The sequence below is a fragment of the Bradyrhizobium sp. 1 genome, from assembly GCF_023073315.1.
Lineage (GTDB): Bacteria > Pseudomonadota > Alphaproteobacteria > Rhizobiales > Xanthobacteraceae > Bradyrhizobium.
In genome coordinates this window covers 613588-670047 of sequence record NZ_JADPJH010000022.1, presented here as the reverse complement: position 1 = coordinate 670047, position 56460 = coordinate 613588, and the positions used below count along the sequence as shown (strand labels likewise).

The window sequence follows — 56460 nt, the reverse complement described above, 5'->3', positions numbered from 1 at the left end:
CCGGCATCCGCTTGATGGACCTCTTGCGCCTGCTCCGCAATGAGCTGCTCGTGGTGCTCGGCACCTCGTCGTCGGAGACGGCGATCCCAGGCATGATGGAGAAGCTGCCGAAGGCGGGCGTGGGGCGTGCCGTCGCCGGACTCGTCATTCCCTCCGGATACTCCTTCAATCTCGACGGCGTCGCGCTGACGCTGCCGCTCTCGACCATGTTCGTCGCCCAGGTCTACGGCATCGAACTCAGCGCTGGGCAGCAGCTCAGCCTGTTCGTGGTGATGCTGTTCACCAGCAAGGGCGCAGCCGGCGTCACCGGCGGCGCGTTCGCCGCCCTGGCCGCGACCGTGATCGCGGCAGGATTACCGGCGGAGGGTCTCGCGCTGCTGCTCGGTATCGACCGCTTCATGTCGCTGGCCCGTGCCATCACCAACACCATCGGCAACGCGGTCGCCGCGATTGTGGTCGCGAAGTGGGATGGGGAATTCAACCGGGCGGACTGGGCTCAGTCCGCCGCTCAAATCCAACAAGCGAAGTAAGGATTCAAGGTCTCTAGTATGGCTACGAACAGCAACGAACTGCCCGTCATAGCGCTGACCCCCGGCGACTGCACCGGCATCGGCCCCGAACAGGTCGCGCGCATTCTCTCCGATAACAGGCTCGCGGATGCCGCCCGCCTCGTCGTGGTTGGCGATGCCCGCGTTCTCGAGATGGGCATGGAACATGCCGGCGTAAAACTGAAGGTCGAGCGGATTGCCTCACCCAAGGCGGCCAACTGGGGCAGCAACGCTGTGCAGCTCGTCGATCTCGGCAACACCGACCCGTCGAAAATCCCTCTCGGCAAGGCCAGCGCCGAATCCGGCCGGCTGACTGGCGAAACGCTGTCGCGCGCAATCGATTTCTCCAAGGCAGGTGAGGTCGACGCCATCACCTTCGCGCCGCTCAACAAGCGCGCGATGTTCGACGGCGGCTGGAAATTTCCCGACGAGCACAAGATGTTCGCGAGCCTGCTCGGCCAAAAGACTTACTTCTCCGAGATGAACGTGCTGGACGGACAGTGGATGTCGCGCGTCACCGGGCATCAGTCGCTGCGCGAGGCGCTGGACGGCATCCATCCGGCCAGCATCACCGAATCGATCGAGCTGGTCGACCGCATGATGCGGAAAGCCGGCGTCGCCAAGCCGCGCATCGCGGTGGCCGCGCTCAATCCGCATGCGGGCGAGAACGGCCTGTTCGGCCGCGACGAGATCGAGATGATCCGCCCCACGGTCGAAGCCGCCGCAAAGATGGGCATCAACTGCACCGGGCCTTATCCGGCCGACACCGTCTACATCCGCGCCTTCGCCGGCGAATTCGACAGCGTGGTCGCGATGTATCACGACCAGGGCCAGATCGCGACCAAGCTGCGCGGCTTCAACCGCGGCGTCACCGTGACCGCCGGGCTCGAGACCGTGTTCACCACGCCGTCGCATGGCACCGCGTTCGACATCGTCGGCACCGGCGTCGCCAAGACCGGCGCGCTCGAAAGCGCGGTCCGTCTTGCTGCGCAACTGGTCTCGATCAAGGTCAAGGAGGCCGCCTATGCACACTGATCGCAGGACCCTGCTCCAGGCGGCGGCCGCGCTTCCGCTCGCCACCGTTGGCGCCAGCTCCGCCTTCGCGCAAGCCCCGGCCGCAACGCCCGCCGCAGCACCCCCCAAGGACGTCACGCGCGCGCTGGCGCACTATCTCGTCACCGCGACATATGAGGATTTGCCGGCCAATGTCCGAAAAGAGGGCGTGCGCACCCTGCTGAACTGGGTCGGTGTCGCCATCGGCGGGTCGCATCACGAGACGGTCGATATCGCGGTCTCGGCGCTCGGCCCGTTCTCGGGGCCGCAGCAGGCCTCGTTGTTCGGACGTCGCGAGCGGTTCGACATCTTGAACGCGGCCTTCATCAATGGCGTGTCGAGCCACATCTTCGACTATGACGACACCCATCTGAAGACGATCATCCATCCCGCGGGGCCCGTGGCCTCGGCCATCCTCGCGCTGTCGGAAATGCAGCCGGTCTCGGGCAAGGAGTTTCTCAACGCGCTGGTGCTCGGCGTCGAGACCGAGTGCCGGATCGGCAACTCGGTGTATCCGAACCACTACGATGTCGGCTGGCACATCACCGGCACGGCCGGCGTGTTCGGCTCGGCCGCGGCCGTCGGCAAGCTCTTGAAGTTGAACGAGCAGCAGATGACATGGGCTCTGGGTCTTGCCGCCTCGCAGCCGGTGGGGCTGCGCGAATCCTTCGGCTCGATGAACAAGAGTTTCAATCCGGGCCGGGCCGCCTCCAGCGGCATCTTCGCGGCGATCCTGGCTTCGAAGAACTTCACCTCGTCCGACGCCATGATCGAGGCCAAGCGCGGCTGGGCCAACACCATCAGCACCAAGCAGGACTACAACGAGATTTTGGGCGATCTCGGCAAGCGCTATGAGGCCGCGCTCAACACCTACAAGCCGTTCGCCTGCGGCATTGTGATGCATCCCGCGATCGATGCGGCGATCCAGCTCCGCAACGAGAGCAAGGTGACCGCGGACCAGATCGAGCGCGTCGACCTCAAGGTCCACCCGCTGGTGCTGGAGCTGACCGGCAAGAAGACGCCGGGCCAGGGTCTCGAAGGCAAGTTCAGCATCTACCACGCGGTGGCCGTCGCGATCGTCGAGGGTGCCGGCGGCGAGAAGCAGTTCAGTGATCGTGCCGTGACCGATCCGACCATCGTCGCGCTGCGCGGCAAGGTGAACCCGGTCATTACACCGGGCATCAAGCCGGAGCAGGTCGATCTCACCATCGTGCTCAAGGATGGCCGCAAGCTCAACCGCTACATCGAGCATGCGATCGGCAGCGTTGAGAAGCCGATGACCGACAAGCAGCTCGAGACCAAGTTCTCCGATCTCGCGGACGGCATCATTCCGACCGCGATGGTCCGTCGTGTCATGGACGCATGCTGGAACGTCGAAGGTCTGGCCAGTGCGGCTGATATCACCAGGATGTCGGTCGCGAGCTGATCGCAAGGGAGAATAGCATGCCGTCACGCCGCCATTTCCTGCAATCCGCCGCGGCGATCACCGCCCTGGCTGCCTCCGGTGCCCGCACGGCGGTTGCGGCGGGACCGGGCGTAACGGAGCGATTGGCCGGCTACATGGTGACCGCCCGCGATCAGGAATTGCCCGCGCAGGTTCTGCTCGAATGCAAGCACCGCATTCTCGATACGCTCGGTGCGATGATCTCGGGTTCGCGAATGAAACCCGGCGCGATGGCGCTGAAGTATGTGCGCACGCTTGGCGGCGATGCGCAGGCCTCCGTGATTGGCTCGGACTTCCGCACCACAGCGGTCAACGCAGCGCTGGCGAACGCGATGTTCGCTCATGCTGACGAGACCGACGATTTCGAGCCTGTGACCAAGGCGCATCCGGGATGCTCGGTGGTGCCAGCCGCGCTCGCGTTCGGCGAGCGGGAGCATCGCAGTGGGCAGGAGTTCGTTCGCGCGGTCGCACTCGGCTATGACCTGACCTGCCGCCTGCTGACGGCGCTGGGCCCGGATCTCGTCCGCGGCTCGCACCGGAGCGCCGAGGGAACGTCATCGACCTTCGGCGCGCTCGGTGCCGCCGCCTCGCTGGCACGACTCGATGAGAAGGAGATGCGCTACGCCATCTCCTATTCCTCGCAACAGGTCTCCGGCCTCTGGAGCTGGGTGAAGGATCACGACCACATCGAGAAGGCTTTTGATTTCGCCGGCATGGGCGCCCGCAACGGCGTCATGGCGGTCGACATGGTCAAGAATGGCCTGACCGGCGTCGACGACGTGCTCGACGGCACCCATAATCTCTTCATCGCACTCTCGACCGATCCGAAGCCGGAGGAGATGGTGAAGGATCTCGGCAGTCGCTTTTACGTCACGGAGACCGCGATCAAGACATTCTCGGTTGGCTATCCCATCCAGTCGCCGCTGGATGCGATGCTGACGCTGCGCAGGCAGCACAGCCTCACGCCAGATAACGTCCGTAGCATCCTGGTCAAGCTGCCGACCGACGCGATGGGGATTGTGGGCGAGAGCGCGATGCCTGACGTCAATTGCCAGCACCTCGTCGCGGTCGCTCTGGTCAAGGGCGCGGTGTCGTTCAACGACAGCCACGATGTCGCGCTGATGCATGATTCAAAGATCCTGGAACAGCGCGCCAAGGTGACGCTGGCCGGCGACAAGGCGCTGATGGATCCGGCGGCGCCGCGCGGGGCTGTCGTCGAGGTGACATTGACCGATGGCAAGAAGGTCGAGCACCTCACGAAATATCCGCCGGGCACCAAGGAAAATCCACTGAGCACCGAAGCCGTCGCGGCGAAAACGCGGGACCTGATCGCGCCTGTGCTGGGCAGCGACAGGGCCGAGAAGCTGATCGATCAGATCGGCAATCTCGAACGGCTTGACGACGTCGGCAAGTTGAGGCCATTGCTGACGGCGTGATGAAGCAATCAACAACAAGACAAACATCAAGGAAGTGCCCATGCGCGGGGTTATGCGACGCACCTTTCTGGCCGCCTGTGCGGCCGTTCTGTTCTCCGGCTTTGCTATGGCGCAGGATTATCCCTCCCGGCCCGCCAAGATCATCGTGCCGTTTCCGGCCGGCGGGTCCAACGACATCATCGCCCGCATCGTCGCGCAGAAGCTGACCGAGCGGAACGGCCAGACCTTCCTGGTGGAGAACCGTGGCGGCGCCGGCGGCAATATCGGCGCCGAGACGGTCGCGAGTGCCGAGCCCGATGGCTACACACTGCTTCTGACTGCACCGCCTCCGCTGACGATCAACGGCTCCCTCTACAAGAAGCTCCCGTTCGATCCGGCCAAGGCGTTTGCGCCGGTGGCGCTGATCGCCTCGGTGCCGATCGTGCTGGTCGTCAATCCGTCGGTGCAGGCAAAGAACGTGGGCGAACTGATCGCGCTCGCCAAGGCCAAGCCGGGCTCGCTGAATTTCGGTTCGTCCGGCATTGGCTCGACCAATCATCTCGCCGGTGAGCTGCTCAAGAGCATGGCCGGCGTGGACATCGTCCACGTGCCCTATCGCGGCGCGGCGCCGGCGATGAACGATCTGCTCGCGGGCCAGATTCCGTTCATGTTCGACAACATGCCGGCGGTGCTGCCGCAGGTGCAGGGCAAGGCCATCAATGCGATTGCGATCGCGGGCGCCAAGCGTGCGGAAGCGCTGCCTGACGTACCGACGGTCGCGGAAACGATTCCGGGGTTCGAGGCCTCGTCCTGGTTCGGACTGGTGGCGCCGGCCAAGACACCTGCGCCCGCGCTTGCCAAGCTGAGCGGCGAGCTCGAGACCATTTTGAAGATGCCTGACGTCAAGAAGCGGCTTGCCGAGCTCGGGGCTGAGCCCGGCGCGGTTTTCGGTCCGGCGTTCGGGCAGTTCATGGCGGACGAAACCACGAAGTGGGGCAAGCTCGTCAAGGCCTCCGGCGCCACGGTGGATTAGGGCAGCGTCATGGATCTCAATCTAAGCGGCAAGGTTGCCGTCGTTACCGGTGGCAGCATCGGCATTGGCCGTGCCATTGCCGCCGAGCTCGCGCGCGAGCAGGCGAATGTCGTGATCGTCGCGCGCGACGCCGACCGGCTCGCGGCGGCAGCGCAGGATATCTCGCGCGACACGGGCCGGCGCGTAATCGCCTGCGCCGGTGACATGACCAGGCCGGACGACATCGCCCGCGCCATGGACGCGGCGCGCGAGGCCTTCGGCCGCGTCGACATCCTGGTCAACAATGCCGGCGCTTCGCCGATGGGCCGGATCGCGGAGACGCCGGATGCGATTTGGGCCAAGTCGATCGAGCTGAAGTTGCTCGGCTACATGCGCTGCGCGCGCAACGTCCTGCCGGAAATGCGCGACCGCCGCTGGGGTCGTGTCATCAACATCATCGGTCGCAGCGGGCACCAGCCGCGCGCGGCCTATATGGCTGGCGGCGCGGTCAACGCCGCGCTGCTGAACTTCACGCTGGCGCTGGCCGAGGAATGTGCGCCTGATAACGTGCTGGTGACCGGCGTCAATCCCGGTCCCGTGCAGACCGATCGCTGGGACAGCCTCATCTCCCAGGGCGCGGCGATCGCGGGGCAGGATCAGGGCGCGACCAATGCCGCTGCGATAGCTTCGGTTCCGCTCGGCCGTGTCGGGCAGCCGCACGAGGTATCCGGCGTCGTCGCGTTCCTCTGTTCAGACCGCGCATCCTTCATTACTGGTACCTGCATCAATGTCGATGGCGGTGGAACGAGGTGTATCTGATGGGTAGCGAACTGCGGAAGATCGGTGTCAGCGAGGATTGCGAGCTTGCGGTTCGCATCGACGACTATCTGCTGCCATGGGACACCAAGCCGCCGGTCGTGATGCTGCACGGGCTCGCCGAAAGCGGCGAGGCGTTCCGGCGCTGGGTGCCGTATTTCGCCACGCATCATCTCGTGGTGCGCCCGGATCTGCGCGGTTATGGCGATTCGACGCCGATGCAGGGCGATTATGTCTATCGCTTCGCCGGCCTCGGCGACGACGTCATTCGGATGCTGGATGCGCTGAAGCTCGATCGTGTCTTCCTGGTCGGCGGCAAGATCGGCGGCACGTTGGCAATGCATCTCACGGCCAAGTATCCGGACCGCGTGATCGCGGTCGCCGCGGTCGGCGCGCCGGCCTCGCTGACCTCGTTCAACGAGCGGGCGCCGACCTGGCGCAAGCAGATTCGCGAGCAGGGCGTCGAGCCCTGGGTGCGCGAGACCACGGCTGGCCGGCTCGGCTCGTCGCTGCCGCCGGCGGCGCTCGACTGGTGGATCAAGCTGATGTCGAAGACCAAGGCGTCGACGCTGGAAGCGTTTCTCCAGATGGTGCCGACGGTCGACGTCACCGGCGAGCTTCCGTCCATCAAGCGCCCGGCGCTGGTCATCACCACGACCGGCTCGGGGCTCGGCAGCGTCGATTCCGTCAAGGTGTGGCAGGAAACGATTCCCGGCTCGAAGCTCGAAGTGCTGCCCGGCGATTCCTATCACGTCGCCGCGACGGACCCGGACATCTGCGCACAGAAGGTTCGCGCGTTCTTCGATCGACTCAAAACATGAGAGACGAGTCCGAATAAGGCCCGCAAAGCGGCCCGGACGAAACACAAAAACGATTGGGAGGGAATGATGAGCTTGAGGCGAATGCTTTCCGTCTATCTCGGGGCGACCGCGTTGTTGCATGCGGGCGCCACGATGGCCGCGAATGTCGAGATATCCGCCAACGACATCGGCGGACAGGTGACGAGTGACAAAGGCCCCGAGGCCGGCGTCTGGGTCATCGCCGAGACCCGGGACCTGCCGACCAAATATGCCAAGGTGGTGGTGACCGACGATCAGGGCCGGTTCGTCATCCCACAGCTTCCCACCGCCAACTACAAGGTCTGGGTGCGCGGCTATGGCCTGCAGGACACGGCGCAGCAGGAGGTTCATCCCGGCAAGCTCGTGGACTTCAAGGCTGTTATTGCTTCGCCCAAAGAGGATGCCCAGAACTATCCGGGCATGTACTGGTATTCGATGCTCGATATCCCGAAGCCGGAAGAATTTCCCGGCACCGGGGACAAGGGCAATAAGATGCCGGAGACCATGAAGTCGCAGGCCCAGTGGGTCGATACCGTCAAGAACATGTGCCAGTCCTGCCACGCGCTCGGCACGCGCGGTATCCGCGAAATCCCCAAGATGTTCACCGACGGCTATGATTCCCATACGGCGTGGGCGGTCCGCACCCAGGCCGGCCAAGCCCAGGAGTACATGGCGACGGTGCTGGCCAGTATGGGGCCGGAGAAGGTCTACCAGCTGTTCTCGAAGTGGACCGACCGCATCGCATCCGGCGCGTTGCCCTTCGACAAGCCCGAGCGGCCCAAGGGCATCGAGCGCAATGTCGTCTATACGATGTGGGACTGGGCAGCGCCCACGCGCTATCAGCACGATGCGATCTCGACCGACAAGCGCAACCCGCGCGTCAACGCCAATGGCCTGATCTACGGGTCGTCGGAGGAAAGCTCCGATCTCGTGCCGACTCTCGATCCCGTGAAGAACGTCGCCGGCACGATCAAGCATCCCTATCTCGATCCGAACACGCCGTCGTCCACCGATGCGCCGCGCGGCCCATCGGCCTATTGGGGCGATGAGCCGATCTGGGACGGCCACACCAGCATCCACAACGTGATGATGGACGAGCAGGGCAAGGTCTGGTTCACCGCGCGGCTGCGTCCGCCGGCTAACCCCGATTATTGCAAGCAGGGGTCGGACCTGCCGTCGGCGAAAGTCGCGCCGCAGGCGACGTCATTGCGCCAATTGTCGCGCTTCGATCCCGCGACCGGCAAATGGGACCTCATCAACACCTGCTTCACAACCCATCACCTCTACTTCGACGACGATGCCAACCAGACGCTGTGGACCAGCTCCGGCGGCCCTGGACTTGGCGGCGGCCTGGTCGGTTGGCTCAACACCAAGCAGTACCGCGAGACGCTCGACGCGGTGAAATCGCAGGGCTGGACGCCGCTGGTCATCGACACCAACGGCAACGGCAAGCGCGATGCATATGTCGAGCACAAAGACCCGGTCGATCCCGCCAAGGACAAGCGCATCGCGGCGTCCTTCTACGGCATCATGCCGAGCCCGGTCGACGAATCGATCTGGGGCCAGGCGATGGACCGCGGCTTCTCCCGCATCGACCAGCCCGGCTACATCGTTCGCGTGATGCCCGGGCCTGATCCCGCCAACACCGCGTTGTCCGAAGTATACCAGCCGCCGGAAGGCACGTTTGGTCCGCGTGGTCTCGACATCGGCCTCGACGGGGTGGTGTGGACGGTGCTGTCCAGCGGGCATCTTGCAAGCTTCGATCGCAAGCTCTGCAAGGGGCCGCTGAACGGGCCGACGACGGCGGAAGGCAAACAATGTCCGGAAGGCTGGAAGACCTGGCGCATGCCCGGACCGCAGTTCAAGGGATTAGATGCCAACGGCAGCGCCAACCACGCCTATTATGTCTGGGTCGACCGTTACAACACGTTCGGCCTCGGTGCGAACGTGCCGATCGCCAGCGCCAATGGCAGTGAGTCGCTGCTGGCGCTGGTCAGCGGGCAGTTGGTCAACCTGCGCAATCCATACCCGCTCGGTTTCTTCACCAAGAATGTCGATGGCCGGATCGACGACCCCGACACCGGCTGGAAGGGCCGCGGCCTGTGGAGCACGACCGGAACGCGGGCGAGCTTCCACGGGGAAGGCGGCAAGGAGTCCTCGCCTAAAGTCTACAAGGTGCAGATGCGGCCTGATCCATTGGCCCATTGAGTGTTTCGCCCTAAGAATAGCCACGCAGGAAACGAGTGCCCAAGCCAGGAACAGAACCATGACAAAGACCTCTCGACGTGACGTGCTCACGGCCGCAGCCGCGATGACTGCGGCCGGCTTCGCCGACGCCGCGCCAGCCGTAGCGCAGGCCGCACCCAAGCCGATCTTCGCGGTGCCGATGGTCGCGATCCCGATCGTCGGCGAAACCAGTGTGTTCCAGGTCCGCCGCATCTACTGCATCGGCCGCAACTACGCCGCGCATGCGATCGAGCGCGGCTCGGATCCGAACCGCGAGCCGCCGTTCTTCTTCCAAAAGCCGACCGACGCGATCCAGAACGTCGCGGTCGGCGAGGTCGCGGACCATCCCTATCCGTCGCTGACCAAGAACTATCACCACGAGGTCGAGCTGGTTGCCGCACTGAAATCGGGCGGCAGCAACATCCCGGCGGACAAGGCGCTTGAGCATGTCTATGGCTACGCGCTCGGCCTCGACATGACACGGCGTGATCTCCAGAACGGCATGGCCGCGGAAAAGAAGCCGTGGGAGATCGGCAAGAGCTTTGACCACGCGGCGGTGATCGGACCGATCCACCCCGCGAGCAAGACCGGCCATTTCGAGAAAGGCGCGATTTCGCTCGCGATCAACGGCACGGTGAAGCAGAGCTCGGATCTCAGCAAGATGATCTGGAGCGTCGCCGAGCAGATCGCAAAGCTGTCGGAAGCGTTCGAGCTGAAGGCCGGCGACATCATCTATTCCGGCACGCCGGAGAATGTCGGCCCGGTGGTGAAGGGCGATGTGCTCCTGTGCAAGCTCGAGGGCCTGCCGGATATGTCGATCAAGATTGTCTGACTTTTCGCCTCTCCCCGCACGCGGGGAGAGGCCGACGCGCAAAGCGCGGCGGGTGAGGGGACTCTCTGCGAGTCTCACTGTCACCATCGTTGCGGAAGCAGCCCCTCACCCCTACCCTCTCCCCGTAAGAACGGGGCGAGGGAGCGGACTGCCGGCTTTGCTGACGCAATCGTCCAACTTTGGAGGCGCAAGATGTTGCGGCATGGTTTGATTGTTGTGTTGGGTTTGGCCTTCGCGATGACCGACATTCCCAGCGTGAAAGCCGAAGGCCTCGCCGACATCGTGCCCTCGGGAGCGTTGCGCGTGGCGGTGGCCGTCGGCCCTGCCGCGTCGGCGTTTTGGACGACGCGAGATCCCTCGACCGGCAAGCCGCACGGCGTCACCGTCGATCTCGCAAAGGCCGCGGCCGACAAGCTGCACGTTCCCCTTCAGCTCGTCGAATACCAGAGCTCCGACGAGATCGCAGCCGCCAGCGACAAGGACGTCTGGGATCTCTCCTTCATGCCGGCGGACGTCAAGCGTGAGGCCTTCGTGGACCAGGGCCCGGCTTACGTCGCCTATATGAGCGGCTATCTCGTGCGCGCCGGCTCGGACATCCGTTCGGTGGCGGATGTCGATCGCGCGGGAATGCGGGTCGGCTGTATCGAGGGGACGTCGACGTCGCGTACGGTCGAGAAGTCGCTGAAGCAGGCTAGGCTGAAGAAGTTCGTGAAGCCCGAGGAGGCGGCCGAGCTGATTGGCAAGGGCGAGCTTGATGCGCTCGCGATGGGCATGGGGGCTTTAGAGGACCTCTCGCGAAAACTGCCGGGAACGAAGGTGCTGGATGAAGTGATCCAGTCGACTGGCGTGGTTGTGGTCGTGCCGAAGGGCAAGGCGGCAGCGAAGGTCTGGGCCGCGCATTTCATGGGTGAGGCCAAGGCGGACGGCACGGTGCGTCGTGCGCTCGACGGCAACGGGTTCAACGCCGACAAGGTCGCGCCGTAGGAATCCGCACCCGCGTTACGCAGCCGCCTTCGGCCGCAGCCGGTCGACAGTACGCGCGATCAGCGCAGCCACTTCCACGACCTTCGGGCCAATCCGAAACTCAGGGCCCGCAACGACGACCGAGAGCCTGCGATCTCCAATCGGCAGCGGAATCGCGGCGCCGGCGAGGTCGCGGCTGTAATCGGCAAAACTCTGGCAGTAACCGCGCGAGACCGAGTTGCGCAGCTCGAGTTCCACAGCCTCGATGCTGATCGGCGTCGAGGGACCGTATTGCTTGAACTCGATCTTGCGATAGACGGCATCGCGCTCTTCCTGCGAATATTGCAGCAGCAGCGCGCGGCCGCTGGCGGTGGCGTGGATCGGAACGCGATGGCCGATGGTCGCGAAATAGCGGATCGCGGCTTGGGATTCGACGACGTCGATGAACACGGCCATCACGCCGGCCGGTGCCACGATGGATGCGGTCTCGCCGGTCTCGGCAGAGAGATCGGCGATCAGCGTGTGGGTCCAAGTCGGCAACGGCTCGACCTCGGAGATCATCCGCGCCATCGCCAGCCATCGCGGCGTCGGATAGAAGCCGGCGCGCGGCCGCGGCTCATAGAGATAGCCCTTCTCCGACAGCGTCGCGAGCAAATTGAAGGTCGACGAGCGCGGCCAGCCGAAATGATCGGCGATCTCGGCAAGCGTCGCCGGCTTCCTCGTCTGCGCGAAAAATTCCATGATCTCCAGAACATTTGCGGCTTGGCGAACGATCATGGCGGGGCTTTGCGTCCTGATCTAGGGCTGGCCGAGGATTTTCTTCGCGGCGCGAAGATGCGGCTTGTCGATCATCTGGCCGTCGAGACGCAGCGTACCGGAGTTCGGATTGCCCGCGAACGCCGCGATCACCTTCTCCGCCCAATTGCGCTCGGCTTCCGTCGGCTCGAAGGCCGCGTTGACAACATCGACATGTTTGGGGTGGATCAGCGCCTTCGCCGAAAAACCGTCGCGGCGCGCTGCGCGCGTTTCCTGTTCGAGGCCCGCCAGATTGTCGATGTCGGTATAGACCGTGTCGATCGGCGCGACCTCGGCGGCGGCGGCCGCCATCAGGCAGAGATCGCGCGCAAGACGATAGGGGCTATGGAACACGCCGCCGCTCGCCTTCTCGGTGGCGCCCAGCGAAGCCGAGAGATCCTCCGCGCCCCACATCAGGCCGGCGAGGCGAGGGGAGCAGCCCTTGTAGCTGCCGAGTCCGAAGATCGAGCTGGCAGTCTCAGTCGCGACGCAGACGATGCGTGTCGCGCCGACCGTGATGCCGGACGCAGCTTCCAGGGCTTCGAGCCAGGTTGAGACCTGCCGCACATTATCACCGCCTTGCGATTTCGGCAGCACGATGCCGTCGGGCTTGCCCGGCATCACCGCGGCGAGATCGGCGAGCGTCATGTCGGTGTCGAGCGCATTGACGCGGACATAGAGCTGGTGTGGCTTGCTGCGGCCCTTCAGCATGGCGAGCGTCAACCCGCGCGCCTCTGGCTTCTTGTCGGTGACGACGGAATCCTCGAGGTCGATGATCAGCGCGTCGGCATTGCCTTCGCTCGCCTTCTCGAATTTGCGCGGGGAATCGCCCGGCACGAACAGCATCGAACGCATCAGACCGGCCTCTTGTGCATCATCGCCATGCGGCGGCATTTGCCGACGATCTCGTCGTTCTGGTTCAAAGCGTGGTGCTCGAACTCGACGATGCCCGCCTTGGGCCGCGATTTGGATTCCCTCAACGAAAGCACCTTCGTCGTCGCCCGCAAGGTATCGCCATGGAAGACCGGTTTTGGAAAAGTGACGTCGGTCATGCCGAGATTGGCGACGGTGGTCCCCATGGTCGTATCATAGACCGTCATGCCGATCATGATGCCGAGGGTGTAAAGGCTGTTGAAAATGCGCTGGCCGAACTCGGTCTTTTCGGAGAAATGCGCGTCGATATGCAGCGGCTGCGGGTTCAGCGTCAGCAGGCTGAACATGGTGTTGTCCATTTCCGTGACGGTCCGGCTCAGCGGATGCCTGAACTCCTGGCCCACGGAAAACTCTTCGAAATAAAGTCCGGCCATCGCGGTTTCCTCCCTGTCTTGTTGCGATTTGGCCCGCGCTGCCCTTTACGGCGGCGTGGCCAGGTGAACTGCTTTTTGCCCTGCGAGCTGCGCGATCTCGTCACTTGAGAAGCCGGCTTCGCGCAAAATGTCGCGGCCGTGCTGGCCGAGCGTCGGCGCGGGGCCGGCGGGTTCGGGCTGGGTCACACTCCAGGTCGAGGGCACGCGCATCTGGCGGATGCGGCCTTCCACGGGGTGATCCACCGTCCGGAAGAAGTCGATCGCCTTGAGATGCGGATCGTCCTGGATCGTCTCCAGCGTATGCATCGACATCACCGGAATGTCGGCGCGCTCCAGCAGCTCGCGCCATTCCGCGGTGGTGCGCGTTGCGAAGATGTGGCCGATCTCTTCGTAGATCTCGTCGATGTGCTTTGTGCGGGCCGCGTGGTTGGCAAAGCGCGGCTGCTGCAGGAATTCCACCCGGCCGATCGCCTCGAAAAAGCTGCGCCAGTGCTTGTCGTTGTAGATGAGAACGCAGAGATAGCCGTCGCTGGTCTTGTAGGGCTTTCGATAGCGCGAGAGCAGGCGGGCGTAGCCGCCATGGTCGAGCGGCGGATCGTAGGTGAGTCCGCCCAGATGATCGACCAGCACGAACTCCGTCATCGATTCGAACATCGGCACATCGATGCGCTGGCCCACGCCGGTGCGGCTCTGATGCATCAGCCCGCCCATGATCGCGTTGACCATCATCAAGCCGACGATGCGGTCGGCGATGGTGACGGGGACGTAGCGCGGCGTGCCGTCGCCGGCCGCCGCGAGCAGCGTCGGAATGGTCGCGGCGCCCTGGATCAGATCGTCGTAAGCGGGTTTTGCGGCATAGGGGCCGGACTGGCCGTAGCCGAACGCGCCGACATAGACGAGGGCGGGATTGATCGCGCGAAGCGCTTCGTAATCGAGGCCGAGCCGCGCCATCGCCTGCGGGCGCACATTATAGACGAGCGCATTAGCGCCCTTCGCCAGCCGCAACAGCGCGTCGCGCCCTTCAGGCTTCTTCAGGTCGAGCACGATGCTGCGCTTGCCACGGTTGGCATTGAGAAACATCCCGCCCATGCCGGGGGTGCGGCCGGGACCGATCTGGCGAACGATGTCGCCCTCGGGGCTTTCGACCTTGATGATGTCTGCGCCCATGTCCGCCAGCACCTGGGTGCCGTAGGGGCCCATCAGCACCGATGTCAGGTCGAGAATGGTGAAGCCGGCGAGCGGTCCCATGGGGCCTCGTGGGGTAAATTCATATGCATGGAGTTAGAGTTCAGAAAATATGGGTGTCAATCCCACTATGCCGTCCAGCGGAGCATAGCCGCATGCTTAGTTCATATACTTGACAGATAAATTCACACATATGTACATCTTCCTCAAGCAAGAAATGGAGCGAGGGCCGGACGGCTGGCGGCATGAGGCTGCCACCTTCGGCATGGGGACGCGTGAGGGAGAACGATATGAAGACGAATCTGGTCCGGGCTGCCGCAGCGCTCGCTCTTTCGCTGCCGGTCTCGACACTTCAGGCGCAGGCACTCGAGCTGAAGGTCGCCGATAGCTTCCCCGCCGGACACTATCTCGTCCGCCTGATGCTCAAGCCCTGGATGGACGACGTCACCAAGCGCACCAACGGCGCGGTGACCTTCACCTATTATCCGAACCAGCAGATCGGAAAGGCCGCGGACATGCTGCGGCTGACGCAGTCCGGCGTGGTCGACATCGGCTACATCGGGCCGTCCTATGTTTCCGACAAGATGCCGCTGTCGGAAGTCGCGCAACTGCCGGGCGCGTTTGCGACCAGCTGTCAGGGGACGCTCGCTTACTGGAAGACCGCGCGCGAAGGCATTCTGGCCAAGCAGGAATACGCACCCAACAAGATCAAGCTGCTGATGGCCGTGGTGCTGCCGCCCTACCAGGTGTGGACCATCAAGTCGAAGGTGGAAACGACCAAGGACATGCAGGGCCTGAAGTTGCGCACCACAGGCGGCGCGCAGGACCTGACCTTGCGTGCCCTCAACGCCGTTCCGGTGCGCATGGCCGCGCCCGATGCCTACGAGTCGCTGTCGCGCGGCACCATGGACGGCCTGCTGTTCCCGCTCGACAGCGTCGTGTCCTACGGCCTCGACAAGCTGGTCAAGCACGCCACCGAAGGCGTCAGCTTCGGCAGCTTCATCGTCGCCTATTCCATCAACCAGTCGGTCTGGGACAAGCTGCCCGATAATGTGAAGACGGCGATGAACGAGGCTTCGGAAGCGATCACGCCGCAGGCCTGCGCCGGCGTCGAAAAGGAGGGCGAGGTGACCACGAAACATCTCAAGGACCAGGGCGTCAGCTTCGATCCGCTTCCGGAAGCGACGCGCGCCGAGATGAAGGACAAGCTGAAGGGCGTCGGTCAGGAATGGGCGGCTGGTCTCGACAGTCGTGGCAAGCAGGCATCCGCCGCGCTGAAGGAGTTCGAAGGTCTGCTCGCCGCCGGCGGCGCCAAGTAACTCCACACGACAGCGCAAGGAGGCGTCAAAGGTGATCAAGCGGGCGATCGATGTTCTCGGCATGCTGGAGCGCGCGCTCACGGTGATCGCGGCGATTTCGCTGTTCGCGATCATGGCACTGGTCGTGGCCGACGTTTTCATGCGCTACGTCCTGAATAGTCCGCTTTCGTTCACCTACGACCTGATCGGCCTTTATCTGACGGCCGGCGTGTTCTTCCTGACGCTGTCGGATACCTTGCGCGTGCATGCGCATGTCGGCGTCGACATCCTGCTGTCGCGCGCGCCGCCAGCCGGGCGGCGTCTGTCGGAAATCGTCACCGCGCTCACGGGACTGTTTGTCTTTATCCTGATCTCGAAGGTCGGGTTCGAGCGGGCGTTGGAGAACTACGAGCAGCACGACGTGCTCGCCGGCGCCATTCCGTGGCCGACATGGATTTCGGCGGCGCTGGTCCCGTTCGGCTGCGGCGTTCTGGTGCTGCGGCTGGCGCTGCAACTCGTGGGCAATGTGCTCAGCCTCGCATCGGGGCGTGATCTGTTTCCATTGCCGCCTTTGACCGACGAAACCCGCAGCTTCGAATAAGAGCAGCCTGAAATGACCGTCATCATCGTACTTGGCCTGCTCTTCCTTCTGCTTGCGATCGGAACGCCGGTCGGTTTCGCCATGGGCTTCGCCGGCTCGGTCGGCCTCCTGATGGTCGGCGGCACGAGCACGCTGTTCGGCATTCTCCAGACGGCACCGCTCTCGACTGTGTCGTCCTATGAGCTGATCACGATCCCGATGTTCCTGCTGATGGCGGAGCTTGTCCTGCTGTCCGGCGTCGCCGACGACATGTTCAAGACGGCATCCGCCTGGATCGGCCGCGTTCCCGGCGGGCTCGGCATGGCGACCGCCTTGGCGGGCGCCGGTTTCGGCGCGATCTGCGGCACCTCGACGGCGTCCGCAGCGACGCTGTCATCGACGAGCCTGCCCGCGATGATCAAGCAGGGCTATGAGCCGAAGATGGCCGCCGGCGTCGTCGCCATCTCGGGCACGCTCGCCATGCTGATTCCGCCAAGCGTGGCGCTGGTGATCTTTGGTCTGCTTGCGGAAGTCAACATCGGGCAATTGCTGATCGGCGGCATCCTTCCAGCGGTGCTTGTGACCGCGACCATCATGGCGACGATCTATTTCCTGGTCTGGCAGGATCCTTCACGGGCTCCGCGCGTCGAGCCGGTGTCCTGGCGCGAGAAGTTTTTGTTGTTGTGGCAGGTCGGCCCGATGGTGCTGCTGTTCTCGCTCGTCACGGGCACCATCTATCTCGGAATTGCGACGCCGACCGAAGCCTCAGCGCTGGGAGCGGCGGGAGCGTTTTCGCTCGCGGTCGCGAAGCGCAAGGTGAATCCGGGCTCGCTCTACCGCGCGCTGCTCAGCGCCTGCCACGGCACCTGCATGATCGTGACGATCCTGGTCGGCGCCTCGATCTTCGGCTACTTCTTCACGCTCACCCATGTCACGCAGGACCTCGTCGCCTGGATCGGCAGCTTGCCGACCTCCCGATGGGTGATCATCGCACTGATCTTGTTCGGCTATATCGTGCTCGGCTCCTTCATGGATCAGATCGCGATCCTGGTTTTGACCGTGCCGATCGTGCTGCCGCTGATCAAGACGCTCGGCTTCGATCCGATCTGGTTCGGTGTCATCAAGATCGTTACCGCCGAGGTCGGCATGATCACGCCGCCGGTCGGGCTGAATTGCTTCATCGTCGCCCGCTACGCCAAGCGGCCAGTGTCGGAAGTGTTCCACGGCACCTTCCCGCACTTCATCGCACATCTGATCGCGATCGCGATTCTGGTGGCCTTTCCGTCTATCATCCTCTGGCTGCCCTCGCAGATGGGGCGCTAGGATCGGAGCTCGGCTCCCAAGAAGGAGATCAACAACATGGATTTCGCGCTTACCGACCAGCAGGAAGCCATTCGCGGCGCCATCGCAAAAATATGCGAAGGCTTTCCCGACGCCTATTGGCTGAAGAAGGACCACGACGGCGGCTTCCCGCATGATTTTCATAAAGCACTTGCCGACGCCGGCTGGCTCGGCATCTGCGTGCCAGAAGCCTATGGCGGCTCCGGGCTCGGCATCACCGAAGCGGCGGTCATGATGCGCGCGATCGCGGAATCCGGCGCGGGCATGTCCGGCGCCTCCGCCGTGCACATCAACGTATTCGGTCTCAATCCGGTCGTCGTGTTCGGCTCCGAGGAGCAGCGCAAGCGCATGCTGCCGCCGATGGTCGACGGCCGCGAGAAGGCGTGCTTCGCCGTCACCGAGCCCAACACCGGCCTCAACACGACGCAGCTCAAGACCCGCGCCGTCGCCAAGAACGACCGCTACATCGTCAACGGCCAGAAGGTGTGGATCTCGACCGCGCAGGTCGCGCACAAGATCCTGCTGCTGGCGCGCACCACGCCGCTGGAGGAGGTGCGCTCGCCGACGCATGGGCTGAGCCTCTTCTACACCGATTTCGATCGAAAGAAGATCAAAGTCCACGAGATCGAGAAGATGGGCCGCAAGAGCGTCGATTCCAACGAGCTGTTCTTCGAGGACTTTGAAATTCCGATGGAAGATCGCATCGGCGAAGAGGGCAAGGGTTTTCAGTACATCCTCGAAGGCATGAACCCCGAGCGCATCCTGATCGCGGCGGAAGCCGTTGGCCTCGGCAAGCTCGCGCTGGCGCGCGCGACCGAATACGCCAAGACGCGCGTGGTGTTCAACCGTCCGATCGGCAAAAATCAAGGCATCCAGCATCCCCTCGCGGTGAACTGGGTCGAGCTCGAGGCGGCCTGGCTGATGGTGATGTCGGCGGCGTGGCAATACGACAAGGGCATGCCCTGCGGCGGCGCCGCCAATGCCGCGAAATACATTGCGGGCGAGGCCGGCTACCACGCCTGCGAGCAGGCGGTGATGACGCATGGCGGCTTCGGTTATGCCAAGGAGTTTCACGTTGAGCGTTATCTGCGCGAGGTTCTGATCCCGCGCATCGCGCCGGTCAGTCCGCAGCTTGCGCTCAGCTTTATTGCAGAAAAGGTACTGGGCCTGGCCAAGTCTTACTGAAGTCGCGTGGATAATTCGGCACATGAACCTCGCTCATCATCTCCTGCGTGCCGCCAAGGCCGATGCGTCCGCGCCGGCGCTGCTCAAGGGGCTGATACCGGTCGCGAACTACGGCCGGCTCGCCACGACAGTGGCCTCGCTGGCGGCGTCGTTGCAGCAGCGTTTCGGCCTCGCCAAGGGCGCTCGCGTCGCATTGCTGATGAAGAACGTGCCTGATTATGTCGCGTGCCTCTATGGTTGCTGGCACGCCGGGCTGGTCGCCGTTCCCATCAACGCAAAGCTGCATCCGCGCGAAGTCGCATTCATCCTCGACAATTCGGGCGCGGCGGTGGTGTTCGTGACCTCGGACATGGCGAGCGTTGCCTCGGAAGCGCTGGCGCTCGGTACAGCCAAGCCGCAAGTGGTCGAGATCGGCTCGGCCGAACATCGGGACCTCGAGAAGACCGACGGCATCGCCATCGCCGATGTCGCCATCACCGACCCGGCCTGGATCTTCTACACCAGCGGCACGACCGGCCGTCCCAAGGGCGCGGTGCTGAGCCATCGCAATCTGCTTGCGATGTCGATGAACTATCTCGCCGAAATCAACCCGGTCGTATCAGGCGAGGCGCTGCTGCACGCCGCGCCCATGTCGCACGGCTCCGGCCTCTACATGGTGCCGCATGTGCTCGGCATGGGGGCGCAGATCATTCCCGAGAGCGGCCGCTTCGAGCCGGACGAAATTCTGGAACTGACGGCAAAGCGCGACGGCATCTCCTTCTTCGCCGCGCCGACCATGGTGCGGCGGCTGACGGTCGCGGCGGAAGCCTCGGGCGCCACCGCGCCGGGGCTGAAGGCCATTATCTATGGCGGCGGCCCCATGTATGTCGCCGACTGCAAGGCCGCACTCGCGGTGTTCGGGCCGAAGCTGGTACAGATCTACGGTCAGGGCGAGACGCCGATGACCATCACTTACTTGCCGAAGTCCATGCACATCGACGCCGGGCATCCGCGCCACGAGGAACGCCTCGCCTCTGTCGGCATCGCGCAGGGCGTCGTGCAGGTGCGCACCGTGGATGAAGCGGGGCGGGACGTTGCGCCTGATGAGGTCGGTGAGATCATCGTGCGCGGCGATACCGTGATGTCCGGCTACTGGCAGAACCCGGAGGCGACCGCCAATACGCTGCGCGACGGCTGGCTCTATACCGGCGACATGGGCGCCTTTGACGCCGACGGTTTTCTCACGCTGAAGGACCGCTCCAAGGACGTCATCATCTCCGGCGGCACTAACATCTATCCGCGCGAGGTCGAGGAAGTACTGCTGCGGCACGAGGCCGTGGCGGAGGTCTCGGTGATCGGCCGGCCGCATCCGGAATGGGGCGAGGAGGTGGTTGCCGTCGTCGTTCCCGTCGCGGGCAGGGCGGTGACCCGGGAGGAGCTCGACCAGATGTGCAACGCCTGGATCGCGCGCTTCAAGCGGCCGAAGCATTATTATCTCACCGGCGAGCTGCCGAAGAACAGCTACGGCAAGATCGTGAAGACGGAGCTGCGGACGCTGCTGGGCGAATCTTCCGCACGCCTCACGCGTATGGACTGAGGCGGCGATGCGAGGATACGCTGCGCCGATCGCCTTTTCCGACTTGATCCGTGAGGGTGATCTCGTGGTGTGCGGGCAGGCGACGGCCGAGCCCATCACCCTGACCGAAGCGTTGATGGCGCAGGCGTCGCATCTTCCGCCCTTTCGCATGATGGTCGGGCCGGTTTTCTCAGAGACGTTTTCCGCAGGCCAAGCGCCCAACGTCTCGTTCCAGAGCTATGGCGTGATCGGCAATGCGCGGCGGCTGGCAAAAGCCGGGCGGCTCGATGTGATCCCGAGCAACTACAGCGCCTTCTGCGCGGACTTCGCCGCGCGCCGCCACAAGGCCGATGTCGTTCTGGTGCAGCTTGCGGAGTCCGCGGGCCGGCTCAGCGCCAGCCTCTCCAATGATTATGTCATCGACGCCGCGCGCAGCGCACGCCTCGTCGTCGCCGAGATCAATCCGGATGCGCCCTTTACGTTCGGCGCGGAATGGCCGGCCGAAGTGCCGATCCATATTCGCGTGACGGCACGCCGCCCGCCGGTTGAATTGGCGTCACCGCCGCTTGACGACATCTCGAGTCGTATTGCCGCCCATGCGGCGAGCTTGATCGTAGACGGTAGTACGCTCCAGTTCGGCGTCGGCCGAATTCCGGACGCAATCCTCTCCTCGCTGTCCCATTCGCGCAATCTCGGTATCCATTCCGGCCTGATCAACGACGCCGTCGTCGAATTGATCGAGCACGGTGTCGTGACGAATGCGGAGAAGGGCATCGATGCCGGGATCACCGTCACCAACCAGGTCATCGGCACGAAGCGGCTCTATCGCTTCGTGCACGAGAACAAGGAGGTCTCGGTGCGGCCGACGTCCTATACGCACGGCCAGGGCGTGCTGGCGCGGATCAACCGGCTGGTCGCGATCAATTCGGCGCTTCAGGTCGGGCTGGACGGCAGCGTCAATTCCGAGACGCTGAATGGTGTCGCAATCGGCGCGATCGGCGGGCAGCTCGATTTCGTACGGGGTGCCAATGCGTCTCCCGGAGGCAGGGCGATCATCGCGCTGCCGGCGACGGCGTCGGATGGCGCCAGCCGGATCGTCGCGAATGTCGAGACGGTGACGACCCCGCGCGCTGATGTCGACGCCATCGTCACCGAATGGGGTGTGGCGGAGCTGCGCGGTTGCGGCCTTGCCGAACGCGCGCGCCGTATGATCGCGATCGCGGCGCCGGAGCACCGCGACGCCCTGTCAGCTCAGCTCGGTCGCCCCGCGCGTTAGTTCATCATTGCAAGCGTCGGGCGCTGGCTCTCGCCGGACCCGATGATTCCAGGGAGATCCGTCGCCTCGCCGGCGATCATGTGCGACATTCCCCAGAACAGATGTGCAAGGCGGGAGAACACCAGCCGCTCGCGCTCGGCAGGAACGGTGCCATCCGGGATGGTTACGGTTTCCAGCCCGACGACCTTCTTGAAGTCGGGCCAGATTGTCATTGATTGCGCGATCACGGAGTAGCATCGCGGATCTTCGTCGCCCTCGTCGGGCGCCGGCGGCAAGCCCGGATATTGCGTCGGTGCGGCGTAGAACTTGTAGGCGCCATGGCCGAGCCTGAGCAGGAATTTTTCGGGGACGGCGACGTCGGCGGCGAAAGACACCAGCCGAGCCTCGCTCAGCACGTCCGGCGCGATGCCGCTGAGGTCCTGGGCGCGCAGTGCAGAGCAGAAGGCGAGCCCGCGATTGTGCTCGCGGAGCAGATTGGCCAGCGGTTGCTGCTGTTGCACGGTGTCGGTGAGCAGGATGATGGTCTTGAGCATCTTGTGACGTCCCTCAGGGGAAGAGATGGCGGGCGGTCATGACTGCGTCGTCGGTCGCGTGGGCGGCAAAGAAATCGTTGGCGATGCGCTGGCCCGGCGCGATCTCCAGGATGCGGTAGCGCGCCATGGCCGCGGCATCGCGCGCGGCACCGACGTCGTCCTGCCAGGCGCAGAGCGACAGCTCGAGGCGGCCATATCCGCCGCAATCGGCCGCATAGGCGCCGGTCACGGCCTCCACGGTCGCGGCCACTGCATCCGCATCACCGGCCGAGACGTCGCGCAGGATCACGGCGATGCCGTTGCCGGTCTCGGCTTTCGAGGTCATCACCATGAAGGCGTCGCGGGCGCCGGTGCGTCCTGCGCGGCGGGCCGCACGCGCGATGCCGGCAAAGGCCGGATCGGGTCCGAGCTCCAGCGTCGTCGTCTGCTGGTCGTGCAGGATCGTCGCGCGCATCGCGCCGAGGTCGCCCTTCAGCGCGTGATAGGAGCGCGGCAGCCACACGGTGTCGAGCGGCATCTGCGAGGATGTCAGGCTCCAGGCTTGGTCGAGCAGATAGCCATCCCAGATCGCGGGGTAAGACGCTGCAAGCTGTTGCCAGGTGCGCAGAAGCCGTTCGGCGCGCTCGGTGCGGCCGAGATAGAGCGTGCGCGCCGACATCTCCCAGCGGTTCCACTTGTGGAGGGCGACGTCGCAGCCGAGGAAGGACGGCAGCAATGGCGCCTCGCGCAGCACGGCGCCGGTTTCGACGAACAGCAGCGGCTCGCGATATTTGTTCCACATCCGCAGCATGAACTCGGCCTTCTCGAAGCAGAGGAGCCGGTCGCTGAACTCCGTATCGATCGGCTCGATATGGCAGGCGAGATCGAACCGCTCGAGCGAATGCCGGAGCGCGAACGCTGCGGTTGCGTCGCCGCGGCGCGGATAGCAGGAGACGATCCGGGGGCGCAGGGTGGTTGCATCGGCAGCAGTGAGGAATTTCGACCAGCCGATGCCGCCCCACCACATCTCATGCGGGCCGTCTGCGCCGCAGGGAGCGACGGTGCCAAACTCGGTCAGCTTGGACTTGAGGAAATCGAAGCCGGGATTCTCGCTTCTGGGAATGACGACGGCGCAGCCGGGCGTAAGCGAGCGGTAGAGCAGCTCGGCCGCCGCGCCGCTCGGTGGCTCCCTGAGAATGATGACGCCGTTTCGCCGGCGCTCGCTGACGTTGTCGAGCGTCGGTAGGCCGTACTGGCCGACCAGCCAGCCGAGACGGTCGCGCTGGGCCGGGCCGAGCCTGACGCCGCCTGTTAGCAGCAGTCGATCAAGGTTCTCGCGCGTCTCGTCCGTCAATTCCGTGCCCCTCACGTCGCCAGCCCCTCGCACTTGAACGGCCGGAGCGGCACGATCAGGCGCATTATTTGGGGCTGGAGCCGAGCGGCGTGATCGCGACGGAATAGATCGCGATCTCCTGCGTCATCGGGGCGATCGGGATCAGCAGGCAGCCGTCGTCGCTCTCGGCGCGATATTGCGCGCCGGTTCGCTGCACGCCGGCATAGACCAGGCTATCGGCCGCGAGGCCGATGACGTCCTGGCTCTCGGCGGCATCGCGAACGTCGTCACCCTGCTGCACCGTGACGCCGTGAAGAAGACCTCCGGGCGCGAATTTGGCCAGCGGCAGCGCGATCATGGTGACCGCCATGGTCCGGGACAGGGGGATGCGCAGACGCAACTCGCCGAGACCGGTGCGATGGACAGTCACCGTCTCCAGCGTCGCATCGGCGCCGGCACGAAACAATCCGACCTGAACCAGGCCGCACGGCCGTTCCTCAAAGACGTCGGCGGGCAGACGGTTGGCGCCGAACAGCGCATAGAGATAACCGTAGGACGGTGACAGGCCGGCAAAGCTGCCGGCGAGCCACATCGGCGGTGCCGCCGAGGTGCAGGCGGCAGAGAGGCCACGGGCGGTGATCTGATCGCGGACGAATTTTTCGTCGAGCATCGGTGCCAGCGCGTGGGTGCCGAGATTGACGTCGTGCTTCAACGGACCGAGCAGCGCGAGCTCGTCGTCGTCGGGCAGCAGCAGAAGTCGGCCTAGCGTCGCCGCGCACCAGCGCGCGGCGACGTCGGACGCAGCATAGGGATAGAGGCCATGGTCGAGCGCGACATCGCCCGCGCTTTTCGCGAAGGCCTCCGCGCCGGCCTGGATCTCCGCGGCAAGCGCCATTTGCTCCGCAGGACGCGGATTGATCTCGCGCTGCACCGCGCCGCCGTCGTAATCGCGAACCGAACCATCGGCCGAGCAGCAGGCCTGCTCCAGCAATGCCACGTTGCGGATCAGCATGCGTTTGACATGCGGCGTGACGACGAGGTCGGAGATGAAACCCTCCGCGCTGCCCTCGTCGGCGATATCGTCGAAGGCGTCGTCGAGTGACATCAGATAGGCGCCGTGGAGACGGATCTTGATGCCGTCCATGTCGAAGACCCGGCGCAGCGCCTTCTGCACGCTGCCGGAATAGCCGAGATCGGCGAGCACGAGGTCGGTACAATCGTCGAAGCCCGGGATGGCGTGACGGAGATAGGCGAGCAGCCGGGCCCGCAGGCCTGCGGCGAGCGCTGTGATCTCAGCCGGATCCATCAGACCGGGCAGCGCCTCGGCCAGCTGTTCGCCGGCGGCAATGCCGCCGGGACAGCTGGCAAAGAACGCCGCGACTTTCGGCGGCATGATCTTCACCATGTCGCGAAAGGTCGGAGCGTCGATCTTGAAGACCTTGCTGAGCAGATCGACCAGCGGCTGCATCGTGTCGGCCGAGGCGATCAGGCTGACACGGCGGTTGATCTCGACATAGGCCGACGACATGCCGTGCAGATCCTGCCAGATCCGGTACGACAGGAAACCGTCGCGGCCGAGGAAGCCGAGGGCGACTTTCCGGCCGGGTCCCGCGACCGCCTCGCAGCGCCTCGCGACGAAGGCGTCGAACGCTGTCATCACCGGGCCAAGCACCGTGAGGCCCAGGTGAAAAGCCGGCGACCTCTCGGCGCTGCGCGCGGCGACCATGCGCCGCAAGGTGCGCGCACCGTGGTCGAGCCGGGACGGCGCGCCGGTGCAGATGAGCTCGAACAATGCGGTTTCGCGCTGAAAAATCGACGCGAGCTGGGCGGTCGCCTGCGGATAATAGCGCGCACGAATGCCGTGGCGCTTGGCGCCGTTAATATCAGCCTTGTCATTGTCGCCGACGTGGAAGGAGGCACTGGCGTCGATGCCCTCGTTGGCGAGGTATGTCGCGAACAGCGCCTCGCTCTTGCTGCTGCCGTGGTCGCAGGAGGCATAGAGGAAGTCCCAGGCCAGACCGGGGCGGCAGGCCCGCAGCAGCCGCGCCAACGAAGCGGAATCCCAATAGGTGTCGGAAATGAATCCGACGCGGTGGCCGGCGTTCTTCATGTCCAGATATTGCCGGAGCATGTCCGGATTGGCGCGGCAGAGCTCGAGCTCGGCTGCGAACTCTGATTCGGCGAGGACGCTCAGATCGCGGCGCGCCAGACCGAACAGCTTGAACGGAAAATAGGAATAGATCTCGTCGATATGAACTTCGCTGGCACCGCGCTTCTCCTTCGCGGTCTTGCGCGCGCGTGCTTCAGCCTGGATGCGATGCTGAACGAAACTCACAGAAACATTCGGACAAGTTCTTGAAATGCCCGATAGCTCGTAAGTCCTTTCAAATACGCCATCTGGCGTCGTGCAGGCACGAAGCAGAAATGTATCGAAAACATCGAACGACCAAGCAGAAACAATTTGTGCGCGGCGCGCCGCGCCGGCCGTTGCTATTTTCATGCTGCAATTCCCCGTCCACACGAGGATTAACGCGCGTATGCGTGGAGTCAGGCGCCACAGATGCGAAAAAAAATCACGCGTGATTCAAAAACGCGTTCGTCGCGACTGACAGATTCAAAAAAATCGCTAGGTTCGAAAAAGGTGATTCGGAAAAAATTGCCGAGTGCAGAAGTCGTCTCGCGTTCATTCACACTCGGAAACAATCGTGTCTTCACGCGCGGCGCGCGTGTCGTGTTCGATCACCTAGTGCCGCGTAATGTCAGCGTTTTCTCCCGAGTACATCTGTTCAGGATGGATGATCCGCCATGGCGCGAGACGATGTGATGATTGCTGGTGTAAGGCGCGGGAGCATCGCGCAGTCGGCAATTATTGCCCGATACTCGGCAAAAGATACCGGCTAACATCTTGAAAAATAACAAAAATTCTTCGCCTGGATTGTTTTGGCCTCGCGTTCAACGCTTGGAAGCCGTGTGGCATATGCGCCGCCGGCATTGCGGGTTGGAGATTGCGGGATGAGTTACGCTGCTGATGTCATGGCTCCCGCCGAGGCCGAGATCGCGACGACGGTGCCGACTGACGCGACCGTGCCGATGATGCCGTCGGCGCCGCTCGCGCCGGACAGCGTGCCTGTCGGCGACGATCTCGTCTTTGATGAAGACAGCGAACTCCTGGACAGGCTCGCGACCGGCGACGAGGCGGCCTTCCGCATGCTGGTCGAGCGTCATATCGATCGCGCCTACGCGATCGCACTGCGCATCGTCGGCAACGCGGCGGATGCCGAAGACGTAGTGCAGGACACCATGCTCAAGATCTGGAGCCATCGCGGACGTTGGCAGCACGGCCGCGCCAAATTCTCGACCTGGCTCTACCGCGTCATCTCCAACCGCTGCATCGACCTCAGGCGCAAGCCCCGCAACGAGAACGTCGAGACGGTGCCGGAAGTCGCCGACAGTCAGCCCGGCGCCGTGGAGATCATCGAGCGCAACGAGCTGAACGGCATGCTGGAGCTCGCGATGCAGCGCCTGCCGGAGCAGCAGCGCATCGCAGTCATCTTCTCGTACCACGAGAACATGAGCAACGGCGAGATCGCCCTGGTGATGGACACCACGGTGGCCGCGGTCGAGTCGCTGCTCAAGCGCGGACGCCAGCAGCTCCGGCAGCTGTTGCGCAAGCACGAGCGGGACATCCGCACCGCGTTTACCGATTGCTAACCATAAAAATCGCCTCACAAAAATTTCCGCGCCTGATCTCCTTGCACTCCGCCGTTTGAGCGAACGGACGGGGCTGCGGTCTGCGTCGTCAATCGTCTTCAACGATGCGGCACGCCATGCCCATCAGCACAGGAGCTTCCAATGCCCGCAATCAACACCAACACCGCCGCGAACTCCGCGGTCCGTTACCTCAACATCAATTCGGCGCAGGAGAGCAGCTCGCTCGCGAAGCTGTCGAGCGGTTCGCGCATCACCTCGGCTTCCGACGACGCCGCGGGCCTTGCGATCTCCACCCGCATCTCCTCGGACGTCACAACGCTGCAGCAGGCCGCGACCAACGCCTCCCAGGCGACCGCGATCCTCCAGACCGCCGACGGCGGTGCCTCCAACATCTCCGACATCCTGGCGCGTATGAAGTCGCTGGCCTCCGAGTCCGCCTCGGGCACCACGACCGATTCCAGCCGCGCCTATATCAACTCGGAATTCACGCAGCTCACGAGCGAAATCGATTCGATCGCGAGCGGCACGCGCTATTCCAGCCAGAGCCTGCTCGACGGTTCCAGCGTGTTTTCGTCCGGTGTGTCCGTGCTGGTCGGTTCGTCCGGCTCCGACACGATCACCATCACGCTGTCGAACCTGACGGCGTCGTCGCTCGGCGTATCCTCGCTCGACGTCAGCTCGCTGTCGGACGCGACTTCGGCGCTGACGACCCTTGATACCGCGATCGATACCGTCTCCGCCGCCCGCGCCAGCATCGGCGCGCAGGAATCGCGGTTCAACTTCTCGTCCGACTCGATCTCGACCCAGACCCAGAACCTGCAGTCCGCGAACTCGGCGATCAAGGACGTCGACATCGCATCCGAGCAGGCCAAGCTGTCTTCCGCCGAAGTAAAGACCCAGGCCGCGGTGTCGGCCGAATCCGCGGCGAACCAGATGCCGCAATATCTGCTCAAGCTGCTCGGCTAAGGCGCGAGGCCTGAACGACCGTCATACCGGGCCGGCTTGATGCCGGCCCGGTTCTTCCTGGGATGGAGCGGGCACCACAGTGACCAGCGTTAGTTCGAGCACCAGCAGCACGTCGACCGCCTCGACGTCATCGAGCAGTTCGTCGGTCACCACGACCGGGACCACGACATCGACCAGCGTCGACTGGAGCGCGCTGATCACGGCGGCGGTGAACGCCAAGCTCGTTGCGGCGACGACGATCTCGACTTCGATCACCAACAACGAAGCCAAGATCACCGCCTACACGACGCTTCAGACCAATCTTTCCACGCTGTCGAGCGGGCTTTCCTCGCTCGCGACCTCCGTCATCAATTCGCTGGCGACCAACGCCTTTGCCACGCGCGCGGCGACCCTCAGCTCGACCGGCGACGTCAGCGCGTCCTCCGCGCTATCGATGTCGGTCAGCAACGGCGCTGCGACTGGCGACCATACGCTGACGGTCAGCCAAGTCGCGACCGCGCAGAAGGTGGTCGGTACCTCGCAGTCGAGCCAGACCGACGAGCTCGGCTATTCCGGTACGTTTTCCATCGGCCTCGATGGCGGCACGGCGTCCGACATCTCAATCACCAGCACGATGTCGCTCCAGGACGTCGTCGACAGCATCAATGCCCAGACCTCGACCACCAACGTTCAGGCCTCGATCGTGCAGGTGTCGAGCGGGTCCTACGAGATGGTCCTGACGGGAACCGAGGATGCCGCCGACATTACCTATTCCAGCACGACCGGCGACGACATCCTGAACAAGCTCGGCGTGACCGACAGCACCGGCGCCTTCGCCGACGTGCTTCAGACCTCGCAGGCCGCGATCTTCGCCCTCGACGGCATCTCGATGACACGGGATACCAACGATATCACCGACGTGCTCACGGGCGTGACGTTCAACCTGCTCCAGGCGACGCCCAGTGGCTCCACGCTGAACATCAGCATCGAGGCCGACACCAGCCAGATCACGACGGCGGTCGGGAACCTCGTCACCAATTACAACACGTATCGCGATGCGGTGATCGCGCAGCAGGCTACCGGGTCGGATGGTACGGCGGATTCGAGCGCCGTGCTGTTCGGCGACGGCACCATGCGCGACATCATGGACGCGCTCCAGAACGCGCTCAACAGCACCGTCGGCGGCCTCACCATGGCCGACCTCGGCCTGTCCTTCAACGAGAAGAACGAGCTCGAGCTCGATACCTCGACGCTGTCCGAGATCCTCAGCACGAATCTGAGCGGCGTCACCACGCTGCTGTCGGCGCAGACCAAGACGTCGTCGAGCCAGCTCAGTGTCGTCAACACCGGAACCTCGCCGCAATCCTTCACGCTCGACCTCACGGTGGATTCGGACGGAAACCTCTCCGCCGCTTCCGTCGGCGGCGATTCCTCGCTGTTCATGGTGAGCGGCACCACGATCCTCGGCGCTACCGGAACCGCTTATGCCGGCATGGCCTTCACCTATTCGGGCTCGACCTCGCAGTCGATCACGGTGACCTCGACCCAGGGCATTGCCACGCAGCTCTACCAGGTCGCCAAGACCTACTCGTCGAGCTCGGGCGCATTGCAGACGTTGATCACGAACCTGACCGATCGCGACAACGTGCTTCAGCAGAAGGTCGACGACATCGATAGCGCCGCGTCCGCCTATCAGGCGCAACTCCAGGTGCAATATGCGGCCTACCAGGCCGCGATCGAAAGCGCCAACAACACACTGACCTACCTCAAAGCCCTGCTTAACTCCAGCTCGAGTAGTTGATGATGCATAATCCGATGGCGTACATGGCCAACCAGGCCTATCGGGGCGCCGCGACCAGCGTGCCGCCGCTCAAGGTGATTTCGATGCTGCTCGGCGGCGCGATCACCTTCCTGCAGAAGTCGCTCGCCGCGCAGGAGGCACGGCGCTTCGAGGAGGGGCACGAATATCTGATGAAGGCGACCGCGATCTTGCGCGGGCTTGGCCACAATCTCGATTTCGCCAAGGGCGGCGCGGTGGCGGAGCGGCTGTTCCAGACCTACAACACCCTGATCCTGGCGAGCCACAAGGCCTATGGCCGGCCGTACGCCCGCGAGAGCTTTCGCCGCATCATTGCCGGGTTGACCGAGCTGCGGGAGGCATGGGAGCACGTCGATGCGACGGTGCGCGGCGGCAAGGCCGCGCCGGCCGATTCGGCCCGCAAGGGGTGACGCAACCTGGTTCTGCGCGACGCGGGGAGGGGCGGCAATGGGTGCGGCCGGCGATTTGGCCGCTTTCCGTAGTGCTGCGGGCGGTTTTGGCGCCAGTAACAGCCGAAATCCGGTTTCCGCCGCGCCTGCATTGCTTTATGACGGGCCTGACCGAGGCGGGACCGGCAGGCGATGGACGTCACCGAGTTTGAGGAATTGATCGATCGGCTGGGCGAGGATCTCTCCCTCTGGCCTGACGATCGACGTGTGCCCGCCGAACAGCTGCTGGTGCAATCGCCTGCCGCGCAAGCCCTGCTGGAAGAGGCGCGCGCCTTGCGCCTCGCGCTCACCGCACCTGCGGTCCGCGCGCCTGCGGGCCTCGCCGATCGCATCGTCGCTGCGGCCGCGAAAATGAAGAGCGACACCGCCGAGCCGCGCACCGAAGGCGAGACGGCGGAGAGCTGAGCGGCTCTTTCCGAGATCGAATATCAAATATTGTGAGACGTCGTCATGCCCGGGCTTGTCCCGGGCGGCATCCACGTTCTTCGTGCTGCGCAGCAGGTCGTGGATGGCCGGGACAAGCCCGGCCATGACGCTGTGGAAGCCTCCGCTCTCCCAACGCTGAAATCACCGCTCTTCCAACGCGCGCACGCGGCAGATTTTGCCGTGTCGAAAGCCGTTTTTACGCGCGTGAATCCTCGCCTGAATCCGCGCGCCCACCCGTTTCATCAGCACACAGATTTCAAGCGCCGCCGACCGACATCTGGTCGCTGCTCGCGCAGGAAAGCCGGAGTTTCTGATGACCGTTTCCGCCACGAGTTCTGCAGCGACTGCGACCACGACGACGTCGTCGTCCTCGAGCACATCGTCCAGCTCGTCGCTGACCTCCAGCGACTTCCTGAGCCTGCTTGTCAGCGAGCTGCAGAACCAGGATCCGCTGAACGCGACCTCGACCACTGATTTCATCAACCAGCTCACCTCCTACGCCAATTTCACCCAGCAGCAGTCGATCAACTCCAACATGTCGTCGCTGGCGAGCTCGTTCTCGAGCCTCGTGACGCTCAACTCGGTGAACTATATCGGTCACACCGTCGAGGCGAAGACCGACACGTCGACCTTGAGCAGCGGCTCGGCGACGTTCGGCTACTCGCTGTCCTCGGCCGCTTCGAATGTCTCGGTCAGCATCTCGGATTCTTCCGGCAACGTCGTTTACACCGGAACCGGCGCGGGCAATTCCGGCTCCAACAGCTTTACCTGGGACGGCAAGGACTCCAGCGGCAACCAGCTCTCGGACGGCGGCAAGTACACCATCGCGGTGACCGCGACTGACTCCGCCGGAAACTCAGTCCTCAATTACACGACCGTCACCGGCACGGTGACTGGCATCGACACCTCGACATCCACGCCTTCGCTCACGGTGAACGGTGTCTCTGTCAGCGCCGCCAATATCCTCGGCGTCACGTCCTGATCTCTTGTCCTGATTTCCTCGGAGTTTTCATCATGAGTCTCACCGGTGCATTGTCCTCAGCGATCTCGGCCCTCAGCGCCCAGAGCCAGTCTTTGTCGATGATCAGCGACAACATCGCCAACTCCGATACGACCGGCTACAAGACGACGTCGGCAATGTTCGACGCGCTGGTGACCGCGTCGAGCAACACGACCTCCTACGCGTCCGGCGGCGTCACCGTCGCGGGCCGGGCCAACATCACCCAGCAGGGTCTCTTGGCCACGACCTCCAACGCCACTGACGTTGCGATCCAGGGGACGGGCTTCTTCGTGGTGAATAGCGCCACATCCGGCGGCATCACGTCCTATACCCGCAACGGCGCCTTCACGATCGACAATGCCGGCTACCTCGAGAACAACGGAAGCTATCTGGAGGGATGGCGCACCGACGCGGACGGCAATGTCGTCGGCAGCGAATCGGCCAGCAATCTTTCCGCCATCAACACCCAGATCGCCTCGACCAGCGGCAGCGCGACGACCAAGACCACGATCGCGGCCAATCTGCCGTCGGATGCCGCCACTGGCGACACCTATACCAGCTCGATGACGGCGTATGACTCTCTCGGTGCCGCAAACACGATGCAGATCACCTGGACCAAGACCGGTACCAACGCCTGGAGTGCGAGCTTTGCCAATCCGACGACGTCGTCGGATACCACGACCGCGACAGGCACGGCGTCCGGCACGATCGCCATCACTTTCAATAGCGACGGCTCGCTGGCCAGCACCAGCCCGAGCCCGGCAACCGTTGCGGTCACGGGCTGGACCGACGGCGCCGCCGACAGCACCATCACGATGAACCTCGGCACGGTCGGCGGCACCGATGGCCTGACGCAATACGCCTCCGGTGAGACCACGCCGTCGGTCAACGTCACCAGCATCGATTCCGACGGCCTGTCCTACGGCAAGCTGTCCAGTGTCTCGATCGGCAAGAACGGCGTGGTCGACGCCACCTATTCCAACGGCGAGACCGTCGCAATCTACAAGATCGCGGTGGCGACCTTTGCGGATCCGAACGGCCTCTCCGCCGCCAGCGACGGCCTCTACTCGGCGACCGTGACCTCGGGTAACGCCGCGTTGCAGGCTTCCGGCGAGAACGGCGCCGGCACGGTCTACGGCAGCGAGCTGGAATCCTCGACCACCGACACCTCCAGCCAGTTCTCGAGCATGATCTCGGCGCAGCAGGCCTATTCCGCCGCATCCCAGGTCATCTCCACCGTCAACAAGATGTACGACACCCTGATCTCGGCGATGAGGTGAGTGATGCCAGGTGAAAAAGCGAGCGCTGCCGGAGAGGCGCTGCTGCGCCGGCTCCAGCGGCTGGTGGCACGAGCCGCGACCGCCAAAGGCGGCGACCGCAAGCAATTGCTAGGGCTGCTCGACGACGTCGACACGACTCGTCGTGGTCTCTTGCGGGAACGCGCGGAGATCGAAGGCGAGATGAAGCAGGCGACCGTCAGGGCGACCGCGATCGGCGCGTATTTGCGCGGCTCGCAAGTCCAGCGCGGCAAACGACAAAATTAGAAGGCGATGACCATGACTGTAGCCCAGGCCAAGAGCCAAGCCACGAGGACGAACGCCGCGAGCGGCGACACGCGAATCAAGTCGCTGATCACGCTGATCGACAATTTGACCTTGCTGGTCGCCGACGAGAACGCCGAGCTCGCCAAGGGCCTGCCGGCCTCGCGCCTCAAGCAGGTCGACGAGAAGAGCCAGCTGGCCGAGATGTTCGAGCGCATCGTCGCCGAATGCGCGGTGGGCACGACCAGCCTCAACGTGCACGACCGGATCCTGCGCGAGCAGCTGATGGAGCGGATCCTGAAGCTGCGTACGGCGATGGACGAGAATCTGGTGCGCCTGCGCGCGGCGATCGAAGCCAGTAACCGCCGGATCGAGGCCGTCATGCAGGCGATCCGCGAGCAGATCGCCGCAGTGTCGCCCTATGGCGCCTCCGGCCGTCTCGCCGCGCGCGCGGTCTCCAGCGGCACCAGCCGCAGCGCCTGACGGATCGAGAGGTTCGCCGTGTCACTCGATATCGCAAGATCGATCGCCTTCAGCGGCCTCTCGGCCACCTCGGTGCAGATCAGCGTGACGTCGTCGAACATCTCGAACGCGGACACGACGGGCTATACCGAAAAGACCGCGAACCAGTCGAGCAGCGTCACCAACGGCGTCGGCACCGGCGTCACGGTGACGGGCATCACCTCGACGGTCGACAAGCTGTTGTTGAAGTCGCTGATCTCCGCGACCTCCGACCTCGGGTCGGCCGACACCACCAACACCTATCTGACGTCGCTCGAAAAACTCTACGGCTCGACCAGCAGCACCGACAGTTCGTCGACCGGGACCTCGCTTGCCAACAGCATCGCTTCGCTGGAATCGGCGCTGTCGTCGCTGGCGAGCACGCCGAGCAGCGCCTCGCTGCAATCCAATGTCGTCAGTGCGCTCGATGACGTCGCGAGCCAGTTGCGGGAGACGTCGAGCAGCATCCAGAAGCTGCGCTCCAATGCCGACCAGGACATCTCGTCCTCGATCGACGACGTCAATACCGACCTGCAGCAGATCTCGGATCTGAACGCACAGATCAAGCAGACGGCGGCGTCCGGCCAGTCGACCGCGGACCTGGAGGACCAGCGCAACACCGCGCTGCAGGATCTCGCCTCGAAGATGAATGTCAGCTACTTCACGGCATCGAACGGCGATCTCCAGATCTACACCAAGTCCGGCCAGGCGCTGGTCGACAGTTCCGCGCATACGATCAGCTATACCGCTGCGGCCAATGTGACGGCGGCGACGACCTATACCGCCGGTTCCTCGTCCAGCGGCTTCAGCGCGATCACGGTGAACGGGGTGGATATCACCTCGCAGATCACGGGCGGGGACATCGGCTCGCTCATCACGCTCCGCGACACGACGCTGCCGGCGGCGCAGTCGCAGCTCGATCAGCTCGCCCAGCAGCTTGCATCCGCGATGAATAGCGTTTCGAACAGCGCCTCCGCGGTACCGGCGCCGACGAGCCTCACCGGAACGACCAGCGTCACCAGCAGCACGGCGTTGTCCGCCACCGGCTCCGTGCGCCTTGCCGTCACCGACCAGAGCGGCAGTCTGGTCTCTTACAGCGATCTCGACCTGTCGTCCTATTCCACGATCGGCGATCTCGTCACCGCCATCAACGGCATTTCCGGACTGTCGGCCGCGGTCGATGCGGACGGCCATCTCGCGATCACGGCAACCGGCTCGAGCAACGGTGTCGCCATCAACGAGATGACCAGCTCGATGGGAAGCTCGGGGGAAGGATTTTCCGAGTATTTCGGTCTCAACGACCTCGTGACCGGCACGAGCGCGGCGGATATCGCGGTCAACGGCAAGATCCTGTCCGGCACCAACGAGCTTCAGCTCGGCACACTGGATTCCTCGTCGAGCCTGACCGTCGGCAGCACCGTGTTGTCGTCCGGGTCGGCGACCGTCGTCAACGCCTTCTATGATGCGCTGACGGGCTCCCGGACATTCGCCACCACCGGCGGGCTTGCGGCCACCACCGGCTCGCTGGCCGACTATGCCTCCGCCATCGTGGCCGAGGTCGCCAGCAAGGCCTCGCAGGCATCCACCAATTACACCGCGAAGGAAACCACGCAGTCGACCTATGCGAGCTCGCTGTCCTCGCAATCCGGCGTCAACCTCGACGAGGAATCCGCCAAGCTCAGCACGCTCCAGAACAAATACACGGCGGCGTCCGCGCTGATCCAGGCCATCAACACCATGTATTCGGCGCTGCTGTCCGCCGTGCAGTCGTAACAGCCGGGAGTAGGCTCATGGTCGCGATGCGGGTCGCCACCTTCGCACAGTCGAACAGGATGATCGCCGACGCGATGCGCGTGGAGACGGTCATGGCCAACAAGCAGATCCAGGAATCGTCGGGCGTGATCTCGGGCGATTTCGGCGGCTATGGCTCGGATGCGCAGCATGTCGTCAACCTCCAGGTCTCGGTGACGCGCGCGCAATCCTATATCGATGCCGCGACGCTCGCCGACAGCAAGGTGCAGGTGATGTACTCGGCGGTCGGATCGATGACGGACATCCTTACGCAACTCCGCTCCCAGCTCAGCGCGGCCTCGACCGGTAGCTCGACCGAGAGCAATTCGGTGATCACCACCGCCCAGCAAATGCTGCAGGAAATGGGCTCCCTGATGAACACGCAATATGACGGCCAATATGTGTTCGCCGGCGGCAAGACCGACACGGCGCCGGTCGATCTCACGAGCTTCGCGTCCGGCATCGGCTCGCTGACCGCGACCGATTCCAGCTACTACAACGGCGACGACGAAATCGCCTCGGTGCGGGTCGCGGCCGACGAGACGGTGTCCTACGGCGTAACCGCCGACAATTCGGCGTTCGAGGAGGTGATGCGGGTTCTCAAGTTCGTGGCCAACAGCACCTCGCTATCGTCCTCGGATATCACCAGTGCGCTCGATCTCGCTAGCACGGCGATCGACGACACGGCAGCGGTGCAGGCCAAGCTGTCGAACAACGTGTCCTCGATCGAGACGGCGAGCACCCGCCAGACCGACTACAAGAGCTATGCCGAGACCCTGTCGAACGACCTGACCGGGGTCGATGTCGCCGCCGTCACGGCGCAGCTCTCGACCTATCAGGCGCAGCTCACCGCATCCTATTCGGCGCTCGCCAAGATCCTGAGCATCAATCTGGCGAGCTATTTGAAATAGCCGAGGGCTATTCGGCGGCGATGCGCTCCACGGCCATGGTGCGAAGCCTGGCGCGCTGGATCTTGACGCCATTGGCGCTGTCGGTGACGGGGAAGGCGTCCACGACATAGATCCGTGCCGGCACCTTGTAGCCGGCGAGCCGCTCGCGCAGGCGCGCGACCAGCGTCTCCTGATGCGGTGGCTCGTGGTGCGGGATCACGAAGGCGACGCAACGCGCATGGCCCTTCAGATCGACCGCCACGACCTGGGCATCGGCCACGCCGGTGCAGGATTTGAGCTCGTCCTCGATCTCGCCAGGCGCCACGAGAAATCCGCCGAGCCGCATGGCGTCACCCGCACGAGTCTCGTAGACGAAGGCACCGTCGCCACGCAGCCGGCCGATGTCGCCGGTGCGGAAGAAACCCTCCGCGGTGATCGCCTCGCGCGTCGCGTCCGGATTGTTGAAATAGCCAAGGAAGCGTGACGGCGCGCTGATCTCGATCTCGCCGGAGATACCGGGATCTGCGAACTCGCCGGTCTCGGTGTCGCGTACGCGCACCTTTGCGTCGGGCGACATCGGCCAGCCGCCGCCCTCGATGCGATCGGCGAAGGCATCGCCGACACGCGCGATCGAGAACAGGGCCTGCACCTCGCTCGAACCGTAGAGACCGAACAGCGGCATGCCGCGCGCCTCGGCTTCCGCGGCAAGCTCGCGCCAGCCGGGCTGGAACGCGGCGAAGCCGCAGATTTCGAGATGCGGGAAGGGGCGCGGCGCATCGGTGAGCGCGAGGATGCGGCGGAACATCTCGTCCGAGCCGAACGAGTGGGTGATCTTCTGCTCTTCGAGGATATTCAGTGCGGGTGCTGCTTCGAAGGCATCGAGTACATGAATAGTCGCGCCCGCTGCGATGAAGCCGAGCAGGCTGGTCATACCGAAGGTGCCGCAGAACGGCAGCATCGCCAGCAGCGAATGACGCTGCGACGACAGCTTGAGCGCCGTGGCGACGGAGGCGGCGTGCGTGACCAGCGTCCGCTGCGAATGCGCGACGAGTTTTGGTCCTTTGGTCGTGCCTGATGTCGTGTAGAGCAGCACGGGCACATCGACGTCGTTCTGGGCCGGCGGCGCCGACGGATAAGGCCTCTCGAACGCATCGAACCGCACGCAAGGCCAGTGCGCCGGGATCGTATCCGCACCGACCACTGCGAGCTTTTGCAGCGCGGGGACCTCGTCCCCGGCGATATCGGCGAGGATGGCGGCAAAGTCGATCGAGCGGAACGCGGCCTCGACCACCATCAGCTTCGCGCCGGACAGGCGAAGCAGATGCGCAACTTCTGCGCTGCGGTAGCGCGTATTGACGGCTGCGACGATGGCTCCACGCCGGGCGGCGGCGAACAGCAGTGCGATCCATTCGACCCGGTTGACCAGCCAGACCGCGACGACGTCGCCCTTTCCGATGCCTTGCGCGGCGAGCCAGGCAGCGGTCTGCTCGACTTTCGTTGTGAATTCTGCGCGCGAGACCTGTGTGCCGTCGAACACGAAGGCTGGGTCGGCAGCCTCGGTGCGGATCAGCGATTGCAGCGAAAATTCGTTGGCGCTCATGGCAACCGGAGTAACCCGATCGCGCAAACCTGTCTACTTGGTGCCGAACATCCGGTCGCCTGCATCGCCCAGGCCCGGCACGATGTAGCCGTGGTCGTTGAGCCGCTCGTCGATCGCGGCGGTCCAGACCGGCACGTCGGGATGCTCGCTCTGGAACTGCGCGATGCCCTCGGGCGCGGCGAGGAGACACACGAAGCGGATGTCGCGAGCGCCGCGCTGCTTGAGCAGGGACGCACCGGCGCAGGCCGAGTTGCCGGTCGCCAGCATCGGGTCCATCAGGATCACGGTGCGGTCGGACAGGTCCTGCGGCGCCTTGAAGTAATATTCCACGGCCTGCAATGTCTGGGGGTCGCGGTAGAGCCCGATATGGGCGATGCGCGCCGAGGGCATCAGCGCCAGCATGCCGTCGAGGAAGCCGACGCCGGCGCGCAAGATCGGCGCCAGCGTGAGCTTCTTGCCGGCGATCTTCGGCGCCCGCATCGGCGAGATCGGCGTCTCGATATCCACCAGCTCAAGCGGCAGATCGCGCGTCACCTCGTAGCCGAGCAACATCCCGATCTCGTTCAGGATCTCGCGAAAGCTCTTGGTCGAGCGGTCCTTCTCCCGCATCAGGGAGAGCTTGTGCTGGACCAGGGGGTGGACGACGACATTGACGCTGCTTGTGCTCATGAAACCGATCTACACGGTTCCGTGAAATTACGCCAGATCGGCAAGTCTGTTCGTTTAAGCCTTTTTCCGCGGGACAGGCGGCCTCAGACGGGCATCGCGACGGCGCTGCGCGCCCGGCTGCTTGCCTCGTAGGCAGCCATGGTCAATTCGCGGTCGATCGCCGCGCGCATGGCAACAGCGCAGGCTATACTCCGAGCCCGCGCGCAAGAAGCGTGATCACGATCGTCAGGACCGCACCCCAGACGAGGCTCAGCGTCATGGTCAGGACCGTCGTGGTGACCGCGTGCTCGAGATGTCCCTTGGGGAGCTGCACGTTACTTGTCCGATGCGGGCGCCGGTCCGATCCGCAGGCCGAGCAGCAGCGCACCGATCAACGCAACCAGGATGGCGATCTTGAACTCGATCATGACGTCAGCCTTGCCAGTGCGCGCGCAAGCATCCGGCTGGCTGATTCCGCCACCAGGATCAGAAAATTGCCGCGGTTTTCGACGTCGAGCTCGAAGGTCTCGGTCGGGAATACCAGGGCGCAGCGATCCGGCGCGCTCTCGCGGTTGGCGAAATCGACCGCCGAGCTCTTGAACAGGAACAGTCCGCCGACACGCCCATGCGCCTCGCGCGCGACCCAGAGGCCGGCGCCGTTGCGTCCGATGAAGAAGGCGGGGATGGCGGCACTGACGACGTCGGGATCGAGTGGCCTGAGCGCCGTCGCCGGTTTGGTTTCGGATCGGCGGCGGGAAGCCTGAAGGGCAATTGCGGCCATCGCGGCCTCCTCACACATCTGCAAGGTCATGGCAGCCTCCCTGTCGGTCAGGCGTGCATGTGCCAGACATAGATCGCCGTCCTCAACGCGATGAGCGCAGTGAGCACGCTGCCCATCGAGAACAGAGTCAGAGCGCCGAGGGCGAGGTCCTTGAGTTGCGCCTGGCGCTCTGCCGAGATGCGCGGCAGGCGTTCGGACCCGAACGGCCGGTCGAGGCCATGTGTCAGGATCGACATTGTGTAAGTCCTTGTCTGGTGCGGTGAGACGACCGCTCCAATCTGTCTTCCATGATGATGACTGCTGCGTAGGATTGCGAGATGAGTGGCGAGGGGTCCGCATAGGAAAGTCATAAGTGCGCGAGCCGTCAGGCCCCGACGCTGTCGATCAGCTCCTCGTCTGCGATCGCGGCGAGGGCGCGCACCACCTCTCTCTGCCGGGCCGCGTCAAGCGGCACGATCGGCAACCGTGTGGCCGGCGACATCAGACCCAGCACGCTCAGGCCGCTCTTCAGCGCCGCCGGGCTGTCCTTGGAGAGGCAGGCGATGAGCGGGACCAGGCGCTTGTGCAAATAGCGGGCGGATTGCAGGCGGCCTTGCCTGACTTGCGAGAAGATCATGCGGCAGAGATCCGGGGCGATGTTGGAGACTTCCGAGATCGCGCCGTCGCCGCCGCTCGCGATGCTGCCGAAGGCGGTGGCGTCGTCGCCTGAGAGCAGGCGAAAGCCTGATGGCAGTAGCCGGTTCAGGCGCGTCGGGCGGGTGATGTCGCAGCTTGCGTCGCGCAGGCCCATGAACTGGCGCGATTCGACCAGACGCAGAAGCGTCTCGTCGGCGAGCGGGCGCAGCGTGCGGGAGGGAACGTCGTGCAGGATCACGGACAGGCCGATCGCGCCGGCAAGGCTGCGGAAGTGCGCGAGCATCCCGTCCTGCATCGGCTTGTTGTAGGCAGGCACCACCGCCATGACGGCATCGGCGCCGGCCGCTTCCGCGCGCCGCGCAAGCTCGATGACCTGGCTGGTGGCATTCGACAGCGCGCCGGCGATGATCCGCACGCGACCGCGGGCGACATCGACCGCGGTGCGGATGACCAGCTCCTGCTCGGCCGGCGAGAGCGTCGGCGCTTCGCCGGCCGTCTCGCAGACCACGATCGCTGGGACGCCCGCCGCGATCTGGCGTTCGCAGAGCGCGGCCAACGCCTTGAGATCGATGGCGTCAGCCGCATCGAACGGCGTCGGCAGGTCCGGAATGAAGCCGGTGAACCAGGCAGAGGGAGGAATGAACATGGCTTTTTTCGCTTGGTGGCGCCGGCTCAAGCGGCGCGTTGCGAGACGACGGTGTTGGGGCTCTTGCCCATGTCGAGCTCGATCTCGCGCGGCAGCTCGACGATGGTCTCCGGATGCTGTCCGTTCTCGAACAGCGCATATTTGACGGCCTGGGCGCGGCTGACGAACAGGCCGCCATAGACGCCGTTCTGCTCCTGCGCGACCCATTGTCCCCTGTGGTTGCGGCCGATGAGGACGATGGTCGAGGGGGAGCTGCACGAGGGAGGTTCGACGAGTTTCATGGACGTAGTCCTTCCGATTGACGGCGGCGGCGGACGCAGGCCCGCAACCGTTCGATCAGTATCTTTTCAAGCGCATATGATTTCGAGTGAGGCGGGGCTGCGATCTCATAGGAAGCTCATAAGGCCCGCGTTCAGGTCAGCTCGCTGACGACATGAACCAGCGCGAACAGCGCGCCGAATGCGGCGCATTCGTCCCAATGATTGAGAACGCCGCCAAACAGCACCTCGCGCCTGAGAACAGCGACCGCAGAGCAGAGGATGATCGACATCCAGAGCAGGGCGGCAAGGCTTCGTCCGAAGCCGACGCTACCGAATGCGGCAAAGGCCGCCAGCAGGACGACGCGCACGGCAAAGCGCGCGATCACCCGTACTGGGCTCAGGGTCCGCGATATGTCCGAAGATTGCGGCAAGGCGCGAACCTGTTGGGCCAGTCTAGCTGAAGTTCTCGCAACCAACCGGCTCGTAGAGCGAATCCAGGGCGGGCCGCACAGTGGGAACGCTTGGCCGTGACGTCTCGACGGCCAACGCCTGCACCTCGATGAACGCCGACAGCAACGCGAGCGCGAGGTCGGCATGATGCGCCTCGACCGCGGCGTCGAGCCAATCTGGCAATTCGCGTTCGCGCGACAGCGCGCAGTGCCATTCGCCCTCGTCATAGGCGAGGCGGCGAACCTGCCACAGCGGCAGCTCGAGCTCCATCAGCGCCAGCGCCGCGTCGGCCCACGCCTCCGCCTCGATCAGGCGCATGACGCGCGCGGTGCGCTCGCTTCCGCCGCGCGACGCGACGCGCCGGCAGGCGTGCACGATGTCGAGCATCAGTGGCCGCGTCATTGTCTGCGCGCGACGGAGGCGCGCACTGAGCGATGGTGGATCTTTGTGACGGAGAGCGGCGGTCATGTCAGGCCTCCTGGAATGGGTGTCGGTCAGTCGGCCGGCCTCTCCAAGATCGCCGGAAGGCCATTTGAAAACGAGATGGGGAGGGGGCGAGAGATATAGGGATTTCATAAATGCACGGACGCTGCCGGACACGACATGCGGCTAGCACCCACTTTCGACTGTCGTTTTTGCGACAAGCCGGCGGCGCATGGGGGCAGGCGTTCTTGGAAGACCATGGCGGCGGTCTTCCGTAACATCAGGCAATGAAGGCGATGCTGGATCGGCATCGTCGAGCTGGCCGTCTCGGACGAACGCCTGGAGTGTCTTGCCGGTGCCACTCGGCCGCCCTCGACCACGGGCCGGCCTTTATGGGATTCCTATAAGGTCGCCATAGGGCTCATCTCGAAAACCTATGCGCGTGATGGCACTTCAGCGCAGTGAAAGTTCCGGCCTATTGCCGGAGACATTCATTGTATTCGCGCGCAGCGGACGGCCGGAATCCAGAGGCAGGTTACGCCGGATATCGCGCAACGAGGAGAACGCCATGATGGATATTCTGATGCTGGCACTGGGCTTAGCCTTCTTTGCCCTCGCGATCGGCTACACCTACGCCTGCGAACGGCTGTGAGGGAGCGGACCATGATCTTCGATTACGCACTCGCCGGCACCGTTTCGTTCGGCCTCCTGATCTACCTCACTTATGCGCTGCTTCGGCCCGAGCGGTTCTGAGCCGTTCTGCTGCTTCTCGAATTGCTGCTGGCGGACGTCGCGCTCGTCGCCTGCCTATTGACGGTGCTCCTGGCGCTTTTGCGCCGGGCACCAAGCCTGAAGGGTTGATTCCATGACTGTGATCGGTTGGCTCCAGATCATTCTCTTTTGCGTCATTGTCGTCGCGCTCGCAAAACCGCTCGGCTGGTACATGACGCGCGTGTTCAACGGCGAGCGCACCTTCCTGTCGCCGGTGCTGCGGCCGATCGAGGCCGGCATCTACTGGTTCTCCGGCGTCGACGAGAGGCGCGAGCAGCATTGGCTGACCTACACGGTCTCTATGCTGCTGTTCCATGTCGGCGGCTTCCTCATCATCTACGGCGTGATGCGGCTCCAGGCCGTGCTGCCGTTCAATCCGGCAGGGCAATCGGCGGTCGCCGAGGACCTCTCCTTCAACACCGCGATCTCCTTCATCACCAACACCAACTGGCAGAACTACGGCGGCGAGAGCACGATCTCCTATCTCGTGCAGATGGTGGGCCTGACGCACCAGAATTTCCTGTCCGCGGCAACCGGTATCGCGCTCGCGGTCGCCCTGATCCGCGGCTTCTCGCGCGCCTCGATGCGCACGGTCGGCAATTTCTGGGTCGACGTCACCCGCACGACGCTCTACGTGCTGCTGCCGATCTGCGTCGTCTACACGCTGTTCCTGGTCTCGCAAGGTATTCCGCAGACGCTCGGCGACTATGTTGAGGCCACCACGCTCGAGGGCGCCAAGCAGACCATTGCGGTCGGCCCGGTGGCCTCGCAGGTCGCGATCAAGATGCTCGGCACCAATGGCGGTGGCTTCTTCAACGCCAATGCCGCGCATCCGTTCGAGAACCCGACCGCGCTGTCGAACTTCGTGCAGATGCTGTCGATCTTCACGCTCGGTGCCGCACTGACCAACGTGTTCGGCCGCATGGTCGGCAACCAGAGCCAGGGCTGGGCGATCCTCGCCGTGATGGGCGTGCTGTTCATCGCCGGCGTCGCCATCACCTATTGGGCCGAAGCCAACGGCACCTCGACGCTGCATGCGCTGGGCCTCGCCGGCGGCAACATGGAGGGCAAGGAGGTCCGCTTCGGCATCGTCGCGTCCTCGCTGTTCGCCGTGATCACGACCGCGGCCTCCTGCGGCGCGGTCAACGCCATGCATGACAGCTTCACCGCGCTCGGCGGCATGATCCCGCTGATCAACATCGAGCTCGGCGAGATCGTAGTCGGCGGTGTCGGCGCCGGCATGTACGGCATGCTGCTGTTCGTCATTCTCGCAATCTTCGTCGCGGGACTCATGGTTGGCCGCACCCCGGAATATGTCGGCAAGAAGATCGAGGCGCGCGAGGTCAAGATGGCGATGCTGGCTATCCTGGTGCTGCCGCTGATGATCCTGGGCTGGACCGCGGTCGGCGTGGTCTATCCGGCGGCGGTCGCCTCGATGGCGAATGCCGGGCCGCACGGCTTCACCGAGGTACTCTACGCCTTCACCTCGGCGACCGGCAACAACGGTTCGGCCTTCGCGGGCCTCACCGGCAACACCTTGTTCTACAACATCACGCTTGCCAGCGCGATGTTCGTCGGCCGCTTCTTCATGATCATTCCGGCGATGGCAATTGCGGGCTCGCTCGCGGCCAAGAAATCCATCCCCCCGTCGGCGGGCACGTTCCCGACCACGGGCGGGCTGTTCGTCGGCCTCGTCGTCGGCGTGATCCTGATCATCGGCGGCCTCACCTTCTTCCCGGCGCTCGCGCTCGGCCCCATCGTCGAGCATCTCGCGATGAATGCCGGTCAAGTGTTCTGATCTTCTGACTGTTTGGAGTGACCTCCATGGATACGATGAAACTGCAAAAGCGCGCTTCCGGCTCGGCCATGCTCGATCCCAAGATCGTGCTCCCCGCGATCCGCGCGTCCTTCACCAAGCTTGACCCGCGGCTGATGATCAAGAACCCCGTGATGTTCGTGGTCGAGATCGTGGCCGCGCTGACCACGGTGATCTTCCTGCGCGATCTCCTCTCGAGCGGCGCGAATCTCGGCTTCACCTTCCAGATCATCATCTGGCTCTGGTTCACTGTGCTGTTCGCCAATTTCGCCGAAGCGGTCGCCGAAGGCCGTGGCAAAGCGCAGGCCGAATCGCTGCGCAAGACCCGCACCGAGAGCCAGGCCAAGCTGCTGACCGGCGCCGGCCAGGCTTTCAAGCTGGTTCCGGGCACGAGCCTCAAGGTCGGCGATGTCGTGCTGGTCGAAGCGGGGGACACCATCCCCTCCGATGGCGAGGTGATCGAAGGCGTTGCCTCCGTCAACGAAGCTGCCATCACCGGCGAATCCGCGCCCGTCATTCGCGAGTCCGGCGGCGATCGCTCGGCGGTGACCGGCGGCACGCAGGTGCTGTCCGACTGGATCCGCGTCCGCATCACCGCGGCGCAGGGCTCGACCTTCATCGATCGCATGATCAAGCTGGTCGAGGGCGCCGAGCGGCAGAAGACGCCGAACGAGATCGCGCTCAACATTTTGCTCGCCGGCCTGACCATCATCTTCGTGTTCGCCACTGTCACCATTCCGAGCTATGCGGCCTATGCCGGCGGCTCGATCTCGGTGGTCGTGCTGGTCGCGCTGTTCGTGACGCTGATCCCGACCACCATCGGTGCGCTGCTGTCGGCGATCGGTATCGCCGGCATGGACCGCCTGGTCCGCTTCAACGTGCTGGCGATGTCCGGCCGCGCGGTGGAAGCAGCCGGTGATGTCGACACGCTGCTGCTCGACAAGACCGGAACGATCACGCTTGGCAACCGCCAAGCGACGTCTTTCCGGCCGGTGCGCGGTGTGACCGAGCAGGAACTCGCGGATGCAGCCCAGCTCGCCTCGCTCGCTGACGAGACGCCGGAAGGCCGTTCCATCGTCGTGCTGGCGAAGGACAAATACGGCATCCGCGGACGCGACATGGCCGAACTTGGTGCGACCTTCATTCCGTTCACGGCGCAGACCCGCATGAGCGGCGTCGATGCCGGCGGCTCGTCGGTGCGCAAGGGCGCGGTCGATGCTATGCTGAATTATGTCGGCGGCGGTGCGACGATGGCCGTGGCCTCCGGCAACACCGCCCGTGCCATCCAGCCGATGGCGTCGTCGGACGTCGGCCGAGAGGTCCAGACCATTGCGGACGAGATCTCCAAGGCCGGCGGCACGCCGCTCGCGGTCGCCAAGGACGGCAAGCTGCTTGGCGTCATCCAGCTCAAGGACATCGTCAAGGGCGGCATCCGCGAGCGCTTCGCCGAGCTGCGCCGCATGGGCATCCGCACCATCATGATCACCGGCGACAACCCGATGACGGCGGCCGCGATCGCGGCGGAAGCCGGCGTCGACGACTTCCTGGCGCAGGCAACGCCCGAGGACAAGCTCAAGCTGATCCGCGACGAGCAGGCTAAGGGCAAGCTGGTCGCCATGTGCGGTGACGGCACCAACGACGCGCCGGCGCTCGCCCAGGCCGACGTCGGTGTCGCCATGAACACCGGCACGCAGGCGGCACGCGAGGCCGGAAACATGGTCGACCTCGATTCCAACCCGACCAAGCTGATCGAGGTGGTCGAGATCGGCAAGCAGCTGCTGATGACGCGCGGTGCGCTGACCACCTTCTCGATCGCCAACGACGTCGCAAAATACTTTGCGATCATCCCGGCGATGTTCCTGGCGTTCTACCCGCAGCTCAACGTGCTCAACGTCATGAACCTGTCGAGCCCGCAGAGCGCCATCCTGTCGGCGATCATCTTCAACGCGCTTGTCATCATCGCGCTGATTCCGCTCGCGCTGAAGGGCGTCGCCTACCGCGCCGTCGGCGCCGGCGCACTGCTCCGCCGCAACCTCTTGATCTATGGGCTTGGCGGGATCGTCATTCCCTTCATCGGTATCAAGGCAATCGACCTCGTCGTTGTTGCCTTGCACCTGGCCTAACCCCGTCGTTGCGAGCGAAGCGAAGCAATCCAGAGATGTTTCTGCGGCTGACAGTCTGGATTGCTTCGTCGCCTCGCTCCTCGCAATGACGAAAGAAATAGGAGAAACACATGCTCAGAGAAATCCGCCCCGCCATCGTCCTGTTGCTGGTGCTGACCGCGATCACGGGACTGGCCTATCCGCTCGCGATGACGGCCATTGCCGGCGCGATCTTTCCCGCGCAGGCGCAAGGCAGCCTGATCGAGCGCGACGGCAAGGTGGTTGGCTCCGCCCTGATCGGACAGGAGTTCAAGGACGACAAATATTTCCACGGCCGCCTCTCGGCGACGCTGGCGCCGGACCCCAATGATTCGACCAAGGCAGTGTCGGCGCCCTACAACGCCGCCAACTCGGGCGGCTCCAATCTCGGCCCGACCAGCAAGGCGCTGGCCGACCGGCTGAAGGAGGACGTGGATAAGCTGAAGGCCGAGAACCCGAACGCCGCGGTGCCGGTCGATCTGGTCACCACCTCGGCCAGCGGCCTCGACCCCGACATCTCCCCGGAGGCGGCGCAATTCCAGGTGCCGCGCGTGGCCAAGGCCCGGAGTATCTCGGAAGATCAGCTCAGGCAGCTGGTTGCCTCCAATACCCAGGGCCGGCTGCTCGGTCTGCTTGGCGAACCCAGGGTTAACGTTCTTGCGCTGAACCTCGCGCTGGATCGTGCATCCGCGAAGTAGCGGTCTAGGCTCGCGGCGCCCAGATGATTATATTGGCCTGATGGTCCGAGAGCGCCGCGATCCCGAACAACGTCCGTCTCCCGAGGCGCTGCTGGAAGCCGCGCGCCGGGAGGAGAGTGCGAACGGCAAGCTGAAGATCTTCGTCGGCGCCGCGCCCGGCGTCGGCAAGACCTACGAGATGCTGCAGAGCGCCCACGCCAAGCGCAAGGCCGGTGTCGATGTCGTGGTTGGATTCGTCGAGACCCATGGCCGTGCCGAGACCGAGGCGCTGGTGCGGGGGCTGGACGTGATCCCGCGCAGGAAGATTGATTATCGTGGACAGACGGTCGAGGAGTTGGACCTCGATGCCGTCATCGCGCGCCGGCCCCGAATTGTGCTGGTCGACGAGCTTGCCCACACCAACGCGCCCCTTTGCCGGCATCCCAAGCGCTATCTCGATGTCGAAGAGCTGCTGTCCCACGGCATCGACGTCTACACCGCCGTCAACATCCAGCACATCGAGAGCCTGAACGACGTCGTTGCCCAGATCACCCATGTCCGGGTGCGCGAGACCGTACCGGATTCGGTGTTCGATCGCGCCGATGCGATCGAGCTGATCGACCTCACGCCCGACGATCTGATCCAGCGCCTGCGGGAAGGCAAGGTCTACGTCCCCAAGCAGGCCGAGCGGGCGCTGGAGCATTATTTTTCGCCCGGCAATCTGACGGCGCTGCGCGAGCTTGCGTTACGCCGCACGGCCGAGCGGGTCGACGAGCAGCTTCTCACCCACATGCAGGCGAACGCCATCGCCGGTCCCTGGGCCGCTGGCGAACGCATCCTGGTCTGCGTCAGCGAGGATCCGCGTGCGGCCGGGCTCATCCGCTACACCAAGCGGCTGGCCGACCGGCTGCATGCGCCATTCACGGCGGTCTCGATCGAGACACGGCGATCCCTGCAATTGTCCGACGAGGAGCGCGACCGACTGGCCGATACGCTGCGGCTCGCGGAGGCGCTCGGCGGCGAGGCGATGACCATTCCGGCCGTCGGCCGCCGTATCGCCGACGACGTCATCAATTTCGCGCAAGGCAACAACGTCACTCAGATCGTGATCGGGAAGTCGACCCGCTCGCGCTGGTTCGAGATGACGCGCGGCTCGGTTGTGCACGATCTGGTCCGCCGCGCCGGCAATATCAGCGTTCATGTCGTTCCCGGCGACGAACTCACGAGCGAGCCGGCGCCGAAGACCTCGGTGCAGACCGCGGCACGATCAGAGCCGTTCGATGCGCGTCCCTATCTGAAGGCGCTCGGGATCACCGCGCTCGGCCTTGCGGCAGCGGTGGTCATCAAACCCTATGTCGGTGTCGAGAACGTCGACCTGATGTTCCTCACCGCGGTGGTGGCCGTTGCGGTTCGCTACGGATTGTGGCCGTCGCTGCTCGCAAGCGTCGCGGCATCCCTGGCCTACAATTTCTTCTTCCTGCCGCCGGTCTACACGTTCACCATCACCGACCCGACGAACGTCGCGGCGTTCTTCTTCTTCATGCTGATTGCGTTTGTGGTGTCGAACGTTGCGGGACGGGTCCGCACGCAAGCCGATACTGCGATCGGCCGCATCAGGACCACCGAACAGCTTTATGCCTTCAGCCGCAAGCTCGCCGGTACCGCCACGCTCGATGACGTCTTGTGGGCGACCGCCTATCAGATCGCGCTGATGCTGAAGGTGCGCGTCGTGCTGCTGCTGCCGGAGGACGGCCTGCTCACGGTGAAATCCGGCTATCCGCCCGAGGATCAGCTCGACCAGGCCGACCTCGCCGCCGCCAACTGGGCCTGGAGCAATGATCGCTCCGCCGGCCGTGGCTCGGACACGCTGCCGGGAGCAAAACGGCTGTTCCTTCCGATGCGAACCGGGCGCGGCCCGATCGGCGTCATCGGCATCGACAATGACCGCACCGGGCCGCTGCTGACGCCGGACCAGCGCCGGCTGCTCGACGCGCTGGTCGACCAGGGCGCGCTCGCGATCGAACGCGTGCTACTGGTCGAGGACATGGACCGCGTCAAGCGCACGGTCGAATCCGAGCGGCTGCGCTCGGCGCTTTTGACGTCGATCTCGCATGATCTGAAGACGCCGCTCGCCTCGGTGCTGGGCGCCGCCTCGACCATCCGCGATCTCGCCGGCGCGCTCTCCGACACCGAGAAGCGCGATTTGCTTGCGACCGTGATCGACGAATCCGAGCGGCTCAACCGCTTCATCGCCAATCTGCTCGACATGACCAAGCTCGAATCCGGCGCCATCGTGCCCAACACGGCGCTCCATGATCTCGGCGAGATCGTCGGCAGCGCACTGCGACGCGCGAGCAAGATTCTTACTGCCCACAAGGTCGAGCTGGTACTGGCGGCCGATCTGCCGATGCTCCAGCTCGATGCCGTGCTGTTCGAGCAGGTGCTGTTCAATCTGCTCGACAATGCCGCAAAATATTCGCCGCCCGAGACCACAATCTCGATCAAGAGCCGGCGTGAGCGGGATCAGGTGGTGCTGGAGGTTGCCGACGAAGGCGCCGGCATTCCGCCCGGTGAGCTCGAGAGCGTGTTCGACAAGTTCTATCGCGCGCAGAAGGGCGATCACGTCCGTCCCGGTACCGGCCTCGGGCTCGCCATCTCCCGCGGCTTTGTTGAGGCGATGCACGGCACGATCTCGGCCGCCAACCGCGGCGACCGCAGCGGCGCGGTCCTCACCATCCGTCTGCCCGTCCCGGCACAGACCCACGCATTGGATACTGCCGCATGAGTGCTGCCCCGATCAAGGTTCTGGTCATCGACGACGAGCCGCCGATCCGCAAATTGCTGCGGATGGGCCTCTCGACGCAGGGTTATGAGATCCTGGAAGCGTCGAACGGCAAGACCGCGCTGGAGAAGCTCGCTGAGGAGCCTGCGCTGATCATCCTCGATCTCGGCCTGCCCGACATCCAGGGCCATGAGCTGCTGCGCACCATCCGCGCGCGCAACGAAGCCGTGCCGATCGTGGTGCTGTCGAGCCGCGGCGACGAGGCCGGCAAGGTGCAGGCGCTCGATCTCGGCGCCGACGACTATTTGACAAAGCCGTTCGGCATGGACGAACTGCTCGCACGCATGCGCGCCGCGCTGCGGCACCAGCTGCAGGTGCAGGGCGAGCGTCCGGTTTTCCGCTCCGGCGATCTCTCCGTTGATCTGGTCCGCCGCATCGTCAGGGTCGGCGAGCGCGACGTCAAGCTGTCGCCGAAGGAATACGACCTGCTGCGCGTGCTGGTGCAGCACGCCGGCAAGGTGCTGACCCATCGCTTCCTGCTCAAGGAGCTCTGGGACGAGTTGACCGACGCGCAATATCTCCGCGTCTACGTCCGCCAGCTCCGCCAGAAGATCGAAGCCGATCCGGAACGCCCGCAATATGTGCTGACGGAGACGGGGATCGGGTACCGGTTGAAGGCGGGGGATTGATTCTCACAGATTTGTAGGATGGGTAGAGCCCTTGCGAAACCCATCATGCCTCTGCAACCGCCGACGGTTGATGGGTATCGCTTCAACGAAACCCATCCTACGACAACTGCATCAATGACAGAGCAAAATCAGCTCGCTTTCCTGTGCCGTGCCCTCGCTCGCTGCGTTTTCTTCGCAGCCCGCTGCCGCCCGGTGGCCCGGCGCGCATGCGACTTCGCCGCCGTCTTCTTCCCCCCACGCCCCTTCAGGCTCTGCTTCAGCGCGTCCATCAGGCTGACGACATTGCTCGGCCGCTCCTCGCGCTCCGGCAGCTCGATTGTCTTGCCGCTCGCCTTGCGCTTCACCAGCGCCTTCAGCGCGGTCTCGTACTCGTCCTTGAACTTGCTCGGGTCGAAATGCGCGGCCTTGGTGTGCAGGATGTGGCCGGCGAGCTCAACCATGTCCTTGGTGATCTTCGGGCTCTTGATATCGTCGAAGAATTCGTCCTCGTCGCGCAGCTCGTAGGGAAAGCGCAGCGTGGTGCCGAGCAGGCCCTTGCCGAGCGGCTCGATCGCGATGAGGTGCTCGCGGTTGGTGAGCACGATCTTTGCGAGCGCGACGCGCCCCTCATCCTTCATGGCGTCGCGGATCACCGCAAAAGCGTCGATCGCGGCCTTGCCTTCGGGCGCGATGTAGTAGGGATGGTTGAGATAGCGCTGATCGATCTCCTCGCTCGGGACAAAACTCTCGATGTCGATGGTGTGATTGCTCTCGATCTGCACGGCCTCGAGCTCCTCCGGCTCGATCTCGACATATTTGCCCTTGCGCAGCTCGTAGCCGCGGCCTTTCTGGTCGCTGTCGACGATGTCGCCGGTCTCGGAATCCACCATCTGCTGCTTGAGCCGATTGCCGGTCTCGCGGTTGATCATGTGAAACCGCGTCTTCTCGGCCGCCGTGGTCGCGGGATAGAGCACGACCGGGCAGCTGACCAGCGACAGCTTCAGCGTTCCCTTCCAATAGGCGCGCGGGGCCATTCCATTCTCCAGTGATTTCAAGGCATTTCAGGAACTCCAACCGGTCTCCGGGGTTTTGGTTCCGGGTGGGACTTTTGCCATGATAGGCTTCAACATCGAAAGAGAAGCGGGATCTGCTCGTGCTGCGAAAGCTCTCCACCTACCGCCAGAAGCGTGATTTCGAGAAGACGCCGGAACCCTCGGGCAAGACGGCAGTGACACCCTCGAAGCAGCGGCGATTCGTGATCCAGAAGCATGACGCCACCCGGCTGCATTATGATCTTCGGCTTGAGTTCGACGGCGTCTTCAAGTCCTGGGCGGTAACGAAAGGGCCGTCGCTCGATCCCCACGACAAGCGGCTGGCGGTCGAGGTCGAGGACCATCCGCTCGACTATGGCGATTTCGAAGGGACTATTCCTGAGGGACAGTATGGCGGCGGCACGGTGATGCTGTGGGACCGCGGCACCTGGGAATCCGACAATCCCGAGGCCGGCTTTAAAAAGGGAGATCTCAAGTTCACGCTCCACGGCGACAAGCTGCATGGCAGCTGGGTGCTGGTGCGCATGCGGAACGATCGCAGCGGCGGCAAGCGCACCAATTGGCTCCTGATCAAGCACCGCGATGAGTATGCCAGCGAAGACGACGATATTTTGGCGGAAGACAAGTCGGTCGCCTCCGGCCGCGCGATGGCGCAGATCGCCGGTGGCAAGGGCCGTGCGCCAAAGCCGTTCATGCTGGCGAAGGGCACGGGCAAGGCGAATGCGGTCTGGCAGTCCAACCGCGCTGAAGAGACCAAAGGACGAACCGTCAAGCCGGCGCCTCGCGCGGCTTTGAAGGCAGGCAAAGTTGCAAAGAAAAAAGCGACGACCGCAACGACCGCAAAGAGTATCTCCGAGATGCCGGACTTCGTCGCGCCGCAGCTCTGCACGCCGGTCGAACGGCCGCCGGCCGGCGAGGGCTGGTGCCACGAAATCAAGTTCGACGGCTATCGCGTGCAGCTCCGGGTCGAGGATGGCAAGGCGACGCTGAAGACGCGCAAGGGCCTCGACTGGACCGAGAAGTTTGCTTCGATAGCGAAGGAGGCGGGAGCGCTTCCCGCCACCATGATCGATGGCGAGATCGTCGCGCTCGACCACAACGGGGCGCCGAATTTTTCTTCGCTCCAGGCCGCGCTTTCGGATGGCAAGACTGAAGATTTGATCTTCTTTGCCTTCGACCTTCTGTTTGCCGAGGGCCTCGATTATCGCCGTCTGCCGCTTGGCGAGCGGAAGGAGCGGCTCAAGGAGTTGCTGCAGGCGCGCAAGACAAAATCGAGCCAGATCCGCTATGTCGAGCATTTCGAAAGCGGCGGCGATGCCGTGCTGCAATCGGCTTGCAAGCTCGAACTGGAAGGAGTCGTGTCCAAGAAGCTCGATGCGCCGTACCGATCGGGGCGAACGGAGAGCTGGACCAAGGCGAAGTGCCGTGCGGGCCATGAGGTCGTGATCGGCGGCTATAAGACCACCAACGGAAAATTCCGCTCGCTGATGGCGGGGGTGCATCGCGGCGATCATCTCGCCTTTGTCGGCATGGTCGGCACCGGGTTCGGCGCCGACAAGGTCAAGCGAATCATGCCGTCGTTGAAGGCCATGGAAGCGAAGGAAAGTCCCTTCGGCGGAAAAAACGCACCGAAAAAGACGCGCGACGTACATTGGTTGAAGCCGGAGCTGGTCGCCGAGATCGAGTTTGCCGGCTTCACCGCCGACGGTAATATCCGTCAGGCCGCGTTCAAGGGCTTGCGGCAGGACAAGTCCGCGGAGGAAGTCGAGGCCGAAACGCCCGCGGATACTAAGCTCGCCGAGCCCTCAGTCAGGAAGCGCGCCGCGCCGAAAGTCGGCAAACGGGACACCGGCACCGCCGAGGTGATGGGTGTCGTCATCTCCAAGCCGGACAAGGAGCTCTGGCCCGACGACGCCGAGGGCAAGCCGGTCACCAAACTGGATCTGGCGCGCTATCTCGAAGCCGTCGGCGAATGGATGATCGTTCATCTGAAAGGGCGGCCCTGCTCGCTGATACGCGCACCGGATGGTATCAAGGGCGAGTGCTTTTTCCAGCGCCACGCCATGCAGGGTACGTCGAATCTTCTGGAGCTCGCAAGGGTCTCCGGCGATCGCAAGCCGTATTTGCAGATCGATCGGGTCGAGGGGCTGGCGGCCGTGGCGCAGATCGGCGGCGTCGAGCTGCATCCCTGGAACTGTGCGCCTTATGCCTATGACACGCCGGGCCGGCTGGTGTTCGATCTTGACCCCGCGCCGGACGTCAAGTTCGCCGATGTCGTGGAAGCCGCCAAGGAGATGCGGCAGCGGTTGACGGATCTCGGCATGGACAGTTTCTGCAAGACCACCGGCGGCAAGGGCCTGCATGTGGTGGTTCCGCTGCTTCACGGCGCGCGTGACAAGGTGAGCTGGAAAGAGGCGAAAGCGTTTGCGCAAGGCGTCTGCCAGTGGATGGCCGATGACGCTCCCGAGCGTTACCTGCTCAACATGTCCAAGAAGCTGCGCAATGGAAAAATCTTTCTGGATTATCTGCGCAATGATCGCATGTCGACGGCAGTCGCGCCGCTATCGCCCCGCGCGCGCGATGGCGCGACGGTATCGATGCCGGTGACCTGGGCGCAGGTGAAGGGCGATCTCGATCCGAAGCGATATACGGTGCGGACCGTGCCGGGCCTGCTGGCGCGGTCGAAGGCGTGGGATGGTTATGACGATGCGGCCGCGTCGATCAAGGCGGCGATGAAGAAGCTTTCAACAAAGAAGTAGGGTGGGTTAGCGAAGCGTAACCCACCACTTCTGTCTCTGCGGACACCTAAGCGGTGGGTTACGCCTTGCGGCCAACCCATCCTACGAAGCCTCCCCTAGATCCGTCCGAGCAACAGTAATATCAGCAGGATGACGATGACCAGCCCGAGGCCGCCGCCGCCGTAATAGCCGGTGCCGTAGAATGGCCCGCCGCCGATGCCGCTGAAGCCGCCGAGCAACGCGATAACCAAGATGATCAGAATGATCGTACCGATAGACATGCTAGTCTCCTCCAGCCCTTCAGGAAAAAAGGGTCGTTTGCACCTGTCCCGTTGTGCGAGGGCAACTTGCCGCAGGTTTTATAGTTCCCACGATGAAACACCGGTCACGGGCCCAACTTGCATGGAACCTTTGGCGCTCCGGCCGGCATGATCCGGCACGATGATGAGGGACCAATCATGTCAGCACCGCTAATCGTTTCGATTCCGCATAAGCTCGGCCGCGAAGAGGCGGTGCGCCGGCTCAAGACCGGGCTTAGCCGTGCGGCGGCCAGCATTCCCGTGATGCAGGTCGAGGAGGAGCGCTGGAGCGGCGATACTCTGGCCTTCCGCATCCGCGCGCTCGGTCAGATCGCGAGCGGCCAAGTCGATGTCACGGACGATCAAGTCAAGGTGCAGGTAGTGCTGCCTTGGTTGTTACAGCGCTTTGCCGAGATGGCGCAGGCGACCATCCGCAAGCGCGGGCAGCTTCTGCTGACCAAGGACGATGGGAAGTAGATCTCAGGCGCGCACGCGCCGCCGGGCAGACCTGATGGCGCTCGCTGCCCGGGCCTTGATGACCCCGGCGGGAAAATCGCGGAAAGCCTGCCCGACCGGCAATTCGCTGCCGGCCAGACCCGGTGCGGTGTATCCGGTGATGTCGATGGTGGCGTCGAGAGCCTCGAGCGCAGGCCATTCCCGGCCCGCCTGTGTGAAGGCTGCGAATTGGCGCCCGACCACCACGATCGCCGCGGCACGGCCGTACCGGCGCGCATAGGCGATGACGTGATCGGCGTGCGCGCCGCGCACCTCAAGCGGCTGGTAGTCGCCTTGGGCAAAGACGTCGGCGAGCTCGTTGCGCAGCTTGAGGAGGTGCCGCGTCCAGGCCAGCTTGATCTGGCCGTCCGGCCAGCTCTTGATCAAGACGCGCCAATCCGGCGCTTCCAGCGATGTCAGTGCTGCCTGGCGTGCCGTAAAATCCACCGGGCAGCGGTTATCGGGATCGACCAGCGACAGGTTCCAGAATTCGGTGCCCTGGTAGAAGTCGGGCACGCCCGGCAGCGTCGCCTTGAGCGTGAGCTGGCTCAGTGAGTTGAGCGCCCCTAACAGCGCGACGCGGCGAGCCAGAGTCTGAAGCGCCTCCAGGAATTCGCCTGACAGCACGGGATCGAGAATTTTTGCGATAAAGCTCTTGACGCCGTTCTCATAGGCCTCATGCGGATTGAGCCAACTCGTCTCCTCCTTGCCCTCGCGCGCGGCCTTGAGCGCATAGGCCTGGATACGCTCGACGAAGCCGGCATCGGCCGTCTCCCCGAGCGGCCAGGCGCCGAGCAGGGTCTGGTAGAGCATGTATTCGAACGTCGCCGACGGCGCGCGCAGATTGCCGTTGAGCGCAAGATGCGGCGCGTTCAGTACCTTCCAGCGCGAAACCGCGCTGGTCCATTCGCCGGGAATTTCGCTGAGCGCTGCGATCCGCGCGCGCGCGTCCTCGCCGCGTTTGGTGTCATGGGTCGCGGTCGCCGTCA

General features: G+C 64.2%; 55 protein-coding genes and 1 pseudogene (2 of these 56 cut by a window edge). 36 read left to right on the top strand and 20 right to left on the bottom strand.

The genetic code is table 11. From position 1 onward, the window contains the following. The 10 genes from IVB29_RS19845 to IVB29_RS19800 all read left to right on the top strand — a co-directional run. Positions 1-530, top strand: the final stretch of a protein-coding gene (locus IVB29_RS19845; protein ID WP_247505046.1) for a cation:dicarboxylase symporter family transporter. 784 nt of this gene lie to the left of the window's left edge; the window shows 530 of its 1314 coding nt (coding positions 785-1314); its start codon lies beyond the left edge, outside the window; the stop codon is at positions 528-530. A gap of 18 nt (positions 531-548) precedes the next feature. Beyond that, entirely contained in the window at positions 549-1583 is a 1035-nt protein-coding gene (locus tag IVB29_RS19840; protein WP_247505045.1) for a 4-hydroxythreonine-4-phosphate dehydrogenase PdxA, read from the top strand. Next, on the top strand, positions 1573-3027 hold the full coding sequence (locus IVB29_RS19835; RefSeq protein ID WP_247505044.1) for an MmgE/PrpD family protein: 1455 nt from the start codon (positions 1573-1575) through the stop codon (positions 3025-3027). Before IVB29_RS19840 ends, IVB29_RS19835 begins: the two co-directional genes overlap by 11 nt. A 17-nt stretch (positions 3028-3044) precedes the next feature. Continuing rightward, positions 3045-4481: an MmgE/PrpD family protein gene (locus IVB29_RS19830; protein WP_247505043.1), complete on the top strand. Its 1437-nt coding sequence runs from the start codon at positions 3045-3047 to the stop codon at positions 4479-4481. Between the two features lie 40 nt (positions 4482-4521). Next, complete coding sequence (locus tag IVB29_RS19825) at positions 4522-5493, top strand: tripartite tricarboxylate transporter substrate binding protein (RefSeq protein ID WP_247505042.1); 972 nt, start codon at positions 4522-4524, stop codon at positions 5491-5493. A 9-nt stretch (positions 5494-5502) separates the two neighbouring features. Continuing rightward, a complete protein-coding gene (locus IVB29_RS19820) occupies positions 5503-6291 on the top strand; it encodes an SDR family NAD(P)-dependent oxidoreductase (RefSeq protein WP_247505041.1) in 789 nt (262 codons plus the stop codon). Continuing rightward, positions 6291-7109 (top strand): alpha/beta hydrolase, encoded by an 819-nt coding sequence (locus IVB29_RS19815; protein ID WP_247505040.1) that lies wholly within the window; start codon positions 6291-6293, stop codon positions 7107-7109. Before IVB29_RS19820 ends, IVB29_RS19815 begins: the two co-directional genes overlap by 1 nt. A gap of 81 nt (positions 7110-7190) precedes the next feature. Continuing rightward, positions 7191-9335: a carboxypeptidase-like regulatory domain-containing protein gene (locus IVB29_RS19810; protein WP_247505039.1), complete on the top strand. Its 2145-nt coding sequence runs from the start codon at positions 7191-7193 to the stop codon at positions 9333-9335. A gap of 58 nt (positions 9336-9393) precedes the next feature. After that, a complete protein-coding gene (locus IVB29_RS19805) occupies positions 9394-10185 on the top strand; it encodes a fumarylacetoacetate hydrolase family protein (protein WP_247505038.1) in 792 nt (263 codons plus the stop codon). A gap of 237 nt (positions 10186-10422) precedes the next feature. Further along, positions 10423-11169 carry a transporter substrate-binding domain-containing protein gene (locus IVB29_RS19800; RefSeq protein WP_247505037.1) on the top strand — a complete coding sequence of 249 codons (747 nt, stop codon included), beginning with the start codon at positions 10423-10425 and terminating at the stop codon, positions 11167-11169. A 15-nt stretch (positions 11170-11184) separates the two neighbouring features. Here the strand turns inward: IVB29_RS19800 and IVB29_RS19795 are convergent, their stop codons facing one another. From IVB29_RS19795 to IVB29_RS19780, 4 genes and pseudogenes are all read right to left on the bottom strand, one after another. Then, complete coding sequence (locus tag IVB29_RS19795) at positions 11185-11925, bottom strand: IclR family transcriptional regulator (RefSeq protein WP_247505036.1); 741 nt, start codon at positions 11923-11925, stop codon at positions 11185-11187. Between the two features lie 21 nt (positions 11926-11946). After that, entirely contained in the window at positions 11947-12798 is an 852-nt protein-coding gene (locus IVB29_RS19790) for a CoA ester lyase (protein WP_247505035.1), read from the bottom strand. After that, a pseudogene (locus tag IVB29_RS19785) lies at positions 12798-13265 on the bottom strand (MaoC family dehydratase); the annotation flags it as partial. The pseudogene IVB29_RS19785 and the gene IVB29_RS19790, both read right to left, overlap by 1 nt. Positions 13266-13295: 30 nt before the next feature. After that, positions 13296-14498, bottom strand: coding sequence for a CoA transferase (locus IVB29_RS19780; protein WP_247505033.1), 1203 nt, complete (start codon positions 14496-14498; stop codon positions 13296-13298). 227 nt (positions 14499-14725) lie between these two features. On the opposite strand from IVB29_RS19780, the gene dctP reads away from it, so the two are divergent. From dctP to IVB29_RS19750, 6 genes are read left to right on the top strand one after another with little or no spacing between them, the layout of a single operon-like run. After that, positions 14726-15754, top strand: coding sequence for a TRAP transporter substrate-binding protein DctP (gene dctP / locus IVB29_RS19775; protein WP_247505032.1), 1029 nt, complete (start codon positions 14726-14728; stop codon positions 15752-15754). Positions 15755-15785: 31 nt separating this feature from the next. Further along, on the top strand, positions 15786-16334 hold the full coding sequence (locus IVB29_RS19770; RefSeq protein ID WP_247505031.1) for a TRAP transporter small permease: 549 nt from the start codon (positions 15786-15788) through the stop codon (positions 16332-16334). 12 nt (positions 16335-16346) lie between these two features. Continuing rightward, on the top strand, positions 16347-17636 hold the full coding sequence (locus IVB29_RS19765; protein ID WP_247505030.1) for a TRAP transporter large permease: 1290 nt from the start codon (positions 16347-16349) through the stop codon (positions 17634-17636). 36 nt (positions 17637-17672) lie between these two features. Then, the gene (locus IVB29_RS19760) at positions 17673-18839 is read left to right on the top strand and encodes an acyl-CoA dehydrogenase family protein (protein WP_247505029.1); all 1167 of its coding nucleotides are present in this window, start codon (positions 17673-17675) and stop codon (positions 18837-18839) included. A 22-nt stretch (positions 18840-18861) separates the two neighbouring features. Continuing rightward, a complete protein-coding gene (locus IVB29_RS19755) occupies positions 18862-20415 on the top strand; it encodes an AMP-binding protein (protein ID WP_247505028.1) in 1554 nt (517 codons plus the stop codon). A gap of 7 nt (positions 20416-20422) precedes the next feature. After that, positions 20423-21670 carry an acetyl-CoA hydrolase/transferase C-terminal domain-containing protein gene (locus IVB29_RS19750; protein WP_247505027.1) on the top strand — a complete coding sequence of 416 codons (1248 nt, stop codon included), beginning with the start codon at positions 20423-20425 and terminating at the stop codon, positions 21668-21670. Here IVB29_RS19750 and IVB29_RS19745 read toward each other — a convergent pair. The 3 genes from IVB29_RS19745 to IVB29_RS19735 form a co-directional block, all read right to left on the bottom strand. Beyond that, a complete protein-coding gene (locus IVB29_RS19745; protein WP_247505026.1) occupies positions 21667-22203 on the bottom strand; it encodes a hypothetical protein in 537 nt (178 codons plus the stop codon). The two genes, IVB29_RS19750 and IVB29_RS19745, sit on opposite strands and share 4 nt — an antisense overlap. 13 nt (positions 22204-22216) lie before the next feature. Continuing rightward, positions 22217-23536 (bottom strand): hypothetical protein, encoded by a 1320-nt coding sequence (locus IVB29_RS19740; protein WP_247505025.1) that lies wholly within the window; start codon positions 23534-23536, stop codon positions 22217-22219. Between the two features lie 64 nt (positions 23537-23600). Next, positions 23601-26015: a hypothetical protein gene (locus tag IVB29_RS19735; protein WP_247505024.1), complete on the bottom strand. Its 2415-nt coding sequence runs from the start codon at positions 26013-26015 to the stop codon at positions 23601-23603. 512 nt (positions 26016-26527) lie between these two features. Here IVB29_RS19735 and IVB29_RS19730 point away from each other — a divergent pair. Both IVB29_RS19730 and IVB29_RS19725 read left to right on the top strand, forming a co-directional pair. Beyond that, on the top strand, positions 26528-27226 hold the full coding sequence (locus IVB29_RS19730; protein ID WP_247505023.1) for an RNA polymerase sigma factor: 699 nt from the start codon (positions 26528-26530) through the stop codon (positions 27224-27226). Positions 27227-27367: 141 nt separating this feature from the next. Continuing rightward, positions 27368-28192 carry a flagellin gene (locus IVB29_RS19725; protein WP_092021417.1) on the top strand — a complete coding sequence of 275 codons (825 nt, stop codon included), beginning with the start codon at positions 27368-27370 and terminating at the stop codon, positions 28190-28192. Positions 28193-28213: 21 nt separating this feature from the next. On the opposite strand, the gene IVB29_RS19720 is transcribed toward IVB29_RS19725, so the two are convergent. Continuing rightward, positions 28214-28411 (bottom strand): hypothetical protein, encoded by a 198-nt coding sequence (locus IVB29_RS19720; protein ID WP_247505022.1) that lies wholly within the window; start codon positions 28409-28411, stop codon positions 28214-28216. Here IVB29_RS19720 and fliD point away from each other — a divergent pair. The 9 genes from fliD to IVB29_RS19675 all read left to right on the top strand — a co-directional run bounded on the left by fliD (position 28401) and on the right by IVB29_RS19675 (position 36609). Next, a complete protein-coding gene (fliD, locus tag IVB29_RS19715) occupies positions 28401-29972 on the top strand; it encodes a flagellar filament capping protein FliD (protein ID WP_247505021.1) in 1572 nt (523 codons plus the stop codon). The two genes, IVB29_RS19720 and fliD, sit on opposite strands and share 11 nt — an antisense overlap. Next, positions 29972-30400, top strand: a complete 429-nt coding sequence (locus IVB29_RS19710) for a flagellar export chaperone FliS (RefSeq protein WP_247505020.1) — start codon at positions 29972-29974, stop codon at positions 30398-30400. The genes fliD and IVB29_RS19710 overlap by 1 nt, the downstream gene beginning before the upstream one ends. A 171-nt stretch (positions 30401-30571) precedes the next feature. Beyond that, complete coding sequence (locus IVB29_RS19705; RefSeq protein WP_247505019.1) at positions 30572-30844, top strand: hypothetical protein; 273 nt, start codon at positions 30572-30574, stop codon at positions 30842-30844. Between the two features lie 334 nt (positions 30845-31178). Next, a complete protein-coding gene (locus IVB29_RS19700; RefSeq protein WP_247505018.1) occupies positions 31179-31847 on the top strand; it encodes a FlgD immunoglobulin-like domain containing protein in 669 nt (222 codons plus the stop codon). 32 nt (positions 31848-31879) lie between these two features. Further along, positions 31880-33145, top strand: a complete 1266-nt coding sequence (gene flgE / locus IVB29_RS19695) for a flagellar hook protein FlgE (protein ID WP_247505017.1) — start codon at positions 31880-31882, stop codon at positions 33143-33145. A gap of 3 nt (positions 33146-33148) precedes the next feature. After that, positions 33149-33409 carry a hypothetical protein gene (locus IVB29_RS19690; protein WP_247505016.1) on the top strand — a complete coding sequence of 87 codons (261 nt, stop codon included), beginning with the start codon at positions 33149-33151 and terminating at the stop codon, positions 33407-33409. A 6-nt stretch (positions 33410-33415) separates the two neighbouring features. After that, positions 33416-33889, top strand: a complete 474-nt coding sequence (locus tag IVB29_RS19685; protein WP_247505015.1) for a flagellar protein FlgN — start codon at positions 33416-33418, stop codon at positions 33887-33889. 18 nt (positions 33890-33907) lie between these two features. Continuing rightward, complete coding sequence (gene flgK, locus IVB29_RS19680) at positions 33908-35680, top strand: flagellar hook-associated protein FlgK (protein WP_247505014.1); 1773 nt, start codon at positions 33908-33910, stop codon at positions 35678-35680. Between the two features lie 17 nt (positions 35681-35697). Beyond that, on the top strand, positions 35698-36609 hold the full coding sequence (locus IVB29_RS19675) for a flagellin (protein WP_247505013.1): 912 nt from the start codon (positions 35698-35700) through the stop codon (positions 36607-36609). Positions 36610-36616: 7 nt separating this feature from the next. On the opposite strand, the gene IVB29_RS19670 is transcribed toward IVB29_RS19675, so the two are convergent. The 9 genes from IVB29_RS19670 to IVB29_RS19635 form a co-directional block, all read right to left on the bottom strand. Further along, the gene (locus IVB29_RS19670; RefSeq protein WP_247505012.1) at positions 36617-38188 is read right to left on the bottom strand and encodes an AMP-binding protein; all 1572 of its coding nucleotides are present in this window, start codon (positions 38186-38188) and stop codon (positions 36617-36619) included. 33 nt (positions 38189-38221) lie between these two features. Then, a complete protein-coding gene (gene upp / locus IVB29_RS19665; RefSeq protein ID WP_247505011.1) occupies positions 38222-38857 on the bottom strand; it encodes a uracil phosphoribosyltransferase in 636 nt (211 codons plus the stop codon). Positions 38858-39041: 184 nt separating this feature from the next. Continuing rightward, positions 39042-39170 (bottom strand): hypothetical protein, encoded by a 129-nt coding sequence (locus tag IVB29_RS38420; protein ID WP_256466896.1) that lies wholly within the window; start codon positions 39168-39170, stop codon positions 39042-39044. A 90-nt stretch (positions 39171-39260) separates the two neighbouring features. Next, a complete protein-coding gene (locus IVB29_RS19660) occupies positions 39261-39647 on the bottom strand; it encodes a hypothetical protein (RefSeq protein ID WP_247505010.1) in 387 nt (128 codons plus the stop codon). Positions 39648-39664: 17 nt separating this feature from the next. After that, positions 39665-39853, bottom strand: coding sequence for a hypothetical protein (locus IVB29_RS19655; protein ID WP_247505009.1), 189 nt, complete (start codon positions 39851-39853; stop codon positions 39665-39667). A gap of 128 nt (positions 39854-39981) precedes the next feature. After that, positions 39982-40899 carry a 4-hydroxy-tetrahydrodipicolinate synthase gene (gene dapA, locus IVB29_RS19650; RefSeq protein ID WP_247505008.1) on the bottom strand — a complete coding sequence of 306 codons (918 nt, stop codon included), beginning with the start codon at positions 40897-40899 and terminating at the stop codon, positions 39982-39984. A 26-nt stretch (positions 40900-40925) separates the two neighbouring features. Next, positions 40926-41180 (bottom strand): hypothetical protein, encoded by a 255-nt coding sequence (locus IVB29_RS19645; protein ID WP_247505007.1) that lies wholly within the window; start codon positions 41178-41180, stop codon positions 40926-40928. A gap of 131 nt (positions 41181-41311) precedes the next feature. Further along, the gene (locus tag IVB29_RS19640) at positions 41312-41590 is read right to left on the bottom strand and encodes a hypothetical protein (RefSeq protein WP_247505006.1); all 279 of its coding nucleotides are present in this window, start codon (positions 41588-41590) and stop codon (positions 41312-41314) included. A gap of 22 nt (positions 41591-41612) precedes the next feature. Continuing rightward, positions 41613-42077 carry a hypothetical protein gene (locus tag IVB29_RS19635; RefSeq protein WP_247505005.1) on the bottom strand — a complete coding sequence of 155 codons (465 nt, stop codon included), beginning with the start codon at positions 42075-42077 and terminating at the stop codon, positions 41613-41615. Positions 42078-42468: 391 nt separating this feature from the next. On the opposite strand from IVB29_RS19635, the gene IVB29_RS19630 reads away from it, so the two are divergent. From IVB29_RS19630 to IVB29_RS19600, 7 genes are all read left to right on the top strand, one after another. After that, a complete protein-coding gene (locus IVB29_RS19630) occupies positions 42469-42684 on the top strand; it encodes a hypothetical protein (RefSeq protein ID WP_247505004.1) in 216 nt (71 codons plus the stop codon). Between the two features lie 11 nt (positions 42685-42695). After that, positions 42696-42785: a K(+)-transporting ATPase subunit F gene (locus IVB29_RS19625; RefSeq protein ID WP_008133410.1), complete on the top strand. Its 90-nt coding sequence runs from the start codon at positions 42696-42698 to the stop codon at positions 42783-42785. A gap of 112 nt (positions 42786-42897) precedes the next feature. Further along, positions 42898-44601 carry a potassium-transporting ATPase subunit KdpA gene (kdpA, locus tag IVB29_RS19620; protein ID WP_247505003.1) on the top strand — a complete coding sequence of 568 codons (1704 nt, stop codon included), beginning with the start codon at positions 42898-42900 and terminating at the stop codon, positions 44599-44601. 26 nt (positions 44602-44627) lie between these two features. Next, complete coding sequence (kdpB, locus tag IVB29_RS19615; RefSeq protein WP_247505002.1) at positions 44628-46742, top strand: potassium-transporting ATPase subunit KdpB; 2115 nt, start codon at positions 44628-44630, stop codon at positions 46740-46742. Positions 46743-46852: 110 nt separating this feature from the next. Further along, positions 46853-47458: a K(+)-transporting ATPase subunit C gene (locus IVB29_RS19610; RefSeq protein ID WP_247505001.1), complete on the top strand. Its 606-nt coding sequence runs from the start codon at positions 46853-46855 to the stop codon at positions 47456-47458. Positions 47459-47498: 40 nt separating this feature from the next. Beyond that, a complete protein-coding gene (locus IVB29_RS19605) occupies positions 47499-50222 on the top strand; it encodes a sensor histidine kinase KdpD (protein WP_247505000.1) in 2724 nt (907 codons plus the stop codon). Then, positions 50219-50908, top strand: a complete 690-nt coding sequence (locus IVB29_RS19600) for a response regulator transcription factor (protein WP_247504999.1) — start codon at positions 50219-50221, stop codon at positions 50906-50908. The genes IVB29_RS19605 and IVB29_RS19600 overlap by 4 nt, the downstream gene beginning before the upstream one ends. Positions 50909-51036: 128 nt before the next feature. Here IVB29_RS19600 and IVB29_RS19595 read toward each other — a convergent pair whose 3' ends face one another. After that, positions 51037-51921: a Ku protein gene (locus IVB29_RS19595; RefSeq protein WP_247504998.1), complete on the bottom strand. Its 885-nt coding sequence runs from the start codon at positions 51919-51921 to the stop codon at positions 51037-51039. A gap of 119 nt (positions 51922-52040) precedes the next feature. Between IVB29_RS19595 and ligD the strand changes: the two genes are divergently transcribed. Next, entirely contained in the window at positions 52041-54698 is a 2658-nt protein-coding gene (gene ligD / locus IVB29_RS19590) for a DNA ligase D (protein WP_247504997.1), read from the top strand. A 95-nt stretch (positions 54699-54793) separates the two neighbouring features. Here the strand turns inward: ligD and IVB29_RS19585 are convergent, their stop codons facing one another. After that, positions 54794-54958 carry a DUF3309 family protein gene (locus IVB29_RS19585; protein WP_007595743.1) on the bottom strand — a complete coding sequence of 55 codons (165 nt, stop codon included), beginning with the start codon at positions 54956-54958 and terminating at the stop codon, positions 54794-54796. A gap of 177 nt (positions 54959-55135) precedes the next feature. Between IVB29_RS19585 and IVB29_RS19580 the strand changes: the two genes are divergently transcribed. After that, complete coding sequence (locus tag IVB29_RS19580; protein ID WP_247505147.1) at positions 55136-55453, top strand: polyhydroxyalkanoic acid system family protein; 318 nt, start codon at positions 55136-55138, stop codon at positions 55451-55453. Between the two features lie 3 nt (positions 55454-55456). On the opposite strand, the gene treY is transcribed toward IVB29_RS19580, so the two are convergent. Then, positions 55457-56460, bottom strand: the end of a protein-coding gene (gene treY, locus IVB29_RS19575) for a malto-oligosyltrehalose synthase (protein ID WP_247504996.1). Its footprint extends 1783 nt past the window's final position; the window shows 1004 of its 2787 coding nt (coding positions 1784-2787); its start codon lies off the right edge, out of view — the gene reads right to left on this strand; its stop codon occupies positions 55457-55459.

What these genes read in the sequence shown, in the direction of transcription:
- IVB29_RS19840 (WP_247505045.1), top strand. Translation starts at nt 549, where the DNA reads ATGGCTACGAACAGCAACGAACTGCCCGTCATAGCGCTGACCCCCGGC.
- IVB29_RS19835 (WP_247505044.1), top strand. Translation starts at nt 1,573, where the DNA reads ATGCACACTGATCGCAGGACCCTGCTCCAGGCGGCGGCCGCGCTTCCG.
- IVB29_RS19830 (WP_247505043.1), top strand. Translation starts at nt 3,045, where the DNA reads ATGCCGTCACGCCGCCATTTCCTGCAATCCGCCGCGGCGATCACCGCC.
- IVB29_RS19825 (WP_247505042.1), top strand. Translation starts at nt 4,522, where the DNA reads ATGCGCGGGGTTATGCGACGCACCTTTCTGGCCGCCTGTGCGGCCGTT.
- IVB29_RS19820 (WP_247505041.1), top strand. Translation starts at nt 5,503, where the DNA reads ATGGATCTCAATCTAAGCGGCAAGGTTGCCGTCGTTACCGGTGGCAGC.
- IVB29_RS19815 (WP_247505040.1), top strand. Translation starts at nt 6,291, where the DNA reads ATGGGTAGCGAACTGCGGAAGATCGGTGTCAGCGAGGATTGCGAGCTT.
- IVB29_RS19810 (WP_247505039.1), top strand. Translation starts at nt 7,191, where the DNA reads ATGCTTTCCGTCTATCTCGGGGCGACCGCGTTGTTGCATGCGGGCGCC.
- IVB29_RS19805 (WP_247505038.1), top strand. Translation starts at nt 9,394, where the DNA reads ATGACAAAGACCTCTCGACGTGACGTGCTCACGGCCGCAGCCGCGATG.
- IVB29_RS19800 (WP_247505037.1), top strand. Translation starts at nt 10,423, where the DNA reads ATGACCGACATTCCCAGCGTGAAAGCCGAAGGCCTCGCCGACATCGTG.
- IVB29_RS19795 (WP_247505036.1), bottom strand. Translation starts at nt 11,925, where the DNA reads ATGATCGTTCGCCAAGCCGCAAATGTTCTGGAGATCATGGAATTTTTC.
- IVB29_RS19790 (WP_247505035.1), bottom strand. Translation starts at nt 12,798, where the DNA reads ATGCGTTCGATGCTGTTCGTGCCGGGCGATTCCCCGCGCAAATTCGAG.
- IVB29_RS19780 (WP_247505033.1), bottom strand. Translation starts at nt 14,498, where the DNA reads ATGGGACCGCTCGCCGGCTTCACCATTCTCGACCTGACATCGGTGCTG.
- dctP (WP_247505032.1), top strand. Translation starts at nt 14,726, where the DNA reads ATGAAGACGAATCTGGTCCGGGCTGCCGCAGCGCTCGCTCTTTCGCTG.
- IVB29_RS19765 (WP_247505030.1), top strand. Translation starts at nt 16,347, where the DNA reads ATGACCGTCATCATCGTACTTGGCCTGCTCTTCCTTCTGCTTGCGATC.
- IVB29_RS19760 (WP_247505029.1), top strand. Translation starts at nt 17,673, where the DNA reads ATGGATTTCGCGCTTACCGACCAGCAGGAAGCCATTCGCGGCGCCATC.
- IVB29_RS19755 (WP_247505028.1), top strand. Translation starts at nt 18,862, where the DNA reads ATGAACCTCGCTCATCATCTCCTGCGTGCCGCCAAGGCCGATGCGTCC.
- IVB29_RS19750 (WP_247505027.1), top strand. Translation starts at nt 20,423, where the DNA reads ATGCGAGGATACGCTGCGCCGATCGCCTTTTCCGACTTGATCCGTGAG.
- IVB29_RS19745 (WP_247505026.1), bottom strand. Translation starts at nt 22,203, where the DNA reads ATGCTCAAGACCATCATCCTGCTCACCGACACCGTGCAACAGCAGCAA.
- IVB29_RS19735 (WP_247505024.1), bottom strand. Translation starts at nt 26,015, where the DNA reads ATGAAAATAGCAACGGCCGGCGCGGCGCGCCGCGCACAAATTGTTTCT.
- IVB29_RS19730 (WP_247505023.1), top strand. Translation starts at nt 26,528, where the DNA reads ATGAGTTACGCTGCTGATGTCATGGCTCCCGCCGAGGCCGAGATCGCG.
- IVB29_RS19725 (WP_092021417.1), top strand. Translation starts at nt 27,368, where the DNA reads ATGCCCGCAATCAACACCAACACCGCCGCGAACTCCGCGGTCCGTTAC.
- IVB29_RS19710 (WP_247505020.1), top strand. Translation starts at nt 29,972, where the DNA reads ATGATGCATAATCCGATGGCGTACATGGCCAACCAGGCCTATCGGGGC.
- IVB29_RS19705 (WP_247505019.1), top strand. Translation starts at nt 30,572, where the DNA reads ATGGACGTCACCGAGTTTGAGGAATTGATCGATCGGCTGGGCGAGGAT.
- IVB29_RS19700 (WP_247505018.1), top strand. Translation starts at nt 31,179, where the DNA reads ATGACCGTTTCCGCCACGAGTTCTGCAGCGACTGCGACCACGACGACG.
- flgE (WP_247505017.1), top strand. Translation starts at nt 31,880, where the DNA reads ATGAGTCTCACCGGTGCATTGTCCTCAGCGATCTCGGCCCTCAGCGCC.
- IVB29_RS19690 (WP_247505016.1), top strand. Translation starts at nt 33,149, where the DNA reads ATGCCAGGTGAAAAAGCGAGCGCTGCCGGAGAGGCGCTGCTGCGCCGG.
- IVB29_RS19685 (WP_247505015.1), top strand. Translation starts at nt 33,416, where the DNA reads ATGACCATGACTGTAGCCCAGGCCAAGAGCCAAGCCACGAGGACGAAC.
- IVB29_RS19675 (WP_247505013.1), top strand. Translation starts at nt 35,698, where the DNA reads ATGGTCGCGATGCGGGTCGCCACCTTCGCACAGTCGAACAGGATGATC.
- IVB29_RS19670 (WP_247505012.1), bottom strand. Translation starts at nt 38,188, where the DNA reads ATGAGCGCCAACGAATTTTCGCTGCAATCGCTGATCCGCACCGAGGCT.
- upp (WP_247505011.1), bottom strand. Translation starts at nt 38,857, where the DNA reads ATGAGCACAAGCAGCGTCAATGTCGTCGTCCACCCCCTGGTCCAGCAC.
- IVB29_RS19660 (WP_247505010.1), bottom strand. Translation starts at nt 39,647, where the DNA reads ATGACCTTGCAGATGTGTGAGGAGGCCGCGATGGCCGCAATTGCCCTT.
- IVB29_RS19655 (WP_247505009.1), bottom strand. Translation starts at nt 39,853, where the DNA reads ATGTCGATCCTGACACATGGCCTCGACCGGCCGTTCGGGTCCGAACGC.
- dapA (WP_247505008.1), bottom strand. Translation starts at nt 40,899, where the DNA reads ATGTTCATTCCTCCCTCTGCCTGGTTCACCGGCTTCATTCCGGACCTG.
- IVB29_RS19645 (WP_247505007.1), bottom strand. Translation starts at nt 41,180, where the DNA reads ATGAAACTCGTCGAACCTCCCTCGTGCAGCTCCCCCTCGACCATCGTC.
- IVB29_RS19635 (WP_247505005.1), bottom strand. Translation starts at nt 42,077, where the DNA reads ATGACCGCCGCTCTCCGTCACAAAGATCCACCATCGCTCAGTGCGCGC.
- IVB29_RS19630 (WP_247505004.1), top strand. Translation starts at nt 42,469, where the DNA reads ATGCGCGTGATGGCACTTCAGCGCAGTGAAAGTTCCGGCCTATTGCCG.
- IVB29_RS19625 (WP_008133410.1), top strand. Translation starts at nt 42,696, where the DNA reads ATGATCTTCGATTACGCACTCGCCGGCACCGTTTCGTTCGGCCTCCTG.
- kdpA (WP_247505003.1), top strand. Translation starts at nt 42,898, where the DNA reads ATGACTGTGATCGGTTGGCTCCAGATCATTCTCTTTTGCGTCATTGTC.
- kdpB (WP_247505002.1), top strand. Translation starts at nt 44,628, where the DNA reads ATGGATACGATGAAACTGCAAAAGCGCGCTTCCGGCTCGGCCATGCTC.
- IVB29_RS19610 (WP_247505001.1), top strand. Translation starts at nt 46,853, where the DNA reads ATGCTCAGAGAAATCCGCCCCGCCATCGTCCTGTTGCTGGTGCTGACC.
- IVB29_RS19605 (WP_247505000.1), top strand. Translation starts at nt 47,499, where the DNA reads ATGGTCCGAGAGCGCCGCGATCCCGAACAACGTCCGTCTCCCGAGGCG.
- IVB29_RS19600 (WP_247504999.1), top strand. Translation starts at nt 50,219, where the DNA reads ATGAGTGCTGCCCCGATCAAGGTTCTGGTCATCGACGACGAGCCGCCG.
- IVB29_RS19595 (WP_247504998.1), bottom strand. Translation starts at nt 51,921, where the DNA reads ATGGCCCCGCGCGCCTATTGGAAGGGAACGCTGAAGCTGTCGCTGGTC.
- IVB29_RS19585 (WP_007595743.1), bottom strand. Translation starts at nt 54,958, where the DNA reads ATGTCTATCGGTACGATCATTCTGATCATCTTGGTTATCGCGTTGCTC.
- IVB29_RS19580 (WP_247505147.1), top strand. Translation starts at nt 55,136, where the DNA reads ATGTCAGCACCGCTAATCGTTTCGATTCCGCATAAGCTCGGCCGCGAA.